Origin of the sequence: Fibrobacter sp. UWB1 (assembly GCF_002210325.1) — a bacterium.
Lineage (GTDB): Bacteria > Fibrobacterota > Fibrobacteria > Fibrobacterales > Fibrobacteraceae > Fibrobacter.
On the sequence record NZ_MWQL01000014.1, the window covers coordinates 57672 to 105164 of the forward strand.

Sequence of the window (47493 nt, forward strand, 5' to 3'; positions counted from 1 at the left end):
CACGTAGGTGCCTTCGCGGAGAATGACTTCGATGTCGCCGGTCATAGAACCGTTAATAGCGCGCACGGCTTTTTGCGCCTGCGTAATCGTCTTGAACGGAGCATCTTTTGTACCCGCGGCAGCATCATTGCCAGAGGGGGAAACGTAGAATGTCGCCTGAGTGGCGGCAGCGGCGGCACCTGCAAAAGCGAGCGTGCAGCCAAACACCAAAGAAAGAATCTTTGTATCCATAAGAAACCTCACATGTAACCATTAGAAAAATTACCTTTTACTGTAAAAAAAAGAACTCCTTTTTAAGGAGTTCTCGTTGACAAGTTGTCAACGCCGAAACACTTATTTGATATGGTGTCCGGTCAAGTCAAAGCGCATTCCGTTCTTTTCGACAAAGAGCTTGCCGCCTTGCTTGCGGAGGCACGGGGCCGTCTTGGAAACAGGGGTCGGAGCGATTGCGCGGATTCCTGTTTTGTCTTCACAAGTTTCTTTTTCGCAAAATTCTAGCCAGTCAACATTCACATAGCTGCCTGCAATGACAAGCCTTAGAATGTGTTCGCCTGCCGTAAGGTTAGCGGTTCCGATATCCATTTCTTTGTATACATTCCAAGTCGTGTCAACCTTGTCAATCGTGATAGTATCAAGAAGCACCTTGCCATCGACAAGCAGCTGGATTTTTGAAGTCTCGGAAGCAGTCGCTACATTCGCGCGAACGCCGTACTTGCCATCGGCAGCGACTTTCACGCTGTATTCAAGCCACTCGCCCGCTTCGGTGTAACCAATCGCGTAACCCTTGCAAGCGTCACCATTGCAAGTCGCACCATCCAGGGTAACGACATCCACAGCGTCTTCGCGGTAGATTTCGCCCTTGTTTGAAGCATCTTTGTCATAGAAACTGAAGCGGTTGCCGCCCTTGTCGTAATTTTCCGCCTCGATTACGCCCGGAATCGCCGCAGGTTCGCCACTAAACGCCTCGCGCACGAGCGGATTCGTTTCGACAGTGTCGGCCCAGGCCATTTTCATGCGGTCTACGCCCGACTGGTTCACGATTTCGAGCTTGATGTTTGCACCCTCGCCGCTGCGCTTTGTCATACTGTACCAGTCACCATCACGCAACCCCGGCCAATAAAAGCTACCCATTTCCCATTCGCGCAACTGGTCGGACATGCCGCGAATGTAGGCCATGAAGTAGTTGGTCGGGGTGGAATTGTAGTCCATGTAGTCGTAATGCACGCCCGCCTTGTCGCCAGGGCTCATGGCACCACCCCATTCTGTACACACAGTGCGGTCAATGTACTTGCCCACCTTACCCTTGAAGCTGTTTTTCCAGCCCTGTTCGGTGGTAATGCTCATGTTCCAGAACGTGTATTCGTGCACCGCAAAAAGGCAACCTTCAAAACGCGGGTCGTCGGCAATGTCGGGCACATTCCACGCAAGGCCCGAGCCGTCAAGCAGAATATGGTCGCGCGGCACATTCGGGAACTTGCTCAGCCACTGGGCGTAAAGGTCGCGCAGCTCCGTTTTGCTGTACATGTGCGGCTCATTGAAAATTTCAAAATAGGCATTCGGGTGGTCGCCGTATTTTTCGACGATTTTTGCCCACATGCTCCACCAATCATTCATGTTCTTCGGGCCCGAAGGCTGTGCAGGGCCCCAATAGCCCATCACGATGCGGCCCTTGGAAAGACCCATGTCGATAACGCCCGTGTAGGTATCCCAGAACTTGAGAATCGTGGGTTCGTTCACCGGAATTCGCACGCTGTTGGTGCCGAAAAGCTCCTGGAACTGCCCGATAACGCGGTCTGCCACCACAGATGCCGACTGGTAATTATCCGACAGGCTCATGCCCGAAAGCACCAGCACGTCTGACACGAAATTATCGCGTTTATCTGCCCAGTTCACACCGCGGAACTGACTTGTGACAGCGAAAGAATTCACTGTCGAAATAGCTGTAGCCGCCAAAATGATGCAGGCGGCACGCCTGACCTTAAAACCAAACTTCATAAGAACACCTTCCTTTTCCACCTTTCAAACAACCTGATTATAAATTACCTTTTGGGCACAAAAAAAGAACCCCCAAAAAGGAGATTCTATTGACACAATGTCAATGGCGGGTTAAAATCCCGATTTTCCGCGGCGTACGCCCCATAGGTAATCGTGCGTGCGGTGCACCGTATTCTTGCCGTCTACCACAATTTTGACTTCGAGACGCGCAATATAGACGCCTGTACCCACCAAACGCCCGTTTTTGGAGCGCATGTTCCAGGCCAGGAACACTTTCCCCTTGTTTTTGAGGCAGCCTTCGTCGCCGTACACTTCTTTGTCGGAACACTTGATGGAACCCGACGTTCCGCCCACATACTGGCCAAATTGGCTAAAATAATGCGTGCGGTAGTAAAGTTCGACTGCATTGTCGGCCACAACCGTCTTTTCGCCGCTGCGGTATTCTTCGAGGTTGTATTCGGTCACATCGCCCCGCTTGATCGCCTCGACCAGTTTTTCGCTCACCCCCGCCTCGGCAAGTTCGGCATCCAGTTTTCCGCTGCGAATCAATTCAAACAAGTCGCCCTGCGTTACCGTCGTAACCCCGCCTATGGTAATGGTCGTGTCGCGGCTTGCATCGATATTGGCTTCGGTCATGGCCGCAATCACGCCAAGTTCCTGTTCGCCCACAAAGTTCTTGTAGTTTTCTTCGGTAATGGAGCCGTCCAAAATACCATTGATGGTCTGTTCGCTAAATCCGTACGACGTGTCTAACAGATTCACGCGGATATCGTTGAACAACTGCGCAAGCGCTTCTTGTTCGCTAATGCTCGTAATAGTCGTGTCGTAATCGGTTTCGCTCCCTATGCGCGATTTGATAAAGGCGTCAAGAGCATCGACCGAATTTTTCGTCTGTTCCACCATGATTTTTGCGATATCGAAATCGAGAAGCGTTCCTTGCACGCCCAAGGAGTCTGCAATCTGCTGGGCAGTCTGCGTGGAACCCGTAATCAGTTTCGGTTGCGTTACAGAATTATTCTTGATGACATCGTAGGGATCTTCGCCAAGAGCGACAACACCCGGATTTTCTACGCCGAGATCCTGGTTTCCGGTAATTACGACCCACGGGTTTTCGGCATGCGGCGCATTGCCGACCATATCACGTGCGGAGCCGCGAGGCGCAAAGCGAATCATGTCCCCGGCATTCGGGAGCACCGCATCCATTTCGCTTACGGCATAAACCAGCATCATTTGCGCGCCCAAACCGCTCTGCAATACAGGCTTTTCGGGCACCTGATTCGAGCCCGAACGCACGCAGGTAAATTCAAACATTTCGGCAAAGGCCGCCCTCGATTCATCTGTAATCGCTTCGCTAAAGGTAATGTTCAAAAATCTATTCCCGTCTTTGCTTTCGGTTTTCGAAGCTGCAAGAACAATAGGGCCAACGCCATCGCTTACCGGTTCATTTTCGATGTAGAAGTTGCTTACTTCGCCTTCGTTTTTGTAGGTGAACCAATTGTTCAAAGTTCCTGTGTAAACACCGGACGCATCGCCCGTAAATTGCCTGCTGCCAAAGCCGCAAACGCTCTTGCTGCAACCTTCGCCGGTCATGTCTTCGGCCGTGATTGCGATATCGGTTTCGTTTATCACCTTGAATTTCGATGTCGGTTGGAACGATTCGCCAAAGGTAAACTGGATCGAATCAAGTCGGCTATTGCCCATGATAGAGCGCTCGAAATGCACATACAAACTATCTGCACGGCCGTCACCGTTTCTATCTACCACAATGGCGCGTTCTACACGGGGTGCAGGCGGTTCGGCAAATTTCAAGTTGCTCCACACCGAAACACCCGCTGCAGCGCCCTTGGCCGTAAGGTTCACGCCCGACACAGGGGAATTCGCATGTACGTAGAACGTGGCGCGACCGTTTTCGTCGAGAGTCACGGCATTGATTTTCTTGCCGCCCACCGTATCTAAAATATCGATATCCGGGTTCGAGAAAGAAAGGTTAATCTTGCGGTTGTAATTGTTGACCTTCGCCCATTCTTCAAAGAAGGTAATGTTCACCTGGTAAGTCGCATACGCCCAGGGGCCAATTTGGGCGGTGTCGCCCGAGACCTCTTTACCGAGAATCGTCCAGTCTTCTTTTGCAAACGCAACACTCGGCACAGAATAAGAGGGCACCGTAATTTCGACCTTCACCATTTGACTCGGGTCCGCCTTGAGCGTGATCTCTAAAAAGTAATGGCCGGGGGCAAGCGCAAAGCTAGAAACAATCGCCGCAGAGTCAATAGAGAACGTAGAATCGCTCGTAATCTTGATACCTTCGTAATGGGTGCCAATGCCCAGAATTTCGGGCCCTGCGAGATTTCCGCCCGTAAGCTTGAAGGTAGACACGCCACCGGTCGTATCGAGCTCGGTAGAATTTGCATCAAAGTTGCAAGAAAGCTTGTTCTTCTTGTTTATCTGCCAGACTTCGTAAGTGGTGCCGCCGTCACGATTGTCCGACGACAAGAAGATCGACGCATCGACCTGCAAATCGATCGAGGTTCGCATGCGGAAATTCGAAGAGCCCGTATGGCGTTCCACATAGAAAATATGGAAGTCGTAGATTTTGCCGGGAACAAGTTTGTCGCCCGTATTCTGCCCGATGGTATCGAGATCCACAGCGCCCGCCACCTGGCCATGCTGTCCGCCAATGTCTACCGCCAGGCGGTGGTCGATAAACACCCACACATCGTCGTCACCGTAAAAATCAAAATACTGCCCCGGAACGTATTCAAACGTCGCCTGGATTTTTGCGGCATAACCGAAGTTATGCTTTCCAATTTTCGTTCCCTTCAGTTGGTCGTAATAAGGGTTCGGAACCGTCTTCGCTTCGTCGAGAAATTCAAAATCGTCCAGCAGGAACATGCCGTCTGAATTGGCCTCGTTGCCTTTAGAAATCTGGTCTTTGGAAACTTCAGCAAGCCAGAATCCTTCGTCGTCCATAGACACGTAAAGGTCGCGGCAAGTCATGTTGGTATACTCGTTGCCTTCGTCGTCTTTGGCAATGACTTCGGGCAAAAACCAACTGTCGAGATGTTCCGTAATCTTGCATTTTTCGGGGAACGGATCTGCGCGCACGGGGACTCCGTTTTCGCCGAGGTTGTATTCGACCATGCCTGTCACAGCCTTGTCTTTGCCGGAACATCCGCCCGAACCAAAGTCGGCACTGACACCGTTTGCGGGGTCGCCATTTTTGCCGCTGCCGTTGCCGTCGCCTTTGGTACCGTGCAACCAGTCGTAAACGGTCACGGGAATTTTTTTGAGCGGGCAATCGCCGAGTACGCCAGGGTAGCTCGAAAACTGCGCCGGAACGTCGGTCTTGTAGCCCTGCACCCAAATGGTGTCCGAAAGCGCGGCCACGGAATCGAGCGAAATTTCGCCCGCGGTCATGGGTTCTTCGGTCACCATGCCTTCGGCACCCACGTAATTCAGGCCAACGGTCTGCTTGAAGTAGACGTTGAAATTCTTTTCGGGAGCGTCGACGGTCGCCTTGAACCAACCGCAGTAATTGTCTAGCGCAGTCATTGTCGCCACGGAATCGCCGTCCATGAACAAAACTGCATTGGTATTCGACCACGGCGTAAAGAACACCACTGTCTTTTCTGCCGAGGCAACGCCTGTACCCAAAGCGGCGGCCAAGGCCGCCATTTTGAACTTATTCGCCCAATTTACCATATATCCATCCCAGAGAACCTTTTTAATGTTCTCAAATTTTATATGGTAAATATAGCTCTATATCAGTACAATATCTTAATTTAACTAAAATTTAACAGAGAAGTAAAGGATTTTGCAGAATTTATGTTCTCAAATTCTGCAAAATGTTCTCAATTTTACCGGCCTTTTCTGAAAATCGTCGTGCCGTAGCTAAAGCCGTCGCGCTGGACCTTCAAAATGTACATGCCGTTTTGCATGTCGCCAAGGCCGATGCTGAAGCTGGACTGCCCCGCCGCAAGCGCCTGCGACTTTACCAAGCGACCGTTCATGCTGAAGATTCTGGCGGTATAGCCCTGCGAAAGAGCCGCACCGGCATCAATCTGCAACTCGTTACCCATAATACGGGCTTTCAAGTTGAGCGGATTCTTAATTTTAGCCATTACATTTGTCGTCGGTTCCGGCTTGGGCTTGTTGCGCAGCAGGCGCACACCGTAGAGGCCACCCACCATGTTGCCGGCACCCGCTTGGAACGTCACGCGGATTTCCTTTTTGCCCTTGACCATGGCATCGGGAATCGCATAGACTTCATTCACGAATTCCTTCTTGTTCCACTTGCCTTCGATGCTTTCGGTTGCAAATTTTTTGCCATCGATCATGATGTCAAAGGTACGCGAGCAGGATTCGTTGCCCCAGTAGCGAACCATCAGGCTCAAGGAATCTTCGCTATTGGTTTCGAGCACGTAGCTGATCATGCCGCCGTCGCCCGCATTGCACTTACCTGCGTCGCGGTAGAATTCACCGTTTGCCGTACCAGAGGTCGTATTTTCGGTCTTCATCTGGTGATCCACTTCGGGCTGCTGCTCGCCAGGGGCCACCTTATCAACCGTCTTTTCGTCGAGCGCCAAGGCTTCTTCCTGTTCCTTTCTTAGGCGTTCAAGAATCGAGGGGTCCGTAAGCACCATCCAATACATCATGTAGCGGGCGTCATGCACCTCGTAGAAAGGCTCCAGAATCAGGCCGCCATCTTTCTTGTTCGAGAACAGGTACGGAGCCTTAAAGTGCAGCGGTTCGCCTTTGATGGGTTCAAGCTTCGAAGGAATGTCTTCTTTTTTGCTTGCAAGCATAGGCGCCTGGTCAAGCGATTCGAGCGCACCCGAGGCAATATGGCTCCAGCGGCCGTCATCGGCCACGAGGCCGTTCAAGTTTGCGGTTCCCGTTTTTGCGCTAAGCACAATCGGGCCGTACATGAGCGCCACGTAGTCAGACACATTCGGCAGGTCTTCGGTATGCACATGCATCGGGTAAAGCACTTCGATTACATCGCCGCTCTTCCAAGATTTTCCGGCCGACACGTAACTCGAAGGGTCAGACTTTTTCACCACAGTGTCGCCGTTGACGATTACCTTGAATTCGCCTTCTTTGACCCAGTACGGGTGGCGAATCTGCATGTCGAAAGAGCCGGAGCCGGTAACGGTGAACTTGGAACTTTCACCCTTCGGGAATGCGGTCTCTTGCTTGATTTGCACGTTCTTCGCCTTCCAATTCAAGATGGATGCGGCAAAGAGGTTCACGTAAAGCTTGTCGCCGTCTTTGGTGTAAATAAACTGGTTGTACTTGGCCGGGTTTTCCATGCCCGAACCCACGCAGCACCACATGGCCGCATTCACCTTGGAATACACCCGGTAATGGCGGGGACGTGCAGGAGTGAAGTACACGTACCCGCCATGTTTTGGATGTATTGTGGATAAAATATGGTTAAAGAGCGCGCGTTCATAGAAATCCGCCTGCTTGGCGCTATGGTCCATATTGAACAGGCGTTCCGTGAGCTTGAGCATATTGTAGGTGTTGCAAGATTCCGGTCCTTCGCGTTCTTCGACAAACTTTTTATGGTTGTTGGGCGCCGGGAAATGTTCCGAAATGCTGTTACCGCCAATAGCGATACTGCGCTTGTTCACAACCGTCTGCCAAAAGAACTCGGAGCCTTTCTTGTACTTTTCATCGCCAGAGAGTTCCGCAATTCGCGCAAAACCGACGACTTTCGGCACCTGTGTATTCGCATGCACGTTCGTCAAGTTGTCATTGCCTTGCGACATCGGATTCAAAAGCCACTGGTGCGACCACTTCTTAGCCGCATTCAAATACTTCGTATCGTTCGTGAGCTTGTAGGCGTCGGCGTAAACTTCGGGCATGCCGCCGTGTTCAGTGCCGAGCATCTGCTGCATCTTGGAATCGTTGAGGCCGTTCGTAATCGTAATGCCCCAGTCGCAAAGAGCCAAGAACATCGTCTTCGCCTGTTCATAGCCTGCATAAATGTAGGCATCGCGGAGGCCCGCATAGAGCTTGTGGATATTGTACCACGGCACCCAATAGCCGTTCTGGGCGCCGGCATTTCCGCTCTTCATGCTGAGCCACATCTTTTTGCCGTTGGGCACGCCGCTAATGTAGCCCTTGAAGTTATTGTCCTTGGAATTCTGGTCCTGAATGGTTTTGAGTTCTTTCAAGACATATTCCAACCGTTCTTTAACCCGAATGTCGTCATTGTCGGCGTAATGCATCGCAAGCGCACTCAAGTAATGCCCGAGTACATGCCCGTCCAAACCAGCCCAGTTCGGGAACTTGGATGCTTTCGGCCTCATGCCCGCTTCTTCGTAGAACGGCGCCAGAAGGCGGTCCACGTCGTAACTCAGCAGGGTTTCTACATTCAAGTCTTGGCGTTCTTTTAACGGACCGTCAAGCAGTTGAACTTCGTTCAACGCGAACATATCAGGATAAAGAACGTCTTGCGAATACCCTTGAGTGACGAGACCTCCTATCACTGCAAGGGTAACGCAAGCGATTTTTCTTGTATTGATTCCAAACATCTTATACCATCCTTTTTTAAACCAATTTATCCTTTATAAAATTATATCTTGCACCAACGATTTTCATCCCTTCAAAGCCAAATACTTTTGCAGAAATTTCAATAGCCTTCGGGGCAAAAATGCGCCATTTGGGCGCAAAAAACGCGCCAAAAAAAAGCCCCGCTATCGCTAGCGGAGCCTCTTTTTCTTAGGAGTATTTTGGAGTAGCAAATTACTTGATGCGGTGACCCGTCAGGTCAAAGCGCTTGCCGTTCTTTTCGATGAACATGGCATTGCCCTTCTTGAACAGGCGCGGTGCAGAAGCGTCGCGGATCGTCGCGGTTACCGCCGGGCGGATTCCGGTCTTTTCTTCGCAGCTATCGCCTTCGCAGAACTTGATGTAGTCAATGTCCATCCAGTCGCCGGTTACGGTAAAGCGGAGAATATGTTCGCCTTCGGTCAGGCTCACCTTGGCATCAACTTCGTTGTATTCGTCGTAGTTGTCTTCGCCAGTGGTTGCCTGCGGAACAGCAATTTCTTCGGTAATGTCCTTGCCATCCATAGAGAGCTGGAAGCTCGAAGTGCTGTTAGCAGAAGCCACGGCAGCCTTCATGGTGTAAGAACCCGTCTTAGCCACCTTCACAGTGTATTCCAGCCATTCGCCAGCCTGGTTGTAGCCAACGATAATGCCGGTAGCCTTCTTGTAAAGGTCCACACCTGTACCCGGGCGGTAGTCGCTATCGCCATGGTTTTCGGTATCGTTTTCGCTGTAGGTGGTGTTGCCCTTACCCACGCCGTTAATGTCGAAGTCTTCCATTTCGATTGTACCCGGAATAGCGAGAGTTTCGCCCTTGAACGGCTTGCGCGGAACCGGCTTGAGAACCAAGCGGAGGAGCGCCGAGCCGTGTGCCGGGAGTTCGATAGAAACGTGGGAAACCGGGCCCAAGTCCTTCTTTTTCCAAGCATCGCGAACTTCTACTTCGCCTTCTACGCCAATGTCTGCAAAGTTGCATTCAACGGTCTGGGTAGAAGAATTGTTGTTCAAAAGTGCCACGGCAAGGTCACCGTTCTGCAAGGGCTTGGTCCAAACCTGCTTACCGTTCTTGTCAGAAATGCGGTGGCCCTGAACGCCCAAGGAGTCCTGGTTAATGGCAATCATGTCCTTATTCAGATAGAGTTCCTTGGTTTCGTTGCTCATCTTGCGAATGTCAGAACTGATCATGATAGGTGCGGCCATAATAGACCACATCGTCATCTGAGATCTCTGTTCTTCGTAAGTAAGGCCGTTGTTGCCCACTTCGAGCATGTCCGGGTCATTCCAGTGACCGGGCTTTGCAATCTGCCAATACTTATTGTTGGCGTCGATAATTTCGTAAACGCCGCGGTACCAGGATTTAGAAATCCAGGCGGGGCCGATATCGAAGGTGGTACGCCAAAGGTTAGCGATTTTCGGCATCCAGTCCTTGTATTCCCACATACAAATACTGAACACGATATCGCGTCCGGAATTGCGGAGAGCCTTGGACATGGCGGTATAATCTTTTTCCTGAGTGTTCGGGTCAGAATCGCAGTTATCGTACTTCCAGTAGTCTACGCCCCATTCAGCGAGCTTCTTGGCATCCTGTTCTTCGCGACCATTGGAACCGCTCTGGCTCTGCCAATTGCTATTGTAGTGGTGGCAGGTACGTTTACCGCGGTCACCGTAAAGACCGAACTTGAGTCCCTTTGCATGCACGTAATCGGCCAAGGCCTTCATGCCGCTGGGGAATGTGCTCGGGTTGTTCTGGAGGTTGCCTTGCGCATCGCGCTTGGTATCCATCCAGTTATCATCCAGGTTCAGGTAAATGTAGCCTGCATCCTTCAAACCAGAAGAAACCATCGCATCGGCAACTTCCTTAATCTGTTTTTCGTTAATGTTTTCGTGGAACACGTTCCAGCTGTTCCAACCGAGTGGCGGCGTAAGCACCAAGCTATCGGGGTGAGCAAAGCTCATCGCCGTCAGCGAGAGTGTTGTCGCCAACGTGACCTTTGTTAATGCAACCTTCATCTTCATGACTCCTTTTGACCAATGTCACTTGGTCACTTTGATTTGACGAGTACCCCCATTACCCGACTTTATCAGATAAACGCCGCCGCGCTTCACCATCATGCGAAGCTTACCTCTCACTTCGTCATGACTCTTCGCAGCGATCTTTCCAATAAACGTTCCGTTCATATCGAACACAGCATAATTTTCGACACCATTCACCTGCATGCGAACCGTCTGCAAATTTGTAATCGGATCGGTAGCCGGAGCTTCAGTCTTTGAAATCTTCACGTTATCGAGCGTCAAGGTTCCCGTGGCTGCGCCCGCGTTAAAGCTCAAGCGGCTATTGGTATCGGTAGCAGCTGTCATCTGGAACTTGAACGAATAAGTTTTTGCATCGGTTCCGATATCGAAATTCTGCTTTTCTGCCAAGTAAGAAGCCCACGGATCCGTATGCTGTTCCACGTTCACTTCGAGCTTGCGAGCCGCACCGGCACTGGCTTCAAAGCTGATTTCGTACCACTGGTTCTTTTCCAAATGCAAGTCATGCTGAATCAGCTGCACCTGGTAATTTTCGGTACCCACGGCAGAAATATCGAGCTTGTACTTGCCATCTTTTGCAGCTCCGGTAGCAGCGGCATCGCCATGCAACTGCAAGTCCCAAGCCACGGCGCTAGAATCAAAGCCACCGTTAAAGATGCTGTCGCGGTTAGTGGGCACCACAATCGCCGGCGCAATGCTGGAACCGTCGAGGGAATAGTTCTTCACGAAATTCCAGATTTCAACGCTGGTATTCACGCTGGCGGCTTCGTCCATGGAATACCAGTGACCCTTGCCATCAATCGTAAGCAGGCGAACTTCGACGCCATCGTTACAGCCGCTCCAGATTTCAAGGGAGGCTGCAGAGCCCGGCTTTGTAGACGGATACGGCTTGATCTTCTGGGAGCTAGAAGAGCACTTCTGCGCAGAGACCCAGCTCTTGACCGTATTCACGGTGCTGTTGTAATTCACCACGTCATCGGAGGTGCCGTGCGTATGCATAATCGGCATGGCACGCTTGGGAGAATTCACGCCACCGCCGCCCGAAACGGGAGCAATGGCCGCAATCTGGTCGCCCAGCTTGTTTGCCACATGGTAGCTCATCATGCCACCCATCGAGAATCCCGAAACGTATACGCGCTTCTTGTCAATGCCGTACTTGTTGTTCATCTCGTTAATGATGGCCTTGATAAAATTCAAGTCTTTGTCGCCAGAAATATCCCAGGCTCTGCCTTCGCCATTGGGGAACACCACCACAAAGCGGCCCGTATCAGCGATACTTTCCCACTTGGCGGCGTTTTTCTGGTAAGCGGCATCCTGATTGTAACCATGCATCTGGATAATCAGCGGGCGGTTCTTTTCGATACCCGACGGAGCATACACTAGCATGTTACGGTTTGCACCGTTCACATTCAAGTTGTCCGCAATCGCACTACTTGCAAATAGAGCGACGCTTGCTAAGGCAAGCACCACCTTGCCCTTGAAACCAAAACATCTCATCACTCAACTCCTTATTGTTTTTCTTACTTCGTTACCGTAAAGCGACGAACCATCCCATTCTTCGCTCTAATCAGGTAAACACCCTTTTCCGAAACCATGGCGCGGACCTTGTTCTGGGCTTCGCTTGCGCTTGTGGCAAACACAGTGCCCACAAAGTTACCGTTCAAGCCGTACACGCGATAAACTTGTTCAGCCTGCACATCGTAGCGCACCTTATTTGCGATACCCGTCGGATCAATCGGTTCCGGGTCCGTAGCGTTTGCGCCCTTCACGAATGTGAAGTAGTCAATATCGAGCCAGGCGCCAGTAACCGTAAAGCGGAGCACATGTTCGCCAGCAGGGAGCGTTACATTGGCCTTTACCTTGTTGTAATCGTCGTAATTCTCTTCGCCGGAGCTTGCTGCCGGCACCGCGATTTCTTCGGTAATTTCCTTGCCATCCAAGGAGAGCTTGAAGCTCGAGGTAGAGCCAGCCGCAGCAACAGCCGCGAACATGGTGTAATCACCTGCATCCTTTACGTTCACGGTGTATTCGAGCCAGTCGCCTTCGCTGTTGTAGCCCACAATGACGCCGGTCGCCTTCTTGTAAAGGTCAACGCCCGTGCCCTTGCGGTAATCGCTATCGCCGTGGTTTTCGGAATCGGCGTCATAGTAAGAGGTGCCATCTTTACCCTTGCCCGGAACGTCGAAGTTTTCTGCTTCGATCTTGCCCGGGAGCGCAACGGCAGGACAATTTTCACCAGCGGCGCAGAACGGAGTCTGAGGAACCGGTTCAGAACCGGCACCATCGAGGTAAATTTCATCGTTCACGTCGGTACCGACCTTGAACCAGTCAAAGTCCGCATAGCCGCCGGCCTGCTTGGTAGCCATGTTAAAGAGGCCCCAACGCACGCCCACGAACATGTGCAGGTCGTAACTGAGTTTCACGTCACTACCGATCTTTGTCCAAGTATTGCCATCGGTACTGTAGTAGAAGTAGGCGGTGCCGCGATCAATGGGCAAGTCAAAGTCAATTCGCAGATAAACCTTGGAACCCGAAATAGCCTTGCTTGCAGCCTGCGTTTCGCCGTTCTTGTTTCCGGTGTACATCACCACCTTGTAGCTACCGCCATCTTTAGCGAGCGCCACAAAGCCCTTGTCGTCCTGCAGGGCAACGAGGCCAGCCATATCGCCATCCTTCATGCCGGTGCCATCCACAAGCGTACGGCCAGAGCACTTGGGGCCAAAAGAGCGCTGGGTCAAGGTGTTCTTCGCATTCACCACTCGACTATCAGTGCGGCTCGTAGTAATGCGGTAGAAGCCCGGATTTGCAGACAAGCTCCAGTTCTTGTTATCGGGGTTATGGTTGAACTGCCATTCGAGAGCAAGTTCGCTAGATTCAAAGTCATCAGAAGTCACCATGCCGTAGCCCGGCAGCGGAGATTCCGGCAAGTCAATTGTAGAGGGGGCCTTGGAGCCGCTCGTGGGCACGGGCCAGCCGTCTTTCCATTCCATCGGAACCAAGTGCGACATACGGCCGACCGGGCCAGAATCGCGGAACAAAAGGGCGTACCACTTGCCTTCGGGCGTATCAAAGATGCCGCCCTGCGCAACACCGTTATCAGCCAAAAACACTCTGCCGGTATAGCCCGAAAGCAGGCTCTTGGAGCGGTAAACCACTTCGGTACGGCAAGAACCATTCGGCCAAGAAATCGTGAACAGGTAGTATTCACCGTTCACCTTTTCCATGTGCGAGCCTTCCTGCTGTACAATATAGCCGCTCTTGCCGGTAGCCTGGTTCACGCTCACGCCGCCAAGCTTACCGCTCTTGCCGCCGGCCTTCACGCCGCTGGCATCGTCGTTCAACTGCACGTAGCTAATCTGGTCGCCGCTGCCGTAGAACACCCACACGGTGCCGTCGTCATCGAAGAACAAAGAGGGGTCATGGTAGAACGGAAGCTGCACTTCGCTCCACTGGCCGCTTTCCACGTCGGCGGTTTTGTACAAATGAGTTTTACCCGTCGTGTAAGACGGAGTCAGCACGTAGAAAAATCCCTTGTGGTACCGAATGCTCGACGCCCAAGAACCCTTACCGTAAGCGTCCTTGCCGCCATTCAAGTTCTGCTGGTCATTGTTGGTAAGAGTCTGGTAAGCATACCCCACCGTGCGCCACTGGGCCAAATCCGTGCTCTTGAAAACGGGCACGCCCGGGGCAAAATGCATGGTCGTCGTGACCATGTAATAGGCGTCGTCAACACGGACAATCGAGGGGTCCGGGCTGTCGACATACATAATCGGATTGTTGACTGTTACAGCGTAAACTGCACAAGAACTAGCGAGGGCAATGCCCAAACTTTTAAACCATCCCATGTTAGTACTCCTTTTGTGGGCGCACCACCGCCCATGCAAATTTCTTCATCATAAAATTACCCTAAAAAAACCAAAAAAAACCTATTCACACCCCATAATCCTTTGACAAATTGTCAATCCCCCCACCCTAAAAAAACAAAAACCCCTGATTTTGCAATCAGGGGTAATTCAAAAGAGAGAGAGTTTAAGTCCTAACCGTAAAGGAATCCGAGCACGACCGCGACTACCGAGAAGAACGCAATCTGCTTGACAATTGTAATTTCATTACTTTTCATAGGTCACCACCTTTTGCTTAATGCCCATCTTGCCGGCAGAGCGAACCAAATACACTCCCCGACGGATACCCTTGACACCTTCCTTGATCATGCGGACTGCAGCATCCATGCCAGAGGCCTTGAAGCTTGCCACATGCTTGCCCTGCATATCGAACAGGTTAAAATTGCTTTCGGCTTCGGTCATGCTCAGGCGAATCGCATCAATCCCGCTCGGAGGCTCGTCACTCTGGACTGCCTTGAATTCAATATTGTCGATATCGATCCAGTCGCCTACGATTTCGAGTTTCAGCTCGTGCTCGCCCGCCTTCAGGCTAGCCTTGCCGCCGCTCACCGTCGTAAAGCTGGTAAAGCCCTTGCCTTCGCTCACGATCTTTTCTCCGATGCGGGTATCGTCCATATACAGCTCGAAGCCGCCCGTCGTATTGTCGCTAGCCACAAGCGCAGAAATTTCGTATTCGCCATCGGCTTCCACCTTCACGGTGTACTTGAGCCATTCGCCCTTCTGGCAGTGGCCAACGACCAGGCCCATGTTCGGCTGGTAAATGTCCACGTCGTTCTTGCGGAACTTGCCGCCTTCGTTGCCCTTGCTCAAATCGTAGTAGCCCTTGTCGGCACCACCCTTGTTGTATTCTTCGACTTCAATGGTACCCGGAATCTTTGCCGGCGCTTCGCCATACGGGCCATATTCCTCAGGCGGTTCGTCCGGAACGGTTGACTGACTCGGGTCAACCAAGTTCACCTCCGGAGCATCCGGGTCAATCGTCTTGTCGATCAACTTGAGCATTTCGGAACAGTAACGCTTGCCGAGTTCAATCACGCCTTCACGGCCAAAGTGGTAGGGGTCCTTGCCGTTACCCTTCAGCCCCTGGGAAGATGCCAGACCGAACTTCTTGAACTTGCTCTTCAGCTGGGCAATACCGCCGTTCTTGGAGCTGCAGCAGCTGCCCTGGCCGGAGTTACCCGTGGGGTCGTTCATCATTTCGCCGGCAACAAACGGGACTTCGTTTTCGTCCAGTTCAAGAGCGTTTACAATGTCCTTGTAGGTCTTGTATACATTGTTCTGCCATTCGGTGCCAGATCCATCGGTTTCGCCCTGGTGGAAAATAAAGCCCTTGATGACGCCCACTTCCTTAGCCTTCTTGCCCAGGTCCACAATTCTCTGGTAAGGGTTGGAATCGTAGTCTTTCGCCCAGTTCTGGATATAACTTGCCGCAGAACTGAAGTAGGCCCGGTACTGGTCCTTGTCGAAAGCCTTGATGCTCACCGCACCGATAGCCACCGGGATAATACCCACGGTAACGCCCGGCAGGGAATCGACCATGGCGCGGCCGAAGTAGTCTGCCGGAGAAAGGTTTTCAAAGGGGTGGAACATCGGCGGGATTGCGGGGTACCATTCGCCCGTCTTGATCGACTGAGTCGTCTTGCCGCTACGCTGGCTTGCGTTGGCGTTGTGCGAAGCGAGCATAAGGAAATTCTTGGGATTCGTGGCCTGGTCCACGGAAGGCACGATTTCGCCGTTACCCGCCATGTTCGACTGACCGTAAGCGATATAAATATGGAAATTGGGGTTCGGCGCCGCATTAGCAAGCGACGCAAGCATCATGAGCCCGCCAACAAGCCACAGGGCCGGGGTTAAAAATTCAGAGACTTTTTTAAGGTCCATAACACACTCCTTTGCAATACCCTAAAATTATCCTCAAAAAACGCCGATTTCACGCGAAAAACGCCAAGATTTATGGATAAATAGTCAACAAAAGGTAATGAAAAATAAACAAGAAACCCGCCTAAAAAGGCGGGTTTCTGCATTCAAATCTTAAAACCGTCCAAAAAGCCTATTTCGCCACCTGAATGAGCTTGGTGCGGCCATTCATGGACTTGGCCAGGTAGGCGCCACCGCGCTTCACGAGGCTAGCCGCATTGGCACGGAGTTCCGGCATGCCCGTTGCAGAAACCACACCGAGATAGCTTCCGTTCATATCGAAAATGCGGTAGCTTTCGGTTTCGGTCGGCATGTTCAGGCGAGCGTCGGCGATACCCGTATTGCAGTCTTCGCAGGGCTTTTCGAACTTGAGGTAATCGATATCGAACCAGGAGGTCGTCACTTCGAGGCGCAGAATATGTTCGCCAGCCGGGAGCGTCACCTTGGCCGTGACATCCTTAAATTCATCCCAGCTGGAACCAGAAACCGGAACCTCGGCAAGGGACTTGCCATCGATCGAAAGCGTAAAGCCCGGATCCGAATTGGCCGTCGCGACAGAAGCGGTCATGGTGTATTCGCCGGCTTCCTTCACGTTCACGGTATATTCGAGCCATTCGCCAGCCTGGTTATGGCCCACCACGACAGCGCCAGAGGATTTCTTGTAAATATCGACGCCCGTATCTTCACGAACCTTGGAGCATTCGGCAGTCTTGCCTTCGTCGGTGCAGGCATGGTTTTCGGAATCGGAGTCGTAATAGGTCTTGTTTTCCTTGCCGGTACCCGGAACGTCAAAGTTTTCGGCTTCGATCTTGCCCGGGAGTTCCACAGCCTTGCCACCGAACGGTTCACGCGGTACTGGTTCTGCAGGCGTTCCCACGCCCACGAGCGTCACGATGCAGTCCTTGAATTCCGAGCTGCCCGCATCCAGGGTGACAGTCACAGAGCCGTTCTTCACTTCGACTTCACCTTCATACTTGGCATTCTTCGCCTGGCTCGTGGTGTACACGTGGAATGTTTCCACATCGGCACCCTTCACGTTAACCGTTACGGTCTTGGAATTCTTGTAATCGCGGTTCACGAGCACCACAATCACGGAGTCGCCTTCGGAACTCTTGTAAGCACTGGCAAAAACTTCCTTCTCGGGATTTGCCGTAGCACCCACGCGCACGGCACCCGGGCGGATGAATCGGGCGAACTGGCTCATCACGTAACCGCGCTTAGAAATCTTGCCGATTTCGTTGCTCGGAATCTGGAGCTTGTTGCCAAAGTCCTTTTCCATGATCAGGCCATAGCAACGACGGATGTACCACCAGGTGTACTGATTGAAATTGCCCACGACCATGGCGCGGTGGATTTCGTAAGCCACATCCATGGCGTTCACGGTATCGCGCTTGTTGGCGTTTGCCTGGTCGCCCGTATTCATAATCGTGCGCCAGTAGTTACCGCTGCCCTGGCTTTCGGTGTAGTGTTCCGTCATCCAGCGTTCCACGCCCTTCTGGTCAGCCAAAGAATACTGGAAGAAGTTGTCCCCGGTCCTTCTGTCGCTGGCGTAGAAGTGCGCACCGAGAATGTCCCAGTTCTTGAGGGCATTGGCATCGTTCAAGACCTTGTTGTAAAGATTCTTGTCGTAGCGGAACGATTCCGTCGAAATCACCTTCACACCGTTCTTGCGCATTTTATCGGCATAGCCCTTGGTGAAGTTGTAGATTTCGTCAGCGCTCCAGCAAGCCCATTCATGGCACCAGTCCGGTTCGTTACTGATGGAGATGGCGTACAGGGGAACGCCCTGATTCTTCATGTAATCGTTAAAGCTGTTCAGGTGGTCCACGTATTTCTGGTAGTTCGAAGAAGACATGTGCTGGTTCGCACCCGCATACGGAGAAGTCCACGGCGTCGCATACAGAATAAAGTCGTCGCCGGCGTACTTTTTGGCATACTTTGCGGCTTGAACTTCCTTGTTAAAATCACTGGAATTTGCATACACCGGAATACGCAGCGTATTCAGGCCAAGTGTTCCATCGCCCGTACCAAAGGCAATTTTCGCATCGGCTTCAGAAAGGCCGCCACCGCCCTGCCACTGGTTATGCACCATACCGCCAAAACCGCGAATGACCTGGTGTTCTTCCGTTACGTCGACATTGACCGTCGAGGCCATTGCCGAACTCCAAAGGCCAACCACTCCAAAGGCTAGGCCCACACTCTTTGCAATTTTTTGGATTGTCATCTTATACTCCTTTTTAACACAACTCCCGATATTAAAATACATTCTCGTAATTTCAAAATCAAGCGTTTTTTTCCGGAAGGAAGGGCACCCCCATTCGGGGGTGTCCTCCTGGTTGGATGTGTTTATGGGAAACTATTTGGTAGTACGCACCTTTGCAATCATGCCGTTTGCGCGATTACGAATCAGGCATATTCCCTGAGCCTTTTCGCTACCCTTAACAGAACCTTTCTGCCACATCTTGGCAGCTTCAGTCATATTGCGAGCCGTAAAGCTTGCCACCTTCTTGCCCGTCAAATCGAACACGTCAAAGCTTGCGGTAGAAGCGCTTGCAAGTTTCACGCCCTTGATTGCCGTCGTACCTTCGAGCGGGTCGGAATCAGCGGCATCCTTGCCAGCAACAAAGTTGATGTAATCGATATCCATCCAGTCGCCGGTGACGGTAAAGCGGAGGATATGTTCGCCCGCCGGGAGCGTTACGTTCGCCTTGACCTTGTTGTAGTCATCAAAGTTTTCTTCGCCGTCGTTCTTAGGCACAGCAATTTCTTCGGTGATGTTCTTGTCGTCAATCGAAAGCTGGAATCCGGAGGTCGCATTGGCAGACGCCACGGCGGCATACATGGTGTAGTCACCAGCTTCCTTCACGTTCACGGTGTATTCGAGCCATTCGCCGGCCTGGTTGTAACCCACGACATAGCCAGTCGCCTTCTTGTAGATGTCGACACCGGTGCCTTCGCGATAGCTCTTGCCGCCATTGCTTTCGGCGCCATGGTCGTCGGAATCGTTGTCGCTATAGGAATCGACTCCAGCGCCGCGGCCTGTACCCGGTTCGTCAAAGTTTTCCATTTCGATCTTGCCCGGAATTTCCCAAGCCTTGCCGCCAAAGGGTTTCTGCGGTTCCGGCGGCGTCGTGCCGCTGCCTTCGAAGCCCCAAGCCTTCACGTACATAGTCGAATCTTGATTGCCCTTGAACACGAGGAACAGCTGGTTCACAATGCCCTTGAGGCCAGAAACTTCGCACTTGTTTTCGGCATAAGTGTTCTTGCTGCCGGTATTCTTCAAGGTACAAGTGCCTGCGAGCGTTCCCGATGCAGAACCCGTGCGGATTTCAATCTTGTTGCCGTCGGCAGCACTCGAAGCCTCGACCGTAAAGCCCGTTGCCGCAGTACCGAAATCCACGCCAGAAACGCGAATCCAGGATTCCTTGCTCGAAAGCGGAATCAGCACATGTTCAGCCCTCTTGCCCACGACAAAGTTGGAGCGGCTGCGAATGCCCTTCTGCTTGGAGCTCGTGAGAGCCGGATACCAGTCGTACGGATCGAAGTTTTCAATCTGCTTCGGGCCTTCGTTGGTGCAAACCACCTGCTTAATCGTACCGTCGGCGTTGTAGAACATTTCGTCTACGGAAACGCTACGGTGGTAGCCTTCGTTCGGTTTCGGCTGACCATCATCTGCCGGAATAATTTCCAGGCCGTTGTGGCCCTTCGCGATACGGCGGTCATGGTAAACCACGTAGGAGTGGCCCTTGAATTCGGCAATACCATGGTGGTTGTTGTTGCCGTTAATGCTACGACCATTCATGCTCGGGTCGCCGAGAATCGTGCCCTTCCAGGTGTACGGGCCCATCACGTTGTTGGACATGCCGTAGTCAATGGTAGGCGCACCCTGCTGCCAGCCAGTACTGTAAGAGAAGTAGTAAGTACCCTTGTGTTTGTGGATGTAAGACGCTTCGAGCATCTTGCGGGTCGGCAGGTTGTTCACCTTCACGTGGCTGCCGTTACCCACCGGAGCATTCTTCGCGTCGTTCAACTTGACGATATCGAAGTTATCGGTATTCGGGCGGCTGTTGCTTTCGCCACCACCCCACGTCACGTAGGTCGTACCGTCGTCATCGATAAAGATACCCGGGTCAAAGCACCACGAAACGCCATCGCAGCCAATAATGCCGCGGCCACCGACCAGCTTGTCCTTGCCGTTACCCACGGCGTTTGTCCACGGGCCGTCGATTGCAGGCGCCTTGATGTAGCCAATGCCGCCGCCACCGCCATCGGGGAACACGATGTAGAACGTGCCGTTATGCACCGCAATACCGGATGCCCAAATGTCGTTAATGCCGTTCACCTTGCGGGCATCGTAAATAATGCCGTAGTCAGTCCAGTTCTGCATATCCTTACTGCGGAATGCATAGAGGGCGTAAATCTTGTAACCGTTAGAATTGTACGGAGCCGGGTCATCGGAGTCCGTGATGATATAGAAGTACTCATCGTCAGCGGCAGCACCCGGGTCTGCCAGGTAATGGTAAGTAGAAATCGGGTTGTCGGCAAGGCCGAAAGCCGCCAAGCCCATGACCAAACACGCGGCCTTCTTCAGGCCTTTCACATTCCAAACATCCATAAAGGACTCCTCTGAAGGTAAAACACCACACCTTCCATCTTTAAAACTATCTTCATAAGCACAAAAAAAGTGCCCCGGAGGACACTTTTCTTTGACTTTTTGTCAACGGTTTTGTTTATAAATTTTTACTTCGCAGTGCGGATTTTGGAGACCATTCCGGTGGTACGGTTGCGGATCAGGTTCACGCCGCGGGCCTTTTCAGAACCCTTCACGGAACCGTCACGCCACATCTTAGTGGCTTCAACCATGTTGCGGGCCGTAAAGCTTGCGAGCTTCTTGCCGCTCAGGTCGAACACGTCGTACTGGGCAACCTTGGAGGCGTTCAGCTTGACATCCTGATGGATACCCGTGGTCACTTCGCCAATCGAGAACCAGTCCACATTCACGTTGTCGCCGGTAATCACCAGTCGGACAATGTGTTCGCCCTTGGTCAGGGTCGCCTTGCCGGCATCGAATTCTTCGTAGACGCTCCAGTCTTCGCCAGTCTGCGAAACCTTCACGGTATCGCCCACAGCCTTACCATCGACAAGCAGGCAGAAGCTTGCGCCGTTTTCCATACCGGTAGAAGCCGATGCCTTCAAAGCGTATTCGCCATCTTCTGGAACCACGATCGAGTATTCCAGCCATTCACCAGCAGCGGTGTAACCAATAGCCTTGCCGGTACCACCGAGCACGATATCGACTCCCAAGTCGGTACGGAATTCGGCATCGCCCTGGTTTTCGGACTCGTTGTCGCTATAGGATTGCGCTTCTTCACCGCGGCCCGTGCCCGGAACGTCATAGTTTTCGGCTTCGATCTTGGCCGGAATCGTCACGGCCTTGTCGCCATAAGGAGTCTGCGGAGTCGGCGGAGTAGAGCCGCTTCCTTCGAAGCCCCAAGCCTTGATTGCCATGGTCGAATCCTGCGAGCCCTTGAACACGAGGAACAAGGATTCCACGATACCCTTCAGGCCTTCCACTTCGCACTTGGTTTCAGCAAAGGTAGACTTGTTGCCGGTATTCTTGAGCGTACAGGTACCCGCAAGCGTACCCGTTGCAGAACCGGTATGGATTTCAATCTTGTTGCCGTCGGCAGTGCTTGCTGCCTGCACGGTAAAGCCAGTGGCTGCCGTACCGAAGTCAACACCCGACACGCGAATCCAGGATTCCTTCGTGGAAAGCGGGAGCAACAGGTGCTCAGCGACCTTGCCCGGGCTCCAGTTGGAACGGCTACGGATGCCCTTCTGCTTGGAGCTCGTGAGAGCCGGGTACCAGTCGTACGGATCAAAGTTCTCAATCTGCTTCGGGCCTTCCTTCGTGAAGGTCAGTTCCTTCATGGTGCCATCGCCATTGTAATAGAATTCATCGACACTCACGCTGCGGTGGAATGCCGGTACCGGATTCGCCTTGCCGTCATCGGCAGGAATCTTTTCCAGGCCGTCGTAACCGTTTGCAATGCGGCGGTCATGGTATGCCACATACCAATGGCCCTTGAATTCGGCAATGCCATGGTGGTTGTTGTTGTTCGCATTGATGTTCTGGCCGTTGATGTTCGGGTTGCCCATGAAAATGCCCTTGTATTCATAAGGGCCCATGGGGTTCTTGGACATACCGTAGGCAATGCGCAAATCGGCCGTGCTATAAGAGAGATAATAGTTGCCCTTGTACTTATGGATGTAAGAAGCTTCCATCGCCTTCGGGCCACCAATCTTCAGGTGAGTCTTGGTGCTCACATCGAAGCCCTTCATGTCCTTGTTGAGCTTGTAGATGTTGAAAATGTCGTTGTTGTTGTTATTTGCCGGGCGGCTATCGCTGCTGCCGCCACCAAACGTGAAGTAGCCCGTACCGTCGTCATCGAAGAAGATTGCCGGGTCAAAGCACCAGCCGATGCCGTCGCAGTCCGAAATACCGCCACCCCAGTTGTTGATGAGCTTCTTGTTGCCCGAAACAGGGTTCGTCCAGGGGCCGGCAATGCTGTCGGCGCCGATGAGGCCAATGCCGCCACCACCGCCATCGGGGAACACGATGTAAAGCCTGTGATCGTTGGGGTTCACTGCAATGCCGGATGCCCAGATATCGCCGATACCGTCAACCTTGCGGGCATCGTAGATAATGCCGAAGTCGGTCCAGTTCTTCATGTCCTTGGTGCGGAAACCGTAGAGGGCCTTGATGTTGTAGCCGTTGGCATTGGCTGCCGCCGGGTCGTCAGAGTCGGTAATGACGTAGAAGTAGGTGTCATCGGCAGCGGCACCCGGGTCTGCCAAGTAGTGATAACTCGAAATCGGGTTGTCGGCCAAGCCAAAAGCGGCAAGCCCGGCAACTAAGCACGCAGCCTTTTTCAGGCTCGTCAATTCCCATACTTTTCTGTAATCCATGAAGACTCCTTCGAAGGCATAAACACAACCAAACCTTCTATTCCAAAATTACCCTCAGAAACACAAAAAAAAGTGTCCCGGAGGACACTTTCCATTGACATTTTATCCATTGGATTAAAGGCTATTCAAGATTCTTGACACCGTAAATCGTGATGTCGTCAAGCCACATTTCGTAAGGAGTCCCTTGCGTAACTCCACCACCGAAGAAGTTCAGGTTCGTCACGTGTTCCTTGACAGCATCCCAACCGATGTTGCCACCGATATTGTGTTCGTCGGGCTCAATCAAGTCCTTCGGAGTCACCACGAAACGCTGCCAGGTGGTATCAAGTTCCAAGTGCACCCAAGCCTTACCGTTTTCGTAACCGGTAGAATCGAGAGCAATCGAATCGAGAAGCACATCGAACGAGACGCTGATCCACTGGGAAGAATCGCTGAGTCCAGAACGAGCCCAGAACACCACTGAATCAAGCTCACTCATATCAGTCATTTCGTTCAAGGCGCGTCCCATCAAGGCCCAGTTGGCGTTGGAATCGTTCTGGTACACGAAGTGGGCAACCATGCCTTTACGGCCAGCCACGTTCTTTTCGGCATCCAGTTCTGCCTCGGCATACTTGGACCTAGAAATATACCAGCCATAAGTGCTGTCTTCAAAGTCGGCAAAAAGCACAACCGGGTAGACATCTTCCTTGACCGTCGTATCGGAAGCGGGCACCTGCTTCTGACCAATCGTCACGTTCTTCGAGGTCTTGCCGGACTCCACCTTCGTATTGCTGGAGCCGACCGTCATCAGGTTGCTGATCGCCGACGGCTTGCCGTCCATATCGAGAGTCTTGTAAGTACGGAACGTGAATCCGACCAGGGTAAGCAATCCCTTCGGCAGGCTCTTAAATTCAAACTTGCCCTCTTCGTCCGTTTCAACAAAGTAATCAAGTCCCTTGACGCCCACCGTCACGGACGATTCGTTTTCAGGCAAGTACACCTGGCCCGAAACAGCGCCAGTCGGTTCAAGCTTGATCGACACAGAATCACGGGACACATCGGTCACCACCACGCGCACAAACGCCTTGGTAGTATCCTGACGTGCTTCCACATTATAAGTACCAGGTTTGAGTCTCTTGAGGTTCAACCGGCCCTGCTCGTCGGTTTCAAGATTCAAGATGCCCAAAGTAGAATCGGATACGACCACCGGGGATTCCCCCTTTTTGTGGTCCTTGACAACATCCATATTATTCGCACCCGCCAAGAAGTCGACCGGGCGCACCAAGACCTTGGTACGGGCAGCAGGCGAACCATCGCTCTGCTTCACAGCGAGCACCACGGCAACCGAGTTCTCTGTCTCAAGCGACGTTCCCGCACTCGGATCAATGCCGTTGCTACTGGAACACGCCGCAATGAGCGCTCCCACTGCAGCTGCAAAACCTATATGCCACACCCATTTCTTCATTTGGACTCCCTTTTGTCGCCCTCCACAGAATCAACGGTACGGACACCGCCCTTACGCGCAATCGGATAAAACGCCATAGAAAGCTGCATTACCCGGTCGGAGTTTTTGGCACTGTCCACCCTCTTCTGGACCAGACGCCTAAATTCCCTAAGCATATCACCCAAGTCATCGAAGCAGGACTGGTCTACGGACAATGTAAGAGTAGAAATATTTCTTTCGTCAACAGGAATATTGTCCAGTGCATCACTAGCCAAAGAGAGCACTTCTTTCTGGAAATGACGAACAGCCTGCTTCTTTTCGGGGCCACCCACGGTCAAATGGGCGTCCGTAACAGCCAACTTGCCCGAAGCCATCTTCTTGACCAAGCCGACTTCCAGCAAGGTATCGATCGCTTCCTGGGCCTGGGCCTCGGTAATCGGGGGGCACAGGTCCCTAGAAATCTGCTTGACGTTAACCACGCCACCGTTCAGTTCGAGGTAGGCACGCACGGCCGGAATCCACCAGTTCTGAAGCAGCTTGAGTTCGGCTGCCTGCAGGCTGTGGCGGTCCACATCCCGAAGATCGAGGGCTTTTGCCATCAGCTCTTCGCGCTTGGCCTTGTCCTTGGTTACTGCTGCGGAGAACAGCAAGTCAAAGTATTCGGCCTCACGACCGGACAGATCAAGGATTTCTTTCGCGGCAGGGAGTGCATGAGCCGGCAAGTGCTGCTTTTTCTGCAACACGCGATAAAGGTAGCTGGAATCCAATCCCAGCTTGTCCCCCATCATACGGTACGAGTAGAAAGGCATTTCGGCTTTCCTACGGTCGTAGTACTCCTTCAAGAAGTCGCGATAATCCGATATGTCAGAAAACGTAACCATAATTATTTACCCGTATATTTACAATAATAAAATAGACTTTGCAGGTAAAGAAACATATACCGAGGGTGAAATTCGCATGGACGTTTTATCCAAGTGCATTGTGACACTGGTCACAAAAAGGCCAAAATGGGGTAAATTCCCCAAAAAAAAGGAATTTAGGCTTTTGTCAACTCACAAATTGCAAATCATTCGCAATTTTACTATATTTGCGAATCGTTCGCAATTTTGGCGTTGAAAATGGAATACAAAACTCAGACCCGACAGATGATCATGGATTACATGGCTGAAAATCCCGACCGGATTTTCAAGGCCTCCGAGTTGGCCCAGAGTCTGTCCGAGGTTTCGCTGAGTACCATTTACAGGAACCTTTCCAGGCTCGAAAAAGCAGGAATGATCCAGATTGTCGGAGCTGCCGAAAACAACGAGTTGCAATACCGCTACACGGGCCCAGGCCAATGCGAAGAAAAGATGCACCTCGTATGCAAGGAATGCGGCAAGTTTTTCCACCTGGAAGGCCCCGCCCTCAAGGTTCTGCAGCTTTCGGTACAGCGCAGCGGATTCGAGCTGGACCAACAACAGTCCGTGCTGCTCGGGCGCTGTTCCGGCTGTTCGCGGAGGCGCCATGGTTAACGCCCTGATGAACAAATTGCTCGTGGCACTCGCTTCGCTCTACGTCGCGAGGCACTTGGAGCACCATTGCCACGGCGAGCACTGCCACGTGTGCCACCACATCCACCGTTGCCTGGAACTGATTTCGTTCTGTATGGAACTGGTGGTAGCGCCGTTCGAACTTGCGTTACGGTTTTTCTATTTCAAACTGGCTTGCTTTAGGGCGGCGGTTTCGCCGTCGACAACTCTTGTTTCACAGAAAGTCCTTTTACTGAATTGATTGGCGCACAGGGCACGACAAGTGCCACGAACAATAAAGCATCAATTCAAATTTTGGCCCGATTGGGCAAAGGACTTATTATGAAGAAATTTGCAGCATTTGCAATGTTTGTTTTGGCGATGGCGCTGATGTTTGTCGCTTGCAGCGCGGAATCGAACGAAAAAGCGCCCGCACAGAAGAAGGTTTCAATTGTCGCGACTATCTATCCGCAGTACGACTGGCTGAAGAACATCCTCGGAGACCGTCTGGACGCAGTAAACCTGAAACTGCTTATCAAGAACGGTACCGACTTGCACAGCTACAAGCCCTCGGCACAGGATATCGCAGCAATCGCAAGCGCTGACATGGTGGTGTTCGTAGGTGGTGAATCCGACGAATGGATCGAGAAAGCGCTGAAAGCAACGCCGAAGGATGGCCGCGTGCAAGTGAACCTGATGGAAGCTTTAGGCGACCGCGTCAAGGAAGAAGAAGTCGTGGAAGGCATGCAGGAAGAGACGAAAGACGAAAAGCCTGCCCTGAGCTTGCCGAAGGGACGAGAGACGAAAGAAATCGCAGAAGAGAACCATGAACACGGCGAAAAAGCCGAAAAACACGAAGACGGGCATCATCACCACGAAGAAGCCGAAAACGACGAACACATTTGGCTCTCGCTGAAAAACGCGGAACTGCTGGTGATGAACCTTGCCGATGCCCTCTCGAAAGTAGACACGGCGCACGCTACGGAATACCACATGAATGCGGGCCTTTACATCGCAAAGATCAGCGCCCTGGACGCCCAATACCGTGCAGCAACAGACAGCGCTTCGTTAAAGACAATTCTCTTTGGCGACCGTTTTCCGTTTCGCTATCTGGTGGATGATTACGGCATTAAGTATTTTGCCGCGTTTGTTGGCTGTTCCGCCGAAAGCGAAGCGAGTTTCGAGACGGTAGCCTTCTTGGCCGGCAAGATGGATTCGCTCGCGCTCCCCGCGATTTTCACGATTGACGAAAGCAACGGCAAAATTGCCCGTGCGATTCTTGACGCCAGCAAGAAGTCAAAGGAAACGCCGGTTCTTACGCTGAATTCGATGCAGTCGGTGACGGATGCGCAGATGCAATCCGGCGTGGACTACCTGAGCGTGATGCAATCAAATTTGGAAGTTTTGAAGAAAGCAATTAAATAATGTGGAATGTGTGATGAGTAATGCGAAGACCCTTATTAAGTGTCGCCAGTTGACTCTCGGATACGGGAGCAAGGACCTGGTACGCGATCTGGACTACGACATAAACGCAGGTGACTACCTGTGCATCGTGGGCCGCAACGGTTCCGGAAAGACGACCTTCTTGAGGGGAATCGCGGGGCTACTCAAGCCGAAATCGGGAGTCATCGAGCTCTGCGACGGCCTCTCCCGAAATCAAATCGGCTACCTGCCGCAAATGACGATCGTGCAGAAAGATTTTCCGGCCTCCGTCGAAGAAATCGTGCTGTCGGCATTCCAAGGAAAGCACCGCTTGTTGCCATTCTACAGAAAGGCGCACCGGGATCGCGCCATGGAATGCATGGCGCTAACCCGTACCGAAAGCCTCGCAAAATCTTGCTTTCGCGAGCTTTCGGGGGGCCAAAAGCAGCGCGTGCTTTTAGCGAGGGCCCTGTGCGCCGCCGAACGCCTGCTGCTTCTCGACGAACCGGTGACAGGCCTCGATCCGGAATCTACGGAAACCATGTACCGCATCATCGAAGAGCTGCATCAGAAGGGAATGACTGTCGTCATGGTCACTCACGATGTAGACACAGCCCTCGACGATGCCACCCGCGTGCTGGACTTCAACAAGATTTCAACTAAGGAAAAATGAAAAGGTTCATGTCGCAACTTCCTCAAACCTCATACCTCAAAGCGCTGTAAGCGCGACCCCAAACCTTTATGCCCGAACTTATCGAAAAACTTTCGTTCTATCTAGATTTCCCTTTCGTTCGCTATGCGATTATCGTGGGCGTTCTCGTTTCGCTCTGTTCGTCGCTCCTGGGCGTGACCTTGGTGCTCAAGCGTTACTCCTACATCGGTGACGGCCTTTCGCATGTCGCCTTCGGCGCGCTCTCTATTGCAGCGGTACTCAAGATTACGAACAACATGCTACTCATCTTGCCGGTGACGGTCGCGGTGGCAGTACTCTTGTTGTGTACAGGGAAAAATGCCCGCATCAAGGGAGATGCCGCCATCGCCATGGTCTCGGTCGGAGCCCTTGCCATCGGTTATCTATTGATGAACGTTTTCTCGACTTCGGCGAATATTTCAGGTGACGTTTGCACGACGCTTTTCGGTTCCACCTCTATTCTGACGCTTCGGGTAGAAGAAGTCTACCTGTGCGTTGCACTCTCGATTGCTGTCCTCGTCGTATTCATTCTTTTCTACCACAAGATTTTTGCCATCACCTTCGACGAGAATTTTGCGCAGGCGACCGGCGTCAACACGACGATTTTCAATTTGCTGATCGCTGTCATCGTGGCCGTCATCATCGTTCTTGCCATGAACCTGGTAGGCGCCCTCTTGGTGTCGGCCCTGGTGGTGTTCCCGTCGCTTTCGGCCATGCGTATTTTCAAGAGTTTCTTCGCGGTAACGGTTGCATCGGCCATCATCTCGGTCGTGTGCTCGCTTATCGGAATCGTCGTCGCAATCCTTGCAGGCACTCCCGTAGGTTCCACCATCGTGGCGGCAGATATTGTGGCATTCGGCCTCTTCTATTCCATCAGCCTGATTCAGGGCAGAGGTGTTTAAATTGTTCAAAGTAGTTCTTGCCGTTCTGCTTGCCTTTGCGGCCTTGTTTGCAAAGGAACCCGGCGGTAAAGAGAAATACGACATTGACATTTCCCGTATGAGCGGGACCATGGTCTACGGACAAGTTTACCAAATGGTTATGTACCCGAGCAAGTATCTCGGAAAGCATATCAAGATGAAGGGAATCTTTTCGAGCTATTACGACGAGGAAATGGAACGGCGTTTTTACGGTTGCGTCATTCAAGACGCTCTCGCCTGTTGTTCGCAAGGGCTCGCCTTCGAACTTGCAAAACCGCGCGAATTTCCCAAGGAATACCCCGCCGAAGGGGACGTGATTACGATTACAGGCGACTTCGATTTTGAAAGCGATGAAGGCGGTGGCGGATTCCCTATTATTCGCAATGCTGAAATGCAGACTAAATAAAAACTTTTCTATATTTATGCATAAAATTAAATAAATGCATAACAAATACAAGTATGGTGGTTCGTGCCATGGAAAAGAAAATGACTTTACGCGAAGCTTTTGAAAGCAAGATGATGCTGCTGGATGGCGGCATGGGTTCTGTCATTCAGACTTACGGAATCAAGGGTGCGAACAACGACATGCTCTCCATCGAGAAGCCGGAAATCATTCTCGATATCCAGCGCCGCTATGTGGATGCGGGCGTGGACTGTTTGACGACGAATACGTTCTCGAGCCAGCGCGTAAGCCAGCACGAATACCATCAGGAACACCGCATTGCCGAAATGAACCGCGCCGCCGTGAAGATTGCGAAGCAGGCCGCGGCAGAGGCCATGGAAAAGTACGGCCGTCAGGTGTACATCCTGGGCGACGTGGGCCCCACAAGTAAAATGCTCTCCATGAGCGAAGACGTGAACGACCCCGCGAGCCGTAGCATTACTTTTGACGAACTGGAAGACGCCTACCTGGAACAGATTCAGGTGCTGGTGGATGAAGGCGTCGATGCCATCCTGATTGAAACGATTTTTGATACGCTGAACGCGAAGGCCGCCGCAAGCGCATTCACCAAGGTGATGGAAAAACGCGCCGCAGCCAAGGTCCCTGAGCTTGCCGAAGGGTCCGCGGCTGCCGACCTCAAACCCGTAGAAGTCATGTTCTCCATGACGGTGAGCGACGCCTCGGGCAGAACACTTTCGGGCCAGACGGTAGAAGCGTTCGCCGTGAGCGTGATGCACATGCACCCGCTTTCGATTGGCCTGAACTGCGGTCTCGGTGCCGACGGTATGGTGCCGTACCTGCGCCGCATGGGCAAGGTCGCGCCCTGCTACATTAGCTGTCACCCGAATGCGGGGCTCCCGAACCAGTTCGGCGGTTACGACGACACGCCCGAAGACATGGTGCGCCTGATGGGCGTTTACCTGGACGACAAGCTGGTGAACATGATTGGCGGCTGCTGCGGAACCACACCGGAACACATCGCCGCCATGCGCAAGATGCTCGACGCCCTGCCAGCCGATTACGAACGCCGCAAGCCCGCGCCCAAGTACGCCACGAGTCCGCTGCTCCGCCTCGCCGGTCTCGAGCCGCTGTTCAAGGAACAGGTGCGCCCGAGCAACGGCGCCGACAGCTGCAACGCCGAAGATTTTGTGAAGGTGGGCGAACGCTGCAACGTGGCGGGCTCCAAGAAGTTCCTCCGCCTCATCAACGAAAAAAATTACGAAGAAGCCCTCGACATTGCCCGCAAGCAAGTCGAAGACGGCGCCGATGTGATCGACGTGAACATGGACGATGGCTTGCTCGACGCCACCGCCGAAATGCAGACCTTCTTGAACTTGCTCGCATCGGACCCCGCCATCAGCCGCGTGCCGATCATGGTGGACTCATCCCGATTCGAAGTCATCGAGGCTGGCCTCAAGTGCGCCCAGGGCAAGTGCATCGTGAACTCTATCTCCCTCAAGATGGGCGAACAGGCATTTATCGATCACGCGCGCACCATCAAGCGCCTCGGCGGTGCGGTCATCGTGATGCTCTTCGACGAAGAAGGCCAGGCCACCAACTACGAGCGCCGCGTGGAAATTGCCGCCCGCGCTTACGACATCATGGTGAAGAAGCTCGGCTTCGACCCCTCCGACATCATTTACGACCCGAATGTTTTGACAGTCGCTACGGGCATGGCAGAACACAACGCTTACGCCATTGACTTTATCCGCGCGGTCCGCTGGATTATGGACAACCTGCCCGGCGTGCGCATCTCGGGCGGTCTTTCGAACCTTTCCTTCGCCTTCCGCGGTAACAACTACCTGCGCGAAGCGATGCATACCACCTTCTTGCATTATGCGATTCCAAACGGCATGGGCATGGCCATCATGAACCCCAGCGCGATTATCGAATACAAGACGATTCCGCTGGAACTCCGCATGGCCATTACCGAAGTCATCTACAACACAGAACCGGATGCAAGCGAAGCGCTCATCGAAATTGCAAGCCGCATGACCGCAGCCGCCGCTGCCGCCAAGGAATCGGGCACCAAATACGACCCGAAGGCGATTTTCGCCATGAGCACAGGCGCAAGCTCTTCTGACGACAACGCCAGCGCTGCCGCCGAAGCAAAGCCTACCACGCCCGAAGAACGTTTGCAAGAAGCGCTCCTCAAGGGAACTTCCACATCGCTTCAGCCCGACTTGATGGAACTCATCAACCGCGGCGATAGCCCGGTGGGAATCATCTCTGGCCCGCTTATGGACGGCATGAACGAAGTCGGTCGCCGCTTCGGTGAAGGCAAGATGTTCTTGCCGCAGGTGGTAAAGACCGCACGCACCATGAAGAAGGCGGTAGAAATCTTGCAACCCTACATCGAGGCGGGCAAGGACGCCAACGCTTCTAGCCGCGGGAAAATCGTGATTGCAACCGTCAAGGGCGACGTGCACGATATCGGCAAGAATATCGTCTCCGTGATTATGGCCTGTAACGGCTACGAGATGGTGGACCTCGGCGTGATGGTTCCCGAAGATGTAATCGTGAAGGCGGTCATCGAGAACAAGGCCGATATCTTGAGCCTTTCCGGGCTGATTACGCCCTCCCTTGAAGAAATGTGCACTGTGGCTAAAGCCATGCAGGATGCAGGCCAGCGCATCCCGATTATCGTCGGCGGCGCAACGACCTCGCCCACGCACACGGCCGTAAAGATTGCCCCGTGCTACGAAGGCCCCGTATTCCACGTGCGCGACGCCGCCAGTAACCCGGGCCTCGTGCAAAAGCTCTTGGACCCCGCGACCAGCGAGCAGACCATTCAAGAAAACCGCGAAGAACAGCAGCGCATTCGCGACAAGCAAAACGGCATCCAAACCGAAGCCGCAAGCGCCATGGCAGCAGCAGAGAAGACTCCGCTCGAACGGCGCTACCTTTGCGACTGGAGCAAGTACCAGCCGGTGGAGCCTCCGTTCATGGGCGAAAGCAAACTCCCGCCCATCGCGCTCGAAAAAGTCATCCCGCTTATCAGCTGGGAATACTTCTTCTTTACCTGGAAAATCAAGCCGGACCAGGAAGAAGCAAAGAAACTCAAGGCCGACGCCGAAGAACTTATCAAGAGTCTCACAAAGCCCGAATATGCGCTGCGTGCCGTGCAGGCGTTCTACCCTGCAGCCGGTACGGAAAATTCCATCAAGTTCAACACGGGCCGTACCGGCACCGACTCCGACTTTGTCGAAGTCGCCACGGCACGCCAGCAGAACCCGGAAGGCACCTGCCTCGCGCTCTGCGACTATGTAGCCCCTGCCAATGCAAATACCGCAAGCATCTTCGCCGCTCCCGCCGGTAAAGATGTATTCCGCGACATCGTAGGTGCCTTCGCCGTCACCGTGAGCGACGCCTTCGTGAAGCGCCTCGAAAAAATGAAGGCCGAACAGGGCGGCAGCGACTACGACGTTCTCCTGATGCAGACTGTCGCCGACCGCCTCGCCGAAGCCGGCGCCGAATACCTAAGCCAGGAACTCGCCCGCACCAACAGCTGGAAGGGCATCCGCCCGGCCGTCGGCTACCCCGTGCTCCCGAACATCAAGGAAATCTTCAACGTCGCAAAACTCATCGATTTCGGCAGTGTCGGAATATCGCTCACCGAGAACGGCGCCATGTACCCGCAGGCCTCCGTGAGCGGCCTCTACATCAGCCACCCCGAAATCGATTATTTCCACGTGAAGGTGTAATTTTTATATATTCCCTTTAAGTTCATACAACTTAAAGGGATTAATATGGAAAACAAAGAAGATATTCAGGTCGAGCAGCAAGAGACCGAAGTTTTCGAAGGCCGCGAAGAAGCAATGGCGGCATCCGCTGCAGATATCAGGGCCTACGCCCGCGAAGCCTTGCACGGCAAATGGGGTTACGGCATCATCGTCTGGCTTCTGTTGATGCTACTCGACACACTTTTCTCCCTACCAGAATATATCGCAGACGAAGGAAGTTCTTTCGGCGACATTTGGGGCATTATTTCAACAACCTTTAGTTGGTGCATGTGGTTTGGTCTCATGGCGTGTTTCCTCGACGTCGCCCGAAAAACACACCTATCCTATAAACGACTTTTCACGGCATTCCGTAACGTCGAATTCTTTTTCAAGTTTGTCATTACGGAGATATTACAGACAATATTCCTTATCTGCTGGTACCTTCTCCTCATCATCCCCGGCATCATCAAGTACTATTCTTACGCCATGACCGAATTCATTCTCATGGACCACCCGGAATACGGCCCCCTGCAAGCAATCACCGAAAGCCGAAAAATGATGTACGGCCACCGCATGCAACTTTTCATTCTCGGTCTTTCTTTCATCGGCTGGTTCTTACTTTGTATTATCACGCTCGGCATAGCCTCCTTATGGGTAGTACCATACTACAGCACGGCTAGAGCCAAATTCTACTTAGATATCAAAAAAGAGTACGAAAAGAAACTCGCCGCTGCCCCCATCCAAGAAGCAGAGACGATTCCTACCGAACCCGTTGAAGAAGAAAAAGAATTTGAAGTCGAAGAATAAAGTTTATAATTACTTTTCTACAACGATCAATTCAGCCGCACCGCGCCCCGGGAGCGGCTTAAATATTTTCACGTTTGTCTGAGTTGCCGGGCCACCGAAGGCTTTCATTTCGCAAACGAACAAGTAATTCGTTCCGGCCACCACCTGCGTCGAAACAGAAAGCGGCTTGAGGCTCAGGTAAGCGTAATCCTTGGTCGCCTCGGCAAACACGGCAGAATCTTCTGCAGTAAGCGGGCGCTGTTCCGAAAATCCGCCCATGAGCATTTCATCTGTCTTACCCGTTTCCAAATTTGCAAAGAAAGTTTCCACTTCGGCGCGGGCAACGGAATCGCCGGTTTCGGCCGTCATGCGCTTGTTCGAGATACCGAAGGCAAGCGTCACATTCGCATTCGGTTCGAGTGTCTTGAGTTCTTCGGCAGAAGCCTTACGGCCACCGCTACCATACGTGCAGAACGGCACCACCACCTTGCCGCTCAGCTCGTTCGAATCGAGGAAGGTGTAAATCGGCGGAGCGAAACTCCCGAACATAATCGGGTAACCCAAGTAAACCGTATCGTACTTGGCAATATCCACCTTCGCGTTTTCAAGAGCAGGCCACTGCTTGCTTTCACGTTCGGCACCAACCGCGGCAACAGTGCTGTCGTAAGTCAACGGGTAAGCCGTCACGAGTTTGAGTTCCACGGCATCGGCGTTCTTCGCCTTCGCGAAAATATCGGCGAGTTTCTTGGTTGCTCCATTCTGCGAAAAATACACCACCACGGACTTCGAGGGCGCACTCGCCGCGACTTCGGCGGATTTCGCAGCTTTAGCCGTTTCGGGCGATTCTTTCTTTGCATCCTGCTCGTTGCAGGCGGTAAACACCATCGAAGCCGCCAATACAGACATAGCAGCGGTCCACTTCATCTTGTTAAACATAGGTTTCTCCTATTTAACTTTTAGACTGTTCCGGAGCGGCACCAGCATCAGCATTCGCAATCACTCCTTCTGGCTGCGGGGGCAGCTTGGTTCTTGCGCCGTATAGTCTTTCCGAAATATGCGTAAAGGCTTCCACGATATCCGGGTCAAAATGCTTACCCGCACCTTCGGTAATAATCGCCATCGCCTTTTCGTAGGTAAACGGTTTCTTGTACACGCGTTCTGCCACCAAGGCGTCGAACACGTCGGCCACCGCCATGATTCTTGCAGACAGCGGAATTTCTTCGCCCTTGATGTGGGTCGGATAGCCGGAGCCGTCCCACTTTTCGTGGTGATAATGCGCCATGTCAATCGATTCGACCATGTAGTCCGCATCGATTGTATCGCCGGCATCTTCCACCATCTTGGTCAAAATCTTCCAACCTTCGGTGGTATGGCTCTTCATGATGGAAAATTCTTCATCGGTGAGCTTACCCGGCTTGTTCAAAATCAAGTCCGACACGGCAATCTTGCCGATATCGTGCAACGGAGCGGCACGTTTCAGTTTTTCAATGTAGGCATCCGTGAGCACATCCTTGAACTTGCCTTCGGCCTTGAGCTGCAAGGCAATCGCCTCCACGTATTCGGCCGTTTTCTTAATGTGGTTACCCGTACTCTTGTCGCGGGCTTCAACCACTTCAGCGAATTCCATAATAATGATTTCCTGCATGCGCCGGATACGTTCGTTCTGTTCCTGCACACGCTGGATAAAGTTATAGGTATCGCTCGCCATCGTATAGATGGACTCGTACAAGTGCTCAATTTCGTCGCTAGTTTTGACCCCGATTTTCCCGAGGCGTTCCACGCTATCCCTAATGCTTTCAAGGTCCACCTTTTCGGATTCAAGCATGCTGGCTCGAGTCGTATTGGCTGCAATCTTCATTGCGGCCAAGGACATCTGGTTCATGGGAATCACAACGCCGCGCTTCACCAGTTCAAGCACGATACTCATGATGATAATCGAAAGACCAAAGAACAGCGAAAGCATCTTGATAAAGAAGATTGCTTCGTCGCGAATGATATTTTCCATCGAGATATCAGCCGCAACATAGGCAACCGTCTTGTTCGACGAATTGCGGATCGGTCGATATACGGTCAACAACCATCCGTACTTGTCATCCGAGATAATCGGTTCAATCTCGCCGCCGGCCAAAAGAGTCGACAAATACGGTTCAAAACTCGGATCGAATTCCACAACGTCGCCCGGAGAACTTCCCGGTTCATCTTCGGTATCCAAGTCGAATACCACATGGCAACCGTCTTCCCGAATCTGGTACACGTACAGGTACTTGGTCTGGGGGAAGCTTTCTCTAATAGAGTGCAGGACCTTCCTCACAAACGCATAGTCATCGACCTCGTAGCCGCGGGCTATATAATCTTCGACCTTTTCAGGATCAATTGCCGTAGACGCCGCCTTGGTCACACCATTTGCAATACCGATAAAGCTATTGACGGAGTTTTCGCGGTACAAGAAAAAGCCAATCGTACAGGCGAGGCCGCCCAAAAGAACTTCAGCCGCAATCACCATGTACACCACCTTGCGGAGCAAGGAATGACGTACCATCTTCTTCATGACATCGTTGCTGTTGACGCGCAGGAACACCCTATTCAAGTGGTTCTTGATGAAGCGGGGAATAAAGCGGAAAAGGAACACCGCAAAAATAACGACAACGCCCTTGTCAAAAAAGTCGAGGACAATGTCGGCCCAAAGCTGCGAAGTAAATTTGCTCCAGCCAAGGACTTCGTGGAATGCAATCGAGAACGGAGCCGAAATGCCTTCGCCAAAATTGAATCCGTACAGGAAATAGGTAAATACAGATCCGATTCCGCCGCCGATCAAGGCAAACGAAAGGATCACGACAAACAGGCGCGGAATGTTCTTGAAAAAGCGCTGGTGGTAAAAGAATGTTGCAAGGGCTGCAATAAAAATACTGATCACCCCGTAGAACATGGTCACGGGGTCCGAAATACCGTTAATCGCATTCGAGGTAAAACCGACGATGACTGCCGGCAGGTTTCCGCCAAGCATGGCGGTAATGATGGTACCCAGGCAGTCCAAGTAAAGCGGCAAATGGAGGGCGAGAGCCATCTTCGCCGGAATGATGTTCAATAACAGGCCAGCAATAATGAGCAATACCACGCTTTTTAAGCTGGAGCCGTTTTCAAAATCAAAAAACTTTTTGAGAGCCGTTTTCATTTGACCCAATACATCCTTCTTAATACTTCTAAAATAAATAAAAAAAGGACTCCCAAGAGTCCTACTTTATAATTTCCACTATTTTTTTGTTGTTTGTAGCGCCCGAAACTACCGAAACATCCCTTTTGTGCACTCCAAAATGGTCTGCCAGGAGTTCACAGATGGCTTCGTTCGCCGCCCCATCTACCGGAGGAGCCTTGACTTCGACCTTGTAGCTCCCGTCCGGGAGTTCACTCACGCTTTCGCGCTTGCTCCGGGCATGTACCTTGATATTTATTCGCATAAAGTACTAGGCGAGCACGTTCCCCGGTGCTGCCGGGCGAGCTTTCAGCTCTTCCTGCATGCGCTGGTCATTTTCCATGGCCGTCAAGAGCTCTTCCTGGCCCCTAATCAAGGCACGGCAACGAATAAAATAGTTTGTACGCAATTGCTTAAGCTGTTCAATTTCCATGCGGAGTTCTTCAGCCTCTTTCTTGGTGGACTCCACCTCGCGGACCGCTCTTGCCTTTGCTTCGGCAACAATAATTTCAGCTTCCTTTTCGGCAGTAGCCTTGACTTCGTCCACCGTCTTCTGCATGGTGACTACGGCGTCTTGAATCGTCTTTTCGATCTGGCGATAGTAATTCACGCGTTCTTCGGCAACCTTCAGGCGTTCCGTAAGGTCGGTCTTGTCTCTGGACATCTGTTCAAATGCGTTGGCAGCTGTTTCCAAGAAAGCCTTGACCTCTTCGGGATCGATTCCCCCGAGATTCTTCTTGTGGAAGTTCTGGTTTCGGATATCCAAAGGTGTAAGTTCCATACTAAACCTGCAAAAAATTGAAATTTGCCGTTCCTGGCGTTGACAGAAATATAACAACTTGCACAGGATGACACCGTTGATATCAAAAAATAAGATATAAAAAGCCCACTAGCCCATTCCGATTCAAATTATATCAAGTTATATTTGTTTTACATCTATATGATAAAGTCCTTTAAACAATTCTGGGGGAATCAGGACACGCTGGAACGTAAAATGTTCTGGTCAATACTAGTGGTCGTCACTTTGGTAGCGACCTGTTCTGCTCTTTTTACCATTTACGAGGGGCTGAACTTTTCAGCATCGCTTGCAAGTCTCGGTTGCGCCGTACTTTGCTTCGTAATCGCCTTTGTCGCCGTAAAAACAACACTCTACAACCAGTGCTACCTGGTCATGTGTTGTGCGCTTAGTTGCTTTCTAATGCCCATGCTGTTCCTATTTTGCGGCGGCATCACCAGCGGCATGCCCCTTTACTGCATCACCTCGCTTGCGCTGATTGCCTTTGCAGTCCGCGGACGCGCCAAGAACATTTCTTTTATCATTTCGCTGTTGATCCAGGCTACCATCATCTACTTATCCTGGAAAAAACCGGACATGCTCTACACCACGCTTGACCGCGACGGAGCCTTCCTCGACATTCTGGTCACCCATATTCTGACCGGCATTACGCTTTTTGCAGTCGGTTCGTTCTCGCTCATGTCTTACGTGCAGGAACGCGAAAAAAGCGAAAAGCTGGTGGCTCGACTCGACTACCTGTCGGTCAGGGATTCCCTTACCGGCCTTTACAATCGCAGGTACTTGCTCAAGTTCCTAGACGAAACCGTCTGGAAACACCGCAATGACTACTTTATCGCCATGTTCGACATGGACGATTTTAAACAAATTAACAGCAAGTACGGACACAGCTTTGGCGACACCGTCATTTGCACCGTCGGCAAGCTCATCCAAAAGAGCGAAGACGAGACGACGGGCGAAATTGTCACCCGTTTCGGCTGCGAAAAATTCATCTATCTCATTAATGCCGGTTCCGAAGTAGAAGCGTACGCAAAGGTCGAATCCATTCGCAAGGCAGTGCGCCAGATTACCTTCGAAGAACACCCGGAACTGCAACTCACCATTAGCGGCGGGCTTCTCCCCTGCAATTCAAAATCGGCATCCGATGTCAAGCAGTTGCTATTCCGGGTAGACGAGCTTGTCGTTTCGGCAAAGAATCAGGGCAAGAACCAGATTCGCAACATGGTGGAAAACTAGAGATTTTCTATCTTTACCTCTGAAAAAATTAAAGAGGTCCATTATGACATTTGAAGAGATGTTCGCACTGGCTTGCCAGCGCAAAAAGGATATGCCCGAAGGTAAGGGCACAACGGAACTGTTCAAGAAGGGTCCGCACGGCATCGGCAAGAAGCTGGTAGAAGAAGCCGCTGAAAGCTGGATGGCTGCACGTTTCGAAAGCCGCGACGCCCAGTGCCTCGAACTTTCGCAGGTTCTTTACTACGTGGCCGTTATGATGGCCGAAAAAGGTCTCACCCTCGAAGAAGTGTACGCTAAACTATGATTAAGGTCGCTCTCCCCAACAAGGGCATGCTCTTTGAGCCCACCCAGGAACTTCTGAAGGCTTGCGGTTACAAGGCCTCCAAGCCCTACAAGACTTTGACCCAACTCGATACCAAGAACGGAATCGAATTCTTCTTCCTGCGCCCCAGCGACATCCCCATGTACGTGGGCCGCGGCATTATCGATGCCGGTATCACAGGTATCGACTTTAACGCCGAAGCCAAGAGCCCGGCGGTCAAGGTTCTCGACCTGCCTTATGGCGCCTCCAAGATGTGCGCCGCCGTGCCGAACGAGAGCCCGGTGCAGTCCCTCGATGAACTGAAGAATTCCACTATCGCCACCAGCTTCCCGAACATCGTGGAAAGTTTCTACAAGAAGCCGATGGATTTCGTGGTGCTCGAAGGCGCCGTCGAAATCTCGGTGAGTCTCGGCGTGGCAGATGCCATTGTCGACGTGGTCGAAACCGGCACGACACTCAAGCAGGCAGGACTTCGCATTGTGGGCGAGCCGCTCTTCCGTAGCAACGCCGCCCTCTTCTGCAACCCGCAGAAGACCGAACTCGAAGAAGTCCACACGCTGATCCGCCGCATCGAAGGCAAGCTCGTTGCCCAGTCGTACATGATGATCGAATACGACTGCCCCTCCGAACTGCTCCAGAAAGCATGCGAACTCACGCCGGGCCTCGACGCCCCGACGGTGACCAAGCTCCACGGCCGCGAATGGTACTCCGTGAAGGCCATGGTCCCGCAAGACGAAGCAAATGCCATCATGGACAAGCTTTGGGACGCAGGCGCACGCAGCATTCTCCTGTTCGGGATCAAGAGCGCTCGTATTTAAGACATGCAAACACTCGCCTACTTAGCACGCCAGCCTATCCTCGACCGCGAGGGTAAGATTTACGCGTATGAGCTTCTGTTTCGCGATTCGCCCGAAAGCGACATCGCCATCATTGCAAGCGACGTGCTCGCCACGGCGCAGGTGCTTGAAAACGTTCTGAACAATATCGGCATCGAACGCCTGATCGGAAACAACAAGGCCTTCGTGAACTGCAGCCGCAACATGCTGCTCGACAACCTGTTCGGACTTTTGAACCCCAAGTACTTTGTACTCGAGGTTCTCGAAGACGTGGAAGTCGACGAGGCAATCGTCAAGGCCGTCCAGCGTTACAGGGCCCTAGGTTTCGAACTAGCGCTCGACGACTTTATTTTCAACGACGAATTCATCACCCGCTTCAAGCCGCTGTTCCCGTACGTAAGCTACGTCAAGATGGACGTGGTGGATAATTCGCAAGAATCCATGAACGCAGCCGCAGTCTTCTTCAAGACCATGGGAATCAAGCTCCTGGCCGAAAAGGTGGAAGACGAAGCCACATTCAAACGCTGCGAAGAAGCGGGCTACGATTACTTCCAGGGATTCTTCTTTGCAAAGCCCGAACTGGTGACCGGCCGTAAAATCGACGCGACCTCGGCAACGCTTCTGCAACTGCTGCTCCGCATCAAGTCGAGACCCAGCCTCGAAGACATGGTCGAAAGCCTTACCAAGCACGAAGACATCGCCCAGAACCTGCTCCGGTTCGTGAACTCCGACTCCGAGACCCGCCATAGCCGCATCGACAATGTCAAGGACGCCATCGTGTGGGTCGGCATGCGCCGCATCCAGGAATGGCTCATGCTTATGCTGTACGCCCGCCCGGAACTCGGTATGACGCCGCAGGCCTCGCCCTTGTTCCAGAACGCAAGCCACCGCGCGAAGTTCATGGAAAGTCTCGCCCGCTGCATCGACGAGAACAACGACGACTTCTGTGCCAAGGCATTCATGGTCGGGCTCATCAGTCGCATGGACGCTCTCGTGCGCGCCCCGCTCGAAACAATCTTGCCGGACGCCCCTGCCGACGACGAAATGCAGGACGCCCTCCTCAACCGCACGGGCCGCCTCGGCACGCTGCTCCGCCTCGCAGACGCTGTGGAACTCGACGACCGCGAAGCCATCCAGGCATGTCTCAAGGAAGAAGGCATCCATTTTGCACAACTGAAACTCTGCCTCAACGAATCCTATAGTTTTGCCAATGAACATTGAGCCGCAAAGTCTTGAAGCGTTAATCGGGGAATTTTCATCGCTCCCCGGAATCGGGCAGAAGACCGCCCGAAGGCTTGCGTATCATATTCTTTCCAGAAACGAAGGCGATGTAGAACGGTTCTCGGCGAACTTGCTGAACGCCAAGAAGAACGTACACCCCTGCCCACGCTGCTACGCATTCACCGACGAAGACCTGTGCCCTGTATGCAAGGCAAGGCCCGACTCCAAGTGCATTTGCGTAGTCGAAAAAAGCTCCGACATTGTCCCCTTTGAACGCTCGGGCATTTACAAGGGCACCTATTTTGTTCTGGGCGGCGTGATTTCGCCCCTCGACGGGATCGGCCCCGAGCACCTGCACCTGCCCGAACTGGTAAAGCGCATTAAGGACGAAGGCATCGAAGAACTTATATTTGCATTAGGTTCTAGCCCCGAAGCCGACAGCACCGCGCTCATGCTCGACCACATGCTTCAAGGCGTAAACGTCAAGCGCACGCGCCTTGCCCGCGGAATCCCGATGGGTTCGGACCTGGAATTTGTCGACGAAGTCACCATGCTCCGCGCATTCGAAGGGAGAGTCAGCTTATGATGGAAAAATCACCGAAAGGGACAAAGGCGAATTTACCGCCCAAGACCGTTCATCACGGCCCTGTCACGGTAGGCGACTATAAAATCGTCTCCGCTGAATTTGTCAAAGGTTCGACAAGCATCAAGCACCTTCCCGAAGAACGCTTACCGCAAATAGCCTTCCTTGGACGCTCCAATGTGGGCAAATCTTCGCTCATGAACGCCCTGATGGGCCGAAAAGACCTGGTAAAAGTAGGCAGAACCCCCGGAAAAACCCGCGAATTGAATTTTTTCAAAGTCAACGGGCAATTTTTTCTAGTAGATTTACCAGGTGTAGGCTTTGCAAAAGTCAGCAACGCCAAACGCGACCAAATGGCAGACTTTATCCGTGAATACGTGGAAAAGTGTAAAGACCTGAAAGGACTCGTATATTTGGTAGACGTGCGCCACGGCGGCCACGCTATCGACATCGAGACGGTCGAAGCCATTCGGGCCAGCGGTTGCCCCGTACTGATCGTTGCAAGCAAACGCGACAAGGCAAACCAGTCGGAACTTGCAAAAGGACTCCGCAGCATCAAGGAAAAATTCGGGCTCGACCAGAATCCTTTGAGCGTGAGCTCTTTCAAGAAATTCGGACTCGGCGACTTGTGGCACCAAATTTTGGAAGCGATCGAACAGAAGAATGAGAGTAAGGAGCCCTAGAAACTGGCAGCGATTCACAGCCCCTGCAAAGGCATTCCATTTGCTGGGCCTGTTCTTGTTGCGCCGTCCCTTCGGCCAACAAATCGCCTTGTTCTTCAGGGCCATCTCCAGTATATTCGCCAAAAACCGTAGTTTAAAGACCGACTCCCGTAATATCATCATGCAGACGTATTTTACGGCCGTCGAAATTTTCCCGATTCTTATTGTCGTCGCTACCTTGTTCGGAACCATCACCATTATCGAAGTGATTTCGATGATGGGCAAGATGGGCTTTGCCGACTTCGTGGGCAGCATGATCGTGGTAGTCGTCATCCGTGAACTAGGCCCTGTCCTTACAGCGTTCTTGATTGCAGGCCGAAGCGGTTCTTCGCTCACGACCTATATCGGCAGCATGGTGATCAACTACGAAGTCGACGCGCTTGCCACCATGGGCGTAAACCCGATCCGTTTCTTGGTCATGCCGAGCCTGATCGGCGGCTGTATCGCCATGTTCATCATGAACATCTTCTTTAGCGCAAGCGCCATTTGCGGCGGATACATTCTTACCAAGTGCGCGATTTTCATGAGCGGTATGAGCGGCGTCATGCAAAGCGAAATGTCCAGCATTCAGCTGACTTGGACTTATCTGACCGATGAAATCCTGAAAGCGCTTACACTCGATGACTTCCTCTTTATCGTCGTAAAGCCCCTTGTCTTTGGCGCCATCATTACCACCAACGCCTGCTACCAGGCCCTGAACATTCCGCGTGACGTGCGCCAGGTGCCCAAGGCCGTTTCGCGCTCCGTGATTAAATCGTTCCTGTACGTTGTCATTGCCGATGTGATTATTTCGATATTCTACTTAGTGGACTACATGAACAACCTCAACCAGCTGATCTAATGTTTGACGAAGCCTTAAGAATGGAAGATATCCACCTCGCCTATAGGGACCTCGTAGGAGCGATGTTCTCTAAGCCGAGAATTTTGGGGTATTTCAGAGGCATCGAAATGGACCCGCAAAAGGAGTTGTTCTCGAACGTCAACCTTTCGGTAAAACGCGGCGAAACCATTTGCATTGGCGGACCTTCCGGTCAAGGAAAGAGCGCTCTGCTCCGAGTCATTGCCGGGCTTACCCGCCCCACCCGCGGAAACATCTACTATTTCGGCGAATATATCCCGCCCGAAAAGTTAACAGCCTTGGAAGTCGCCAAGCGTCAGGTGGGAATGGTGTTCCAGAACGGGGCCCTGATTTCGAACTTGCGCGTGCGCGACAATATCGCGCTCCCGCTTCGTTACCACAAGATGGGAACAGCCGCCGAAATCGAAGAAAAAATCAACATGGCCATGGACTTGATGCGCGTGCGCGACGAAGCCGACTTGTTCCCGCACATGCTCAGTATGGGCATGCAAAAGCGTGTGGCAATCGCCCGCAGCTGGGCCATGGACCCGAAGCTTTTGTTGATGGACGAACCGACAGCTGGTCTTGACAACTATAACCGCCGTAACTTGCTGCCGCTGATTGACAACATGCGTACGCTGTTTAAAACCACGATCCTTATCGTGACTCACGACTTGATGATTTCCAAGGAACTCGGCTGCAACATTTGCTTTTTGCACCGCAAGACTTTGACGGAGCCCAAGCCCTTCGATTACTGGCTCAACTCCGACAGCGAAATTTCCAGGGAACTGTTCCGCGACCTCCGCAATAGCGGGTAGAGCGGCGAAGCCGCGATGTGAAATGTGAAATGACAAATGAATAATTAACCATTACACACTACACATTCCACATCCCACACTACACATTTTACAAAAGGATTTCAAAATGTTTCTCCCTCTACCCGACGACTTTCATGCGCATTTGCGCCAGGGCGATTTAATGCCCGGTTATGTACGCGACTTGGTTCAGCAATTTGGCCGAGCCATCATCATGCCGAACACGGTGCCTGCAATGACATCTGCGAAGGCGATTGCCGATTACAAGACGCAGATCTTGGATGCGGCAAAGGCCGTACGCCCCGACTTTGTCCCGCTCATGACGTTCAAGCTGAATCCGAATTACACCGAGCAAGATCTGAAGGACATGATGGCGGTCGGCGTTGTGGCGGGCAAGTATTATCCCGCCGGCGTGACCACCAACAGCGCCGACGGCATCAGCGATTTCGAGGGAATCTTCCCCGTGGTCGCCATGATGGAGCATCTTGGCCTTGTGCTGTGCGTGCACGGCGAAGAACCGGGCGAATTCTGCCTGGACCGCGAGAGCGCCTTCATCAAGCGCGTAGAGACCTTGGCCGAAAAATTCCCGAAGTTGAGAATCGTCTTTGAGCACCTGAGTTCGGCGAAGTCGGTCGAGGCAGTCAAGCGCCTGCCTGCAAACGTGGCAGCCACCTTTACCGTGCACCACCTGATGATGACTCTTGACGATATCGTCGGGGACGCCTTACGGCCGCACCATTTTTGCAAGCCCTTACCGAAGCGGCCGGAAGACCGTGCCGCCATCCGCGAAGCCGCCTTCAGCGGCAACCCCAAGTTCTTTCTCGGCACGGACTCTGCGCCGCACCAGCTGGGCAAAAAGGAATGCCCCTGCGGCGCAGCCGGCGTCTACAGCGCCCCGGTCGCCATTCCGCTTCTGGTGCAAGAATTCGAACGGGCTGGCCACCTCGACAAGCTCCCGAATTTCATTGCCGGCTACGGCGCCGACTTCTACGGCCTTCCGCGCACGACTAAGCAAATCGAGGTCGTCCGCGAAAAATGGACCGTGCCATCAATCGTAAACGGCGTGGTCCCGCTCGCCGCCGGCCAGGAACTCGACTGGAAACTCGCATAATTTTTATATTTGCGCCATGCCATCCGATTCCCGCAAATACCTTGTTGGCCTTGTAGGCCCAGACGTTCTCGAAGCCGCCGAAAAGGACTTATTCCACCCCGTGCGTCTCGACCTCGACAATTGCGACGCGATCGAAATCCGTTACGATTTCTTCGACGAATCGGAATGGCCCGCGCTCTCGGAAAGAGTCCGCCGCATCGTCGGCAACAAGATCCAGATCGGCACCATCCGCCTGCAACGCGACGGCGGCAAATTCCCCGACGCCCGCGCCGTAGAACGCCTGGAACTCTGGCAGCGCATTCTTTCGGGCAAGCAGGTTCCCGAATGGCTCGACCTCGAACGCGACTGCCTGAACGATTTTAAGGCATTAAACCTTATGGCCAACCCCATCGGCGTAAGCTTGCTCATTTCGGAGCACAATTTCGTGCGCATTCCGACCGACATGGAACTCGATACCTTTGCCGCCGACATCAAGCGCGTGGGCGCCCAGGGGCTAAAGATTGCCGCCATGAGCAATTCCGACAGCGACTGCGACCGCCTATACAAGTTCGCAAAAAAATACGGCAAGAAATTCCAGCTGTTCGCCGCCTTCGGCATGGGCGAAACAGGCAGGGTCAGCCGTCTCTGGTCCTTAAGCGAAGGCGCCAACCTCACCTACGGCTCTATCGGGCATTCCGAGGCTCCCGGGCAAATCGAAGTCTCCATTATGCGCCGCGCCCTCGAACAAGCCGAAAATTTGCACTCCCAGATGGAAATTTTGGCATTTTTGAACCAATTTTAGTCATTTTTGATATTTTTTCGTTTCAAAGGGCATATTTTTGTCCAAACGGCGCTTTTTTTTGCTAAATATCCATATTGAATATCATAAAAGGAAAACAATATGCGTCTTTCCGAAAGATTTGTCGACAATTGCATCTTGATCAACTCCAAGAGCACGTCCAAGGAAGAGATCCTGAACGAACTCGTGGATACGCTTTGCAGTGCCTACAAATTGGAACACCGCGACGAAATTTTCAATGCCGTCTGGACCCGCGAACAGAGCCGTTCAACCGGTATCGGTTGCGGTCTTGCCGTTCCGCACGCCAAGATTGACTGCGTGGACCGCATGTGCATGGCAGCAGCCACTATCGAAGGCGGCATCGATTTCGCCTCGTTCGACGGCGAACCGGTTTACCTGATTATCTTGATCGTGAGCCCGGGCAATACCGTTGGCCCGCACCTCAAGGCACTTTCCTCTGTCAGCCGTCTTTTGGCCGACGGTGGCGTCCGCAAGGACCTGATCGCCTCCAAGGACCCGGCCGAATTCCTGACCATTCTCCGCGCCGCCGAGGACAAATACCTGTAGCGGCTTCGCCGCAATGTGAAATGTGAAATGTGAAATGTGAAATTTGTAATTAGTAATTAGTCATTACACATTTCACACTACACATCCCTCCAACCCCTTGACAGGTTATAAAAACTTTTATATATTTGCTCGCACCTCGGACGGTTAGCTCAGTTGGTTTAGAGCGCTGCTTTCACACGGCAGAGGTCACTGGTT

Annotated in this window: 36 protein-coding genes (1 of these 36 cut by a window edge); 19 read left to right on the plus strand and 17 right to left on the minus strand. The window is 52.6% G+C overall.

The features are described from left to right. From B7988_RS11065 to B7988_RS11125, 13 genes are all read right to left on the minus strand, one after another. Positions 1 to 231, minus strand: partial view of a carbohydrate-binding protein gene (locus tag B7988_RS11065; protein ID WP_088657956.1) — the 5' end (the start) only. The gene continues 2388 nt to the left of window position 1, outside the view; the window shows 231 of its 2619 coding nt (coding positions 1-231); the start codon lies at positions 229 to 231; the stop codon falls past the left edge of the window. A 102-nt stretch (positions 232 to 333) separates the two neighbouring features. Further along, on the minus strand, positions 334 to 1995 hold the full coding sequence (locus tag B7988_RS11070; RefSeq protein WP_088657977.1) for a cellulase family glycosylhydrolase: 1662 nt from the start codon (positions 1993 to 1995) through the stop codon (positions 334 to 336). Between the two features lie 111 nt (positions 1996 to 2106). Further along, a complete protein-coding gene (locus tag B7988_RS11075; RefSeq protein ID WP_249268969.1) occupies positions 2107 to 5697 on the minus strand; it encodes a fibro-slime domain-containing protein in 3591 nt (1196 codons plus the stop codon). Between the two features lie 155 nt (positions 5698 to 5852). Next, positions 5853 to 8537: a beta-L-arabinofuranosidase domain-containing protein gene (locus B7988_RS11080; RefSeq protein WP_088657957.1), complete on the minus strand. Its 2685-nt coding sequence runs from the start codon at positions 8535 to 8537 to the stop codon at positions 5853 to 5855. Positions 8538 to 8748: 211 nt separating this feature from the next. Next, positions 8749 to 10569, minus strand: a complete 1821-nt coding sequence (locus tag B7988_RS11085) for a carbohydrate-binding protein (protein WP_349291497.1) — start codon at positions 10567 to 10569, stop codon at positions 8749 to 8751. A gap of 18 nt (positions 10570 to 10587) precedes the next feature. Further along, the gene (locus tag B7988_RS11090; RefSeq protein ID WP_088657958.1) at positions 10588 to 12081 is read right to left on the minus strand and encodes a carbohydrate binding domain-containing protein; all 1494 of its coding nucleotides are present in this window, start codon (positions 12079 to 12081) and stop codon (positions 10588 to 10590) included. A gap of 23 nt (positions 12082 to 12104) precedes the next feature. Continuing rightward, the gene (locus tag B7988_RS11095; protein ID WP_088657959.1) at positions 12105 to 14429 is read right to left on the minus strand and encodes a family 43 glycosylhydrolase; all 2325 of its coding nucleotides are present in this window, start codon (positions 14427 to 14429) and stop codon (positions 12105 to 12107) included. 264 nt (positions 14430 to 14693) lie between these two features. Further along, positions 14694 to 16367, minus strand: a complete 1674-nt coding sequence (locus B7988_RS11100; protein WP_088657960.1) for a sialate O-acetylesterase — start codon at positions 16365 to 16367, stop codon at positions 14694 to 14696. 169 nt (positions 16368 to 16536) lie between these two features. Next, a complete protein-coding gene (locus tag B7988_RS11105) occupies positions 16537 to 18627 on the minus strand; it encodes a carbohydrate-binding protein (RefSeq protein ID WP_088657961.1) in 2091 nt (696 codons plus the stop codon). A 132-nt stretch (positions 18628 to 18759) separates the two neighbouring features. Then, positions 18760 to 20970, minus strand: a complete 2211-nt coding sequence (locus B7988_RS11110; RefSeq protein WP_088657979.1) for a carbohydrate-binding protein — start codon at positions 20968 to 20970, stop codon at positions 18760 to 18762. 173 nt (positions 20971 to 21143) lie between these two features. Then, the gene (locus B7988_RS11115; protein WP_088657962.1) at positions 21144 to 23372 is read right to left on the minus strand and encodes a carbohydrate-binding protein; all 2229 of its coding nucleotides are present in this window, start codon (positions 23370 to 23372) and stop codon (positions 21144 to 21146) included. Positions 23373 to 23493: 121 nt separating this feature from the next. After that, positions 23494 to 24816, minus strand: a complete 1323-nt coding sequence (locus B7988_RS11120; RefSeq protein WP_088657963.1) for a hypothetical protein — start codon at positions 24814 to 24816, stop codon at positions 23494 to 23496. Next, positions 24813 to 25676, minus strand: coding sequence for a DUF4423 domain-containing protein (locus B7988_RS11125; protein WP_073319190.1), 864 nt, complete (start codon positions 25674 to 25676; stop codon positions 24813 to 24815). The genes B7988_RS11120 and B7988_RS11125 overlap by 4 nt, the downstream gene beginning before the upstream one ends. 237 nt (positions 25677 to 25913) lie before the next feature. Here B7988_RS11125 and B7988_RS11130 point away from each other — a divergent pair, with 237 nt between their 5' ends. From B7988_RS11130 to B7988_RS11160, 8 genes are all read left to right on the plus strand, one after another. After that, positions 25914 to 26306 (plus strand): transcriptional repressor, encoded by a 393-nt coding sequence (locus B7988_RS11130; RefSeq protein WP_088657964.1) that lies wholly within the window; start codon positions 25914 to 25916, stop codon positions 26304 to 26306. Beyond that, positions 26299 to 26565, plus strand: coding sequence for a hypothetical protein (locus B7988_RS14920; protein ID WP_141225645.1), 267 nt, complete (start codon positions 26299 to 26301; stop codon positions 26563 to 26565). Before B7988_RS11130 ends, B7988_RS14920 begins: the two co-directional genes overlap by 8 nt. Positions 26566 to 26645: 80 nt before the next feature. After that, a complete protein-coding gene (locus B7988_RS11135) occupies positions 26646 to 27728 on the plus strand; it encodes a metal ABC transporter substrate-binding protein (RefSeq protein ID WP_088657980.1) in 1083 nt (360 codons plus the stop codon). Between the two features lie 13 nt (positions 27729 to 27741). Beyond that, positions 27742 to 28398, plus strand: coding sequence for an ABC transporter ATP-binding protein (locus tag B7988_RS11140; RefSeq protein WP_088657965.1), 657 nt, complete (start codon positions 27742 to 27744; stop codon positions 28396 to 28398). Positions 28399 to 28466: 68 nt separating this feature from the next. Next, complete coding sequence (locus B7988_RS11145; RefSeq protein ID WP_088657966.1) at positions 28467 to 29318, plus strand: metal ABC transporter permease; 852 nt, start codon at positions 28467 to 28469, stop codon at positions 29316 to 29318. Continuing rightward, entirely contained in the window at positions 29311 to 29742 is a 432-nt protein-coding gene (locus B7988_RS11150) for a hypothetical protein (protein WP_073319175.1), read from the plus strand. Before B7988_RS11145 ends, B7988_RS11150 begins: the two co-directional genes overlap by 8 nt. A gap of 68 nt (positions 29743 to 29810) precedes the next feature. After that, complete coding sequence (gene metH, locus B7988_RS11155) at positions 29811 to 33482, plus strand: methionine synthase (protein ID WP_249268970.1); 3672 nt, start codon at positions 29811 to 29813, stop codon at positions 33480 to 33482. A gap of 45 nt (positions 33483 to 33527) precedes the next feature. Further along, on the plus strand, positions 33528 to 34307 hold the full coding sequence (locus B7988_RS11160; protein WP_088657967.1) for a DUF975 family protein: 780 nt from the start codon (positions 33528 to 33530) through the stop codon (positions 34305 to 34307). A 9-nt stretch (positions 34308 to 34316) separates the two neighbouring features. Here the strand turns inward: B7988_RS11160 and B7988_RS11165 are convergent, their stop codons facing one another. The 4 genes from B7988_RS11165 to B7988_RS11180 form a co-directional block, all read right to left on the minus strand. Continuing rightward, positions 34317 to 35222, minus strand: coding sequence for a flavodoxin (locus tag B7988_RS11165; RefSeq protein WP_088657968.1), 906 nt, complete (start codon positions 35220 to 35222; stop codon positions 34317 to 34319). A 13-nt stretch (positions 35223 to 35235) separates the two neighbouring features. Further along, a complete protein-coding gene (locus tag B7988_RS11170; RefSeq protein WP_249268971.1) occupies positions 35236 to 37458 on the minus strand; it encodes an HD domain-containing phosphohydrolase in 2223 nt (740 codons plus the stop codon). 61 nt (positions 37459 to 37519) lie between these two features. Further along, the gene (locus tag B7988_RS11175) at positions 37520 to 37741 is read right to left on the minus strand and encodes a DUF167 domain-containing protein (RefSeq protein ID WP_073319163.1); all 222 of its coding nucleotides are present in this window, start codon (positions 37739 to 37741) and stop codon (positions 37520 to 37522) included. Between the two features lie 6 nt (positions 37742 to 37747). Next, positions 37748 to 38257 (minus strand): DivIVA domain-containing protein, encoded by a 510-nt coding sequence (locus B7988_RS11180; protein ID WP_073319160.1) that lies wholly within the window; start codon positions 38255 to 38257, stop codon positions 37748 to 37750. Positions 38258 to 38470: 213 nt separating this feature from the next. Between B7988_RS11180 and B7988_RS11185 the strand changes: the two genes are divergently transcribed. The 11 genes from B7988_RS11185 to B7988_RS11235 all read left to right on the plus strand — a co-directional run bounded on the left by B7988_RS11185 (position 38471) and on the right by B7988_RS11235 (position 47298). Further along, the gene (locus B7988_RS11185; protein ID WP_170930640.1) at positions 38471 to 39505 is read left to right on the plus strand and encodes a GGDEF domain-containing protein; all 1035 of its coding nucleotides are present in this window, start codon (positions 38471 to 38473) and stop codon (positions 39503 to 39505) included. 43 nt (positions 39506 to 39548) lie between these two features. Continuing rightward, a complete protein-coding gene (gene hisE, locus B7988_RS11190) occupies positions 39549 to 39809 on the plus strand; it encodes a phosphoribosyl-ATP diphosphatase (protein ID WP_088628520.1) in 261 nt (86 codons plus the stop codon). Next, on the plus strand, positions 39806 to 40645 hold the full coding sequence (gene hisG / locus B7988_RS11195) for an ATP phosphoribosyltransferase (protein WP_088657971.1): 840 nt from the start codon (positions 39806 to 39808) through the stop codon (positions 40643 to 40645). The genes hisE and hisG overlap by 4 nt, the downstream gene beginning before the upstream one ends. A gap of 3 nt (positions 40646 to 40648) precedes the next feature. Then, positions 40649 to 41884, plus strand: a complete 1236-nt coding sequence (locus tag B7988_RS11200) for an EAL domain-containing protein (RefSeq protein WP_073319152.1) — start codon at positions 40649 to 40651, stop codon at positions 41882 to 41884. Continuing rightward, positions 41874 to 42470 (plus strand): recombination mediator RecR, encoded by a 597-nt coding sequence (gene recR / locus B7988_RS11205; protein WP_088657972.1) that lies wholly within the window; start codon positions 41874 to 41876, stop codon positions 42468 to 42470. The genes B7988_RS11200 and recR overlap by 11 nt, the downstream gene beginning before the upstream one ends. Then, positions 42467 to 43150 (plus strand): ribosome biogenesis GTP-binding protein YihA/YsxC, encoded by a 684-nt coding sequence (yihA, locus tag B7988_RS11210; RefSeq protein WP_249268972.1) that lies wholly within the window; start codon positions 42467 to 42469, stop codon positions 43148 to 43150. The genes recR and yihA overlap by 4 nt, the downstream gene beginning before the upstream one ends. Continuing rightward, a complete protein-coding gene (locus tag B7988_RS11215) occupies positions 43131 to 44030 on the plus strand; it encodes an ABC transporter permease (RefSeq protein ID WP_073319149.1) in 900 nt (299 codons plus the stop codon). Before yihA ends, B7988_RS11215 begins: the two co-directional genes overlap by 20 nt. Positions 44031 to 44050: 20 nt before the next feature. After that, positions 44051 to 44845 carry an ATP-binding cassette domain-containing protein gene (locus B7988_RS11220; RefSeq protein ID WP_249268973.1) on the plus strand — a complete coding sequence of 265 codons (795 nt, stop codon included), beginning with the start codon at positions 44051 to 44053 and terminating at the stop codon, positions 44843 to 44845. A 106-nt stretch (positions 44846 to 44951) separates the two neighbouring features. Then, complete coding sequence (pyrC, locus tag B7988_RS11225; RefSeq protein ID WP_088657973.1) at positions 44952 to 45953, plus strand: dihydroorotase; 1002 nt, start codon at positions 44952 to 44954, stop codon at positions 45951 to 45953. Between the two features lie 16 nt (positions 45954 to 45969). Beyond that, complete coding sequence (locus tag B7988_RS11230; RefSeq protein ID WP_073319145.1) at positions 45970 to 46734, plus strand: type I 3-dehydroquinate dehydratase; 765 nt, start codon at positions 45970 to 45972, stop codon at positions 46732 to 46734. A 99-nt stretch (positions 46735 to 46833) separates the two neighbouring features. Next, positions 46834 to 47298 carry a PTS sugar transporter subunit IIA gene (locus B7988_RS11235; protein WP_073319143.1) on the plus strand — a complete coding sequence of 155 codons (465 nt, stop codon included), beginning with the start codon at positions 46834 to 46836 and terminating at the stop codon, positions 47296 to 47298. Positions 47299 to 47493: the final 195 nt, after the last annotated feature.

Coding starts and splice junctions, on each gene's coding strand:
- B7988_RS11095 (WP_088657959.1), bottom strand. CDS start 14,429: ATGGGATGGTTTAAAAGTTTGGGCATTGCCCTCGCTAGTTCTTGTGCA.
- B7988_RS11140 (WP_088657965.1), top strand. CDS start 27,742: ATGAGTAATGCGAAGACCCTTATTAAGTGTCGCCAGTTGACTCTCGGA.
- metH (WP_249268970.1), top strand. CDS start 29,811: ATGGAAAAGAAAATGACTTTACGCGAAGCTTTTGAAAGCAAGATGATG.
- B7988_RS11220 (WP_249268973.1), top strand. CDS start 44,051: ATGGAAGATATCCACCTCGCCTATAGGGACCTCGTAGGAGCGATGTTC.
- B7988_RS11075 (WP_249268969.1), bottom strand. CDS start 5,697: ATGGTAAATTGGGCGAATAAGTTCAAAATGGCGGCCTTGGCCGCCGCT.
- hisG (WP_088657971.1), top strand. CDS start 39,806: ATGATTAAGGTCGCTCTCCCCAACAAGGGCATGCTCTTTGAGCCCACC.
- B7988_RS11110 (WP_088657979.1), bottom strand. CDS start 20,970: ATGGGCTTGGCGGCTTTCGGCCTTGCCGACAACCCGATTTCTACTTAC.
- B7988_RS11105 (WP_088657961.1), bottom strand. CDS start 18,627: ATGACAATCCAAAAAATTGCAAAGAGTGTGGGCCTAGCCTTTGGAGTG.
- B7988_RS11200 (WP_073319152.1), top strand. CDS start 40,649: ATGCAAACACTCGCCTACTTAGCACGCCAGCCTATCCTCGACCGCGAG.
- B7988_RS11215 (WP_073319149.1), top strand. CDS start 43,131: ATGAGAGTAAGGAGCCCTAGAAACTGGCAGCGATTCACAGCCCCTGCA.
- B7988_RS11160 (WP_088657967.1), top strand. CDS start 33,528: ATGGAAAACAAAGAAGATATTCAGGTCGAGCAGCAAGAGACCGAAGTT.
- B7988_RS11125 (WP_073319190.1), bottom strand. CDS start 25,676: ATGGTTACGTTTTCTGACATATCGGATTATCGCGACTTCTTGAAGGAG.
- B7988_RS11115 (WP_088657962.1), bottom strand. CDS start 23,372: ATGGATTACAGAAAAGTATGGGAATTGACGAGCCTGAAAAAGGCTGCG.
- hisE (WP_088628520.1), top strand. CDS start 39,549: ATGACATTTGAAGAGATGTTCGCACTGGCTTGCCAGCGCAAAAAGGAT.
- B7988_RS11230 (WP_073319145.1), top strand. CDS start 45,970: ATGCCATCCGATTCCCGCAAATACCTTGTTGGCCTTGTAGGCCCAGAC.
- recR (WP_088657972.1), top strand. CDS start 41,874: ATGAACATTGAGCCGCAAAGTCTTGAAGCGTTAATCGGGGAATTTTCA.
- B7988_RS11120 (WP_088657963.1), bottom strand. CDS start 24,816: ATGAAGAAATGGGTGTGGCATATAGGTTTTGCAGCTGCAGTGGGAGCG.
- B7988_RS11135 (WP_088657980.1), top strand. CDS start 26,646: ATGAAGAAATTTGCAGCATTTGCAATGTTTGTTTTGGCGATGGCGCTG.
- B7988_RS11085 (WP_349291497.1), bottom strand. CDS start 10,569: ATGAAGATGAAGGTTGCATTAACAAAGGTCACGTTGGCGACAACACTC.
- B7988_RS11235 (WP_073319143.1), top strand. CDS start 46,834: ATGCGTCTTTCCGAAAGATTTGTCGACAATTGCATCTTGATCAACTCC.
- yihA (WP_249268972.1), top strand. CDS start 42,467: ATGATGGAAAAATCACCGAAAGGGACAAAGGCGAATTTACCGCCCAAG.
- B7988_RS11130 (WP_088657964.1), top strand. CDS start 25,914: ATGGAATACAAAACTCAGACCCGACAGATGATCATGGATTACATGGCT.
- B7988_RS11080 (WP_088657957.1), bottom strand. CDS start 8,537: ATGTTTGGAATCAATACAAGAAAAATCGCTTGCGTTACCCTTGCAGTG.
- B7988_RS11070 (WP_088657977.1), bottom strand. CDS start 1,995: ATGAAGTTTGGTTTTAAGGTCAGGCGTGCCGCCTGCATCATTTTGGCG.
- B7988_RS11165 (WP_088657968.1), bottom strand. CDS start 35,222: ATGTTTAACAAGATGAAGTGGACCGCTGCTATGTCTGTATTGGCGGCT.
- B7988_RS11170 (WP_249268971.1), bottom strand. CDS start 37,458: ATGAAAACGGCTCTCAAAAAGTTTTTTGATTTTGAAAACGGCTCCAGC.
- B7988_RS11185 (WP_170930640.1), top strand. CDS start 38,471: ATGTTCTGGTCAATACTAGTGGTCGTCACTTTGGTAGCGACCTGTTCT.
- B7988_RS11175 (WP_073319163.1), bottom strand. CDS start 37,741: ATGCGAATAAATATCAAGGTACATGCCCGGAGCAAGCGCGAAAGCGTG.
- B7988_RS14920 (WP_141225645.1), top strand. CDS start 26,299: ATGGTTAACGCCCTGATGAACAAATTGCTCGTGGCACTCGCTTCGCTC.
- B7988_RS11145 (WP_088657966.1), top strand. CDS start 28,467: ATGCCCGAACTTATCGAAAAACTTTCGTTCTATCTAGATTTCCCTTTC.
- B7988_RS11090 (WP_088657958.1), bottom strand. CDS start 12,081: ATGAGATGTTTTGGTTTCAAGGGCAAGGTGGTGCTTGCCTTAGCAAGC.
- B7988_RS11100 (WP_088657960.1), bottom strand. CDS start 16,367: ATGGACCTTAAAAAAGTCTCTGAATTTTTAACCCCGGCCCTGTGGCTT.
- B7988_RS11180 (WP_073319160.1), bottom strand. CDS start 38,257: ATGGAACTTACACCTTTGGATATCCGAAACCAGAACTTCCACAAGAAG.
- pyrC (WP_088657973.1), top strand. CDS start 44,952: ATGTTTCTCCCTCTACCCGACGACTTTCATGCGCATTTGCGCCAGGGC.